Origin of the sequence: Xylella taiwanensis (assembly GCF_013177435.1) — a bacterium.
GTDB lineage: Bacteria > Pseudomonadota > Gammaproteobacteria > Xanthomonadales > Xanthomonadaceae > Xylella > Xylella taiwanensis.
The window spans coordinates 1809412-1867082 of the sequence record NZ_CP053627.1 but is presented as its reverse complement, the minus strand read 5'-3'; the positions used below and the strand labels follow the sequence as shown (position 1 = coordinate 1867082).

Below are 57671 nucleotides of genomic sequence, written 5' to 3'. Positions count from 1 at the left end.
TAAAGAAATAGCTGTAGAAGAAAAACAGTGTCAGCATTTCAAGTTTTAGTAGGCATGACAGTTTGTTGTAGAACGACCAGGTTATGAATAGGCTCAGCGAGGCTCATATCTCGCTGGAAAACTATGTGCTTGAGGCTAGAATGCACCACAGTAATGTCACCACTGATCACACAGGATTGCTGGTATTGCGATTATTTGGATGTACTGGTTGAACGGATGGTGGTAGTTTTCAGAATAGTGCGTCAAATAATCATCGATCGTGTGGATGGTCGAGATTCGGCTGTTTATGTTGTATTCTTTTTGAGAGGTGCAAAGCATAATGCTTGATGAACAACAGAGGATCAGGGTGATGTGTGTTGCTGTATTGCAAAATGATGATGATCGCCAAGATTTGTCGTAAGGATTCAACGAACCGATGTTCTTTTAGAAACTAATTTTAGGCGATAGTAAAGGTGCGGTTGGTTCCCAATACGTCTCTTGAAAGGTGACGTATGCTACTCATCGGCAAGCTGAGAGTTCTACATGGTGACTGTATGCTGGTTCTATCAAATAACTGGACAGAGGAAACGCAGTACTAATGTATGTAGTGATGAACGCATCAACTCATCTTGGGGTTACGCACTTCTGAGTGCATGTGGGATACCTGGATACTGGGAGTATTATTAATAGTGAGTAGCGCTTCGCTGTAGACTTGCTACTCTGTTATTGTCTATTTTGTAACCATTTCGTGATTCCAAGCTTTAATTTTTGAACTGAGTAAAAGATTAAAAGGAGATGAATTAAACTTCTGAATGGATGAGCTTTGATGCGTTTGATGTTCGACAAGTACATCTGTTTGTGGTTGCTAATCTGAGAAAGCATTGCTGGTCATTAAAATGTGATTGGATTGTAGTTTGCTGTTGATAGTGCAGGGCTAGTGACCCTTGGAAAAGAGGGGGATTATTCAGTTTCTCGGGTATCTTCACAGTTTGAGGTGCTGTGATTGGAAGTTAAACCCTCTAGTTTTTTGCATTAGTGGGTATCGTATCGATTGAACCTCAATTTTTTGAGATTTTTTCAGTTTCAATTAACGTTGACTAATAAAAACATGATGTTTGTCAAGATCAAAGGCAGTTTGATGTTATTACTTTCTCTAGTATCGAGAAGAAAATATTGAAAGAACTGTTTTTCCTGAGGTGTGTCATCAAATAGATGGAAAATTGATTTATGTCACTCTTTTCAGAATTGATAAGTTGTTTATAAAGAGTTGTAATATTTTTTTGAGATAATATATCTGAGGGTCATTCTTGATTGTGTCGTGAGAGGTCATATCTGAGCGATCATAGGGGATAATTTCTAATTCATTGAAAAGGTTATAGAGTGCTATTTTGCTGGCATTCGTTGGTACGATTCGCTGACTAGAATGCTTCGTTTAGTTAGTTTTCGGATTCTTCATATGCGACTTCCTGTAACTGTTTAGGTATATCGACATCTGTTTCATTGTGCGTTGCAACAGGAAGAACAATGTTGGAGCGATGATCAGATTTAACTATTGTTTGGGTGTGCAAGGATAATACTGGAGTGAAGAGCAGAAACGCATCTGTGGCAGTGTGACCGCCAAGATTCATGTTGCGACTGGTGTCTTGACCTAATCTGGAGGATTTTACTTTAGGTTGGGCGACATTCACGACTTGGATAGGATGAAGGTGTTGCTCTTGGGGCTGACCGTCTAAGGTTGTTTATGATGCGGGCAAGCGGGTGATTCCCAAGGGTTATCATAAGAGGAACTATTTTCTGCTAGTCCAGTGCAAGGTAGTTAACGTTGTTTGGTTGAATTGATGACTCTTACTAAAACGAGGAGATTGATGGGACGTATCGTATAGTGAAACGAAATTATCGTTGTAGTAATCTTTAGCTGAAGGTGGAATCTCTCGCTTAAAGCAATATGGCTCCAGGAAATCTGGATCCATTAGTTTTGTATCTATGGGGACGGTTAAAGATTGGGATGCTTTATCAACAAATAGAGTATTGCTTGATATCCACGAACAGTTAACAATGTATCCTTAGCAGTATCCGTTATACATCCTCCATATGAAGATAGAATTTCATGATTGACAACAACGTTTTGAATCTGGATGCCATTGCTAAAGCCAAGGTGAAATTGACCGAAGAATTGCGCAGGCTTGAAGAACAGGAAGTTCAGTTACTACAGCAGCAAGCAGCTGAAATGTTTACCCGGGTGATCGCTCTATTGAATGATTTTGGTAAGCACTTCAGTGCCAAGCAAAAAACTGAGATTGCGGCTTTGATAATGGTAAACGATGAAAAGCCTAAGGTTAGGAAGGCCTCGTCTGCTGACGCGCGTCGTGTAGTTGTGCCGAAATACTGCTTGCCCCACAGTGGCGAGACTTGGACTGGTCGTGGGCGTCTCCCGAGTTCATTTGCTGCATGGGAAGGTACTGCTGCTTACAAGGAATGGAAGTCTAATCATCCTAATGAGAGGTTTCCGGCATTTCCGGGCTGAAGCAGGCTTCATATAAGCTTTTGTGGGGAAGTTGCTTAGGTACTGACGGAACCCTTATATCCAATGTATAACCCTCGGATAGCTTTTCGCATATCTTTTGATTGCCGTCGTTTGTATGGTTTGGGTTGCTGCCCTTAGGGTTTCTAAATAAATTTTAAAGAATCACTTTTCTAGGAGGTGTCATCAATCCAGCCAGGCGACGGTAACCACTTGGTAAATGACCCTGTTAGAGTTACGGGTCTTCTTAGCTTCGCCTGTGGCAATCTCGTCCTATAGGCACGATTGGTGATCACCTTTGGGTTATCATATCTATTCGTTATTTATCAGTTAGGTTGTAGGCATTTGCTTAAGGTTGAGATGAGTTTCGATCAGGTTACTCAGTTCATCAATTATGTTGTGAAGTTTGCTGATCAGCCTGTCATTGATGTGTTTGACAGCTTCGCATTAGTTCGTCTTGATTTTTGTGTTGATGCATCTGCACCATGGTTGGATCGATCATTGAGCCAGTGTTGTCTGCTTTTTGTGATAGAGCTTCTTTGCTGGTATACAGTCTAGCGGTCTAGAGCATTCGTTTTCTCAAGTGCGAAAGAGGTGTATGGTTGTCCTTTGCATCGGTGATGCATTTATGAAAACTCCTACAGGATGATATCGGAGATATAGTGACACTGCACTTTTTCGACAAAAGGTACTCATTGTCTATGGTTGCCTTGATATAGTGCTTGGAGTTTGACAACAACGGTTCGATGAATATTTATTGTTGATTTTGGAAGGCTGTTGCAGCTATTTATAAACTTAAATTTAGATCAAAGATAAATATGGCCTATTTCTTTAATTGATGATCTGCTATAGGGTCAAGTTAATGAAGGTCTGAGTGTATGCACCATGGTTTTATACTCTTTTTTACATTGAGCATTTTGCGTTTCATTACCATGACTTGAAAAATTAACTAATAGTGAATTGATTGGATCTGGTTACAACAAAGACAGTACAGTACTTGGGGACGGGTTATTTTTGCCCGTTGTTAAGGTAATAGGGATGTAGTCCATTGGCTTAGCTTCCCTTTGGATCAACATAAATTACGATATCCGTTTCATTGCCATGCCTTTACATAGCCTAGAATCATTGCCATTGTTTCAGATCGCGTTACCCCAACGTGGGCTACTTGCATTCCACTGATCTCTTGGATAGTCGCTAAGGCCTACGGATCATTATCTGGGGTATTACCTGTTAAGGCAGAGGATGAGGTGGGGTAATTTCGTGTTCTCACAACCAGATCCCCGGCTATGAAGTTGGCATGCTTTGCCATCGCCGATGCACTCCATGTCCAGCGTGTGTAGGTGAGAAACTCAGTTTGGTTATTCAGTTGTTGTATAACTGATCGAGTCCTTAGCGTTGGAAGCCAGGATCACTCACCTCAACAATACGTGTGGTCATTATCATGTATCGATTTCAATGCGTTTGTATACGTTCATTGCTCAGCTCTACTAGATGGCTACGAACCATGTCAACGTTGTGCGTGGATGGATACAGTTGCATGTAGCGCATCAAGTCTTGTCGCGCACCGCTGCGATGTCCAAGTTGCAGGTATGCTAAGCCGCGGTCGCGTAGTGCTTCAGGTTGGTTCGGCACTAGCTTGAGGATGCGATCGGCGCAGCGCGCAGCGCGATCCCATCGATCAGTGTTAGCGTAAACGCCGTGCAGGTTGCGTAAGATACGAATGAGGATTGTACGGTGTGGTGCGGGATTGAGGATTTGAGCTAACGCGTGATCATCCGGCGCCTCACCACCCAGATGTGGGCGTGCGCGCTCCCGCAACTCTTCTACGTCCAATGGTCGGCCACCGTTGAATGGATCCATAACCAGTATACCGTCGTCGACAGGTAACCGTACTAAGAAGTGTCCAGGGAACGATACACCGTCTAGCGGAATACCCAGGCGTCGTGCAACCTCTATTTGCACCACTGCCAGGGAGATTGGGTTACCAAGACGGCGTTCGAATACCTGATTGAGATAACTGTTGCGTGGATCGTAATACTCATCGTGATTTCCTGAATATCCTAATTCTTGGAACAGGTACCGATTGACTGCAGCCATCTTTAGCGGCCACAGAGAAATTGCTTCGACTTCTGAGCGCAGGTACTCGACGTAGCTCTGCACCAGCGTGTCGTAGAGCTCAGCGCTCAGGTCTGGATATTCGTCACTGGCGATCAGTAACGCTGTGGACATCAACGGCAGCGTTTGATCGTCGACGGTGGCGAGGCTGTTCCAGCCGGGCAGTAGCAATTGTTCGGCCATGGAACACAGGGTGGAGCCAAGTCCCTCTTTATTCAAGCCCAGTATTTTCTGAAAGTGATATACACCTATCTATGGTAAACCTGATTGATCAGGGCTTGGGAATGTCTGGTCCGAATACCAGTTCGGTACCGTCTTTCAGATCAAGGCGTGCTGCCTGACCAGCATTGAGTTCCAGTACGTAGCGCGCCGGTACACGGCTTGGGTAGGGTGGGCAAGCATCACCTGCTGAGCACGGCGGCACGTTGCGTTGCTGGCTCACCAACTTGCCTTGCTCATCGAAATACAAGATGTCTAGTGGGATCTTGGTATTCTTCATCCAATATGCTTGCGGCTCCTGACGGTCGTGGATGAACAACATACCGTGATCTGCTGCCATTTTTGTTCGAAACATCAGCCCGTGGGCGCGGCTTTCCTCAGTCTGTGCTAGTTCGACTTGGTAGCGCTGACCGCCGAGATTGACCCAACGTCCATCCGCTCTGGCGTAGCTGCTGGCTAGGAACAGGGAGAGAGCGGTCAGAGTACGGAATAGCAACATGACAAAGCTGTAGATTAAGGTTGAACTAAGGAGGGTAGCGTACTTTTTATCAAGCTGAATGAATATGGCGGTCAGCCACAGCATCGGTGGTGACACGGATAATCGTATCCTGCTTCCAGCTTGAATGGGAAAACCGAGTTTCTAGCATAATTGCTAGGTTAAATCTGCAAAAAATGTTTTGTGTAGATTAATTAGATATATCGGAGTGTGATTGTTTAGTGGTTTCCAAGATTGCATGAGACACGTTGATGGTGTACTTCCAGGCGTTTCTCCGGATGCTTTGGTCGGTTCAAGATGCATTTCATGCCCTGTCTCCTGGCAGTGTGCCTTTAATGTGCCTTTAACTAGTAGTCACTTGATTGATAGACACGAGTAGCGCATGCGCCTTCATGTGCTTTTCTTAAAAAACGCTCCCATCTGTTAGCAAGCATGTTCTGTTCTGCAACGTCTTCTGACCTAATTTTGTTATCTATGAGCTTGCTATGCATTGGGATTCTTGGTTTGCCGGTGCACTAAATCTACAAGATGTTCAAGTGATATTAACGGTTGCCGGCATCTGTATGTCAGGATAGGTGCACGGTTTTGGAGGTGCTGTGGTCGTTGGCAGTAGCCCTGCTCGTGCGTGATCCCTTGCCATGTGGGTGCTCCCCCACACAATGGCTAGTTTTGAAAAGTGAGCCTTGTGCGGTGGGTGGTGGTGACAGCGCGTTAGTTTCACTGGGAACAGTGAGGCATTGGCTAGAGTTAACGGGTTGGCCGTTGGTGTAGTTTCAGCATTGGTTTCCCCCCGTTGTTTAACGCCGTGTCCTGTGCAGCGACGACCACTTGGCTCAGGCTGGAAGAGTAAATTTTGTCGATCTGGCCGATTTGATACACCACCATGAACCTGAACTTTTCGGATGTGGTTGGAGCATATCTTTCATGTTGTCATTCCCATGTTTTCCGGCCGTGTCGCTGTTTGGCCTTGTTTTGTATAGCGTTGTATCCGGCGTTCATGCCGCTGCTGTTACCAGCATAGATGATGCCTTGCCGACACTGACTCTTGGCAAGGTTCAGGTTTACGGTACCAATGACAGTACGCTGCCGATCGGCAGCGTACTGTCTTCGGTCGATATCCTTGGTCAGGACTTGCTGCAAGACCAGCACGTCGACTACACCTGGGAATTGTTCATGCGTGCGCCGGGTGTGCAGGTCACTCAGTTCAAAATGGGTACCGATGCTGGCCGTGTCTCGTTCAGGGGATTCAATGGCGAAGGCCGTGTTAACGCGATCAAATTGCTAATCGATGGTATCCCCAGCAACGATAATGCAGGTGGGATGCCGTACCTTGATGCGTTATCCCCTTTGGGTATTACCGCGATCCAGATTGCGCGCGGTACTAATGATCCACGCTATGGACTCAACGCGATCGCAGGCCATGTCGACGTGATGACCCGCAGTGGTGGTAACGATGGTTTGCTCAGTGTGACTACAGGTAGCTTTGGTACTCGCGAGGTGCAGCTGACCAAGGGCATCGAGCGCGGCGTGTGGAGCCAGAACTATGTTGCCAGCTGGCGTGATTCGGATGGATACCGGGATCATGCGCGCGCAATCAAACGTTCTTTCTCAGGTAAATGGGGCTATGCTGATCCCAGCGATATATGGCGTGCTGGTTTGAGTATGCGTTACTTTCATAACGATGCTCAGGAATCCGGTTACCTGACTTATAGCGATGCGGTTGCCTATCCGCGAAGTTCACCAGCGTATTCTGGACAGGACTACAGCCAGCGCCAAACCATACAGACTGCTTTGCATTTGGACCGGAGTGTGAGTGAAACATGGCATTGGAGTGCCAAGGCTTATGTCAACCGCTATACCAATGACCGTGTGGTGAAGTTCACCGCTGCCAGTGTACGTCAGGAGCGCTACACCGACGAAACCCACCGCGGCATGCTGGCTAATGCGATCTGGCAACCTCGAGTGGACTGGACGCAGGAATTTTCCCTCGAAGGTGGTCTTGAGGCGCAATGGCAAAGCAATGTGTCACGTCGCTATCGTATTTTCGATGGCCAGCGCAGCACGGTGTTGCGTGACTGGGACTTCAATCTGGACACGTACGGTGCCTACTTACAAGCGGTCATCCGTGTTAATGAGCTCCTGAAGTTGGTGCCAGCCTACCGTATCGATCATGTTTTTGGTTGGTTCAGGGACATCGCTGCTAGTGTGCGCTACCCGGTTTACGGCTACGGCACGATCCAACAGCCCAAGTTCAGCGTGTCCTATGATGTGAGCCATGACGTGACTGCCTATGCCAACTGGGGGCGTACTTTCCAGATCGGTAGCGGTAATGGAGCCTATCGCATTCAGGCTGACAATCTGGCACCGTCGATCAACGATGGCTGGGAAACTGGATTTACTTTTAAGCCGTGGTCTTGGGCCAATGCACGCCTGGCGTACTGGCAGCAACGCGCCTCCGGTGAGGTTGCCAGCATCTTGGGTGTGAATGGCACTGTTGCCACTAACGAGGTTGGTAATGTTGGCAAGACGCTACGCAAGGGGTGGGATGCACAGCTTAACTTGCAGCCGGGCGAACAGTGGCGTGTATGGCTGGCATATTCCCGCCAGAAAGCCGAGATTGTTACTCCAGATCCGAGTGCGCCTGCCACACGTGGCAAAGAGATCGAGAACGTGCCGCGTTGGCTCGCCAATGTTGGAGTGGAGTGGCACGTGTTACCCAAGCTCAAGCTTAGTGCTTGGGGGAATGGCCAGGGAGACTATTATGTCGAGCGCAGTAACACGCTTGGGCGTTACGGCGGTTATTTGCTTGGCAACCTCAGTGCGACTTACGAGCTTCCGAACAGGAGTGAATTGGCATTGCAACTGAAGAACATCGCCAATCGCTTCTACGTCTACGCATGGTATGACAGCGGTTTTTCCGGCTATTCACCTGGCGACGGTCGTGCACTTTACCTAAGCTGGACCGTGAGCTTTTGATAGCCATGAGCTTTGGTTTGGGTGGCAAAGATCAATCAGTAGGTGAACGGCGATGTTTACGGGCATTCGGGTGGTGTGCGGATGCAGGTGCCAATATCAGTGCATCGGTTGGTGGGTGTGATGGCATCGCCTTGGTCGCTATAGGTAAGGTGTAGTTGCCGTACTTCGATCAAAGTGCCAGGCTTATTCAGAACAGAGATGATGGTGCAGTTCAGCACACACATCAGTCGGTGAATCATCCCGGTCCGAGACATCGCATTTGGACTTTGAACTGTGTCAGTCATGGGGCATCCGTGGTGTTGGTGAAGATGGATCAGATGCCGTTTGCCTGGGTATTGTCTCGCTGTGTCTGAGTGCGGTAGTGATGTGGTGCAAGCGGCGTCCGCAGAGTGATCTGGGTGTGTCCGCCCCTGCCAAACGACCTTCGCACGCTGCAGGTGGTGACTGCATTGCTGATGTTCGGTGCTTTGCTGTTTCCCTCATCAATGCTACTGGTATAGGTTATTGGGCCGGTCCTCGAAACGGGACTCCCTTTCTAATCAATCTTCAAAGATACGGATTAAGGCTTGTTAACATTCATGCATGGCGCTGAGGCGATATCCCCGCGGAGATCGCAACAGGCTCATTTGTGCAGCTCGAATACTGTTTACCGCGTCACTGGACAGCACTTAGTGTGAAGGTGGATCTGGACGGCACTGACGCATCCTCAAAATATGCTCCGCCGGCTATCGGGAAACCCATAACGGGTGGAATACCAAGCATCCCCTTCTTGCGGCAGACGCGCGCCCCATCACCTTACTTTCTATCGCCTGGACAAGTACACGATGTGCCGGAAGGTGGCGAGTGGCTGTCTCGGCTTGCCGAATTGCCCGTTGTACGTGCTCATGGAGCGTGTCATCAGACCCACCCACTGACGCTTGATTCGGTCTTCATCCACGTCGCACTGCCGCTGCGTACGCGCATTGAGCCTTAAGAATGCGACCGCAACATATGCAAACGCTGCAATGAGGTTGAACGCCTATTTCGCAGACTTAAGAGCTATCTACGCGTTTTCTCCAGATACGAGAAGTTTGATGTCCTGTTCATTGTCTTTATCTGCTTGCTTCCGAGTGCGTATGGCTTGCGATCATCATGTTGGCAGGCCCTCATTTGGATGGAGTACCTAAAGCAGGGTGCTACACATCAGCACTGTAGTGGTACGTGTGCCAGCCTTAGATGTTCTCGTGAATCCCGCACTCACGCTTGAGTCCGAAGAAGCGCGTGTCTTCCTCCCGCATACCTGGTTCCCAGTGGCGTGTAGTGTGAATATCGCCGATTGAAACGTAGCCCTGTTCCCATAGCGGGTGGTAGGGCAGTTCATAGCGTGTCATGTACTGCCAAATGTCACGGTCGGTCCAGTCGGCGATCGGGCTGATTTTGTAGCGCTCGTCACGCCGTTGCACGATGGAGGTCTGGACACGGGTACTGGATTGTCCGCGACGTAGGCCGGTGAACCAGGTGCCGACTTGCAATTCCTCTAATGCGCGGCGCATCGGCTCGACCTTGTGCAGGTTGTTGTATTGATTGATTCCGGCGATACCCTGTTCCCATAGTTGGCCATGACGAGCTTCTCTCCAGGCGCCGCTGAGCAGCGGCTGGTATACCTTCAGGTTGAGCTTGAGTCGCTCGGTGAGCCTGTCGGCGAAACGGTAGGTTTCTGGGAACAGATAGCCGGTGTCGACCAAAATCACCGGGATATCCGGTGCAAACCGGGTCAGCAGATGCAGCATGACTGCCGATTGTGCACCGAAGCTGGAAGAGAGGGCTGGACGGTCCGGACCGTGCTCCAGCGCCCAGCGCACACGATCTTCAGCACCAAGCGTTTCCAGGTGGAGATTGAGCCTTTCCAGATCATCCAGTGCTGATAAGGCGGTGGTAGGAGAGAAGACGGGGAGTGCGGTCATGCTTGCAGATCTGAGGAAATAACGTGTCGGTGGGTGGGATAGGAGGGAAGTGCGACGATGCCGGTGCGATGTAGGAAATCGCCAAAGCCTTCGCTCGGGAGGCGTTCCTGTTGATAGCGGCCCAGCAGCGGTTCCAGCGCAGCAAGAATCTCGGTTTCGGTGATGTTTTCGCGATAGAGGGTGTTGAGGCGTTGGCCGCGTTGGTCGCCCCCGAGCATGAGGTTGTAGCGGCCATAGGCCTTACCGACCAGCGCAATTTCGGCCAGATAGGGGCGCGAGCAGCCGTTGGGGCAGCCGGAAATGCGCAGCAGGATCGGTGTCTCAGCGAGCCCATATTTCTCCAGCATGGGTTGTAGTTTCGCGTTAAAGTCCGGCAGATAGCGTTCGGCCTCGGCCATCGCCAGGCCGCAGGTTGGGAATGCGACACAAGCCATGGCGGTACGTGCCAGGGCAGTGGGCGCACGGTTACCGATATCCAGACCGTAGTGGGTCACCAGTGCGTCGATTTCGGCGCGGCGTGTGGCGGAGATGCCAGCAATCACGACATTCTGATTAGGTGTCATGCGGAATTCCCCGATGCTGAGTGTGGCGATTGCACGGAAGCCACTGAGCAGGGAGCTTCCTTCAGTATCAGCGATGCGTCCGGCTGGCAGCGATAGGGTCAGATGCCAGTGTCCGTTCTCACCTTCGATCCACCCGTAACGATCGCCGTTATGTTCGAAACTAAACGGCTGCGCTGGTTGCAGTGCAACGCCGGCACGCCGCTGGATCTCGTCGGTTACGAAGTCCAGTCCGCGGTCGTCGATGGTGTATTTGAAGCGGGCGCGCTTGCGTAGTGTGCGGTTGCCCAAGTCGCGTTGCGTGGTCACGACCGCCGTGCCGATTGCGATCAGATCGGCGCGGGCGATGAAGCCGATGATGTTGCCGACACGAGGCCACGTGTCTGGGTCGCCATGGGTCGTTCCCATCCCGCCGCCGATAGCGACGTTGTAGCCAAGCAATCTGCCGTCAACGATCACTGCGATAAAACCCAAGTCGTTGGCGAATACATCCACATCGTTGATCGGCGGTGCGGCGAAACCGATTTTAAACTTACGTGGCAGATACCGTGGGCCGTAGATCGGTTCGTCCTCCTCGCCAGCACCAGCGACCTTTTTCTCATCCAGCCAGATTTCGTAGTAAGCACGGGTGTTAGGTAGCAGATGCTCAGATAGGTACGCTGCGTCGGCGTAAAGGTCTGCATGGGCACGCGAGAGCAGTGGATTGGCAGCAACCTGCACGTTGCGATTGACGTCGCCGCAGGCTGCAAGTGTATCGATCAATGCAGCGTTGATTGCCTGCATTGTCGCCTTCAGTTCACGTTTGATCACCCCGTGGAACTGGAATGCTTGGCGTGTCGTCACACGCAATGAGTGGTTGGCGTAGCGCGTGGCGATCGTATCCAACTGCAGCCACTGCTGCGGCGTGATGACACCACCAGGCGTCCGGGTGCGAATCATGAATTGGTAAGCTGGTTCGAGTTTTTGCCGGCGGCGCTCTTCGCGCAGGTCGCGATCGTCCTGCTGGTAGCTGCCGTGGTACTTGATCAGCGTTTGGTCGCTTTCGCGGAGCGCGCCGGTGGTTGGGTCTGCGAGGCTCTCCAGGAGTGAGCCCCGCAAGCGGCCGCTCTCGCCCTTGATGTCTTCGATGGAGGGAGAGCTCATGTGTGTAGGGTGTATCGGATGGAGGGGGAAGGAACGCGATGCTCTGGTGAAATCGTCGCGATGTGTCGCTGGGATCGCGGCCATGCATGGTTATGATCCGGATAAGACTGCTGTTCCGGTTGTTTAGTAGACATCGCGTGCATAGCGTCTCTCGCGTTGCAGGTCGGTCAGTGTCTCTGTGGCGGCTTCTTCAGTAAGGTTGCCGTGTTTGATGAGAATCTGTAGCAGCGCCGTGTGTACGTCTTTGCTCATGTTGATTGAGCCGCAAACATACAGATGCGCGCCATTTTGAAGCCAGGCATAAACTTCATGGCCCTGTGCTAACAAGCGGTGTTGCACGTACATTTTTTCAGCTTGGTCACGGGAGAATGCGAGATCCAGCGCGTGCAGTTCACCGCGCTGCAACGCTTGTTGCCATTCGGTTTGATACAAGAAGTCACAATTGAAGTGTTGTGCGCCGAAGAACAGCCAGTTGCGTCCGGTTGCGCCGATTTCTGCGCGTTCTTGGACGAAAGCGCGGAATGGCGCTACTCCAGTTCCGGGGCCGATCATGATGATGTCACGCGTCGAATCTGCCGGTAAGCGGAAGCGTTCGTTTGGTTCGACGTAGACAGGTAGCGTGTCTCCTTCAGCCACACCAGCGAGGAAGCCGCTTGCCGCGCCAAGGTGGTCGTGACCGTGGGCTTGATAGTGCAGTTCATCGACAGTGAGGTGGACTTCGTCACCGACGCGCTTACGGCTGGAAGCAATTGAATACAGTCGTGGTGTGAGGGGACGCAACGCTGCGACCAGTGCGGTATGGTCCCAATCCGCCGGCCAGCGTCGCAACAGGTCGATCAGTTGATGATCGTTGAGCAGCGCCGCCAGTCCGGCAGTCTGGGTTGGGGTGAGTAGCGCGCGCAGTTCCTCAGCACCGGATCGCTCGGCATGTGCAGCCAAGAATGGCCGCGACAGCCTGGTCACTTCGCGTCGGGTGGCGAGCCACTCGGACAGCGGCAAGGTTTCCTTATCTTGTGTTACTTGGATGTGAGCTGAAAGTTTAAGTGTTGTAAGTACAGCTTCGACAAGTGTATTGGGATTGCGGTGACGCACGCCGAGTGCGTCGCCTGGTTCGTAGTGTAATCCGCTGCCTTCCAGCGACAGTTCTAGGTGGAGGACCCGTTTAGAAGCCCGGCCATGTGTTCGGAATGCTGGACCTTTAAAGTCGCGTCCGCTGATCAGTTGGTTTTTGAACAGTTCAGCTTGGAAGGTCTCTGTGGGTCCCGTGAGAGGCACACTGCCGCGTAGTGGGGTGACATTGGTCAGTGGGGCGATCACGTTTTTAAGCTGCTCGCCGGCATGGTGCAGCGCTTCTTTGCGCCATGGTGTGGCCACTGTATCGATATCCACGTCGGCCTCGCCTAATGGCTGCAGCCGTTGCGCACCGAGTGCTGCCAGTCGTGCGTCGAGACGGCGGGCGATGCCGCAGAAGTCAGCGTAGCTGGAGTCTCCCAAGCCAAGCACGGCATATTTCAGTTCGGGTAACTTGGGCGCGCGCCGCCCATTCAGGAATTCCACAAGGTCGATTGCGTCGTCTGGTGGGTCGCCTTCTCCTTGAGTACTGATGACGATGTACAGCAGCCGCTCGGCAGCCAGTTCGCGGGTTGCGTAGCTATCGGCCCGGACGAGGCGTACCGCCAGTCCTGCGGCCTCCGCCTCGGTGGCAAGTTGTTCGGCAACACGGCGTGCGTTACCAGTCTGGCTACCGTAGAGCACGGTTAGGCGTTGGCTGGTTTGGGCACCGGAGTCATCCTCTGGTACTGCTGCCAAGGCGGATGTTAGTTGGCTTTGTGCCAGCCCGGCCGCATAGCCGGATAGCCACCACAGCGAGGGCGCATCCAGGCCTTTGACCAGATTCATGAGCAGGGACTTACGGTCCTCTGAAAGGGGGGGTAGGGCAAGCGAGGGGTTCAGGGCGGTCATGCCTGTTATGGAGCCGGAGCAAGCGAATAGATGTTAGGGAGGCGCGAAATCGTGCAGAAAGGAAGGAAGGTTATTCACTTATGCTCCGTGCTTATTTCAGAACATGATGGGTTTCGCGACACACTGCACGTTGCCGGTTGACTGCGCCGGCTGCCGAGGCGGCTTGCTGAGGTGCCCATCTTCCCTATCCTGCATTGTTAATTCCGATGGCTTCACCATCTTTGTCCCATCTTGATCGGCTTGAGGCCGAAAGTATCCATATATTGCGTGAGGTCGTGGCCGAATTTCGTAATCCGGTGCTGCTGTATTCGGTAGGTAAGGATAGTTCAGTACTGTTGCACCTGTTGCTCAAGGCTTTTGCTCCGGCACTGCCGCCGATTCCTCTACTGCATGTCGATACGCGTTGGAAGTTTCGCGAGATGATCGCCTTCCGTGATCGCTGGGTTGCTGAAACAGGGGTGGAGTTGCGTGTGTACATTAATCCTGAGGGAGAGGCTCGGGATATTAGCCCGATCACCCACGGTGCAGCGGTGCATACGGATGTGATGAAAACACAGGGTTTGAGGCAGGCGTTGGAGCAGTGGCAGTTTGACGCGGCGATCGGTGGGGCACGCCGTGACGAAGAAAAGTCGCGTGCCAAGGAGCGCATATTCTCGTTTCGCAACGTGCGTCACCGATGGGATCCAAGAACTCAACGTCCTGAGTTGTGGAATGTGTATAACGCACGCATTCATCCTGGCGAGAGCGTGCGGGTATTTCCGCTGTCCAATTGGACCGAATTAGATGTGTGGTTGTACATCTATCGTGAGCAGATTCCGGTGGTGCCCTTATATTTCGCTGCGCCACGCCCGGTGGTTGAGCGCGATCGCATGTTGATTCTGGTTGACGATGACCGTTTTCCGCTGTGTTCTGGTGAAGTGCCGCAGTTGCGTTGGGTGCGTTTCCGTACGTTGGGCTGCTATCCCTTGACTGGTGCGGTTGAGTCTCGCGCTGCGACGTTGGAAGACATCATTGCTGAGATGTTGGTGACTCCTTTTTCGGAGCGTCAGGGGCGGATGATCGACTATGTGCCTGGTGCGTCGATGGAAAGCAAAAAGGTAGAGGGGTATTTCTGATGATCACTCGGATTGAAAACGCGAAACGCGTGCTTGATTGGTCAGAGGCGGGCACGAGTGGGGATGCGTTGTCGGTTACGGAGATCGTCACCCATACCGATGTACGGATGCAGTCTGTGGCCGCTTACTTGAAGCAGCAGGAGGTAAAGCCGCTACTGCGCTTCATCACGTGTGGCAGCGTCGATGATGGTAAAAGCACCCTGATTGGGCACCTGCTGTATGACAGTAAGCGCTTAGCTGAAGATCAGTTGGCTGAGCTCATGGCGGACAGCCGGCGTTACGGGACCCAGGGTGAGGGTATCGATTACGCATTGCTATTGGATGGTTTGGCAGCAGAACGTGAACAGGGTATTACGATCGATGTGGCCTACCGTTATTTTGATACTGATCAGCGCAAATTCATCGTTGCCGATTGTCCTGGACATGCCCAATACACGCGGAACATGGCCACGGGTGCCTCTACTGCCGATGCGGCGGTGGTACTCGTGGATGTGCGCAAGGGGTTACTTGCTCAAACTCGCAGGCACAGTTACATCGTTGCGTTGTTGGGTATCCGCCATGTAGTGCTGGCGGTGAATAAGATGGATCTAGTTGGCTACGATCAGGGGACGTTTGAAGTGATTGCTGCCGATTACCGGGCGCTGGCTGCCGATCTGGGGATCAAAGATGTGCAGTGCATTCCGTTGTCGGCGTTGGAGGGCGACAATCTCTCCAAACGCTCGGCTCGGATGCCTTGGTACACCGGTCCCAGTTTGCTTGCGTATCTGGAAGCGTTGGAGCCGGCCACTGTCGATCTCGCCAGTGGCATGTGTTTGCCAGTGCAGTGGGTCAATCGTCCGGATTCGCAGTTTCGCGGCTTCACGGGTACTTTGGCCGCCGGTCGCGTGCGACCTGGAGATGCTGTCGTGGTGTTGCCCTCGGGTTGTTGTTCCCGGGTGGTACGCGTCTTTAATGGCGATAGCGACGTGCACGAGGCGGTTGCCGGCCAGGCAGTGACCCTGACCTTGGCTGACGAGCTTGACATCAGTCGTGGTGATGTCATTGCCGCTCTTGATGATCCACCTGAGGTTGCCGATCAATTGGCTGCTTACGTGTTGTGGATGAGCGACACGGCGTTGCTGCCCGGGCGGCGTTATTGGTTAAAGTTAGCGACGTCTCTGGTCGCGGCCAGCGTGAGTGAGATCAAGCACCGGGTTGATGTCAACACACAGGAAAAGCTGGCTGCGCGACGTTTGCGGCTGAATGAGGTGGGATACTGCAATCTGTCGTTGGATGTGCCCGTGGCGTGTGTGCCATATGTGCACAACCGTGTACTTGGCAGTTTTATTCTGATTGATCGTCAGTCCAATGCCACAGTGGGTGCCGGTACTTTGGACTTTGGGTTGTGTCGTACCGGTAATCTGCATTGGCAGCATCTGGACATTGACAATGTCGCGCGTGCCAGGATTAAGGGGCAGACACCTAGGGTGCTGTGGTTTACCGGACTATCCGGGGCTGGTAAGTCGGCAATTGCCAACATTGTTGACAAGCGTTTGCATACGTTGGGTTACCACACGTTTATTTTGGACGGCGATAATATGCGCCACGGTTTGAGCCGTGATTTAGGTTTCACAGTAGAAGATAGGGTTGAGAACATTCGCCGTGTCACCGAAGTGGCCAGGCTGATGGCTGATGCTGGTTTGATTGTCCTGGTTAGTTTCATTTCCCCGTTCCGGGCCGAGCGACAATTAGCCCGCGAGCGCTTCGCCTCCGATGAGTTTGTAGAGGTGTTTGTCGATGTGCCCTTGGCGGTGGCTGAGGCGCGCGATGTGAAGGGCTTGTATGCTAAAGCGCGTGCCGGCTTGATCTCCAATTTTACCGGGATTGATTCCCCTTATGAGCCGCCGGATCATCCGGAGCTGCACCTGCGTGCCGACCAAGGGACTCCAGAGGAACTGGCAGCCCAGGTGTTGTCGTTGCTAGAGATGGATGAGAGTTGATAGGGGTTCGTGTTTATGTGTGACTGTAGTAAAGCTGCTTGGGTATACCGACAGCTCTGGTGCAGGCAACATTCTGTTTAGTTCGGTTTAGCGGTGTGACCTGATGTGGTCGCTACCGAAGAGGGAACGTAGGTTAAGTGGTACCGAGGTCTGACATGTCTTTGATGATCACAGGTAGGTGCTTCTGCGTAACGTAAATTGGTTGAAACAGGTATCAGATGCTTTCATCTGGTGAGTGTGGATCGGGAGTTGATTCCATCCCTTAGAGGGTTGGTACTTGGCTGGACGGGCAAGCGGCGATTTCGTCGGCATGCGATATGAGGAACGAGTGGGCATCGCTTTGTCGTTGATAATGGCCAATTGGTATGTTTTGAATAGGCTCTTTACCAGTACCAGCCATACTTTGATGGTATGTGCTGATCTGTTTGTCCAGATCGCCCTTCAGTTTGATCGGGGCGGTTACACTTGATCGCACAATTCTTCGTTGCTGTCCGTAATTATTAGAGGATGCAGCTTGCGAACAGTGTGGTCCATTCAGCATCGAATGGTACGGGCTTCCATACCTGATTCTTTAATTTAATAATTATGGGTAGTTTGCGTCACAGGCTAAATTTCTCGTCCGAGCCGATGTGCGCGAGCTGTAATACTTCGTAATTGGACATTGAATAGATCAATACGAGTTTTGGCTTGATGTGGCGGTTCCCAGTGATCTTGCTAACGGTTGCTTATCACATGGCCGTTCCGATATATCGTGTCGTTATGCGCTTTATCTGAATGGCTGCTTTTTGTTTAATGGCGTGGCTACACAGTCTGAAAGATGACAGGGCGAATTTGCTACTTAAAACCATCCATCAGATGGGTATGTGTAAAGGGAAAGCCAAATAGGAATTTCTAGAAATGATAGCCAATGCTCTCTTCTACTTCGCTGATGCCAAGCTGGTCCAGCTAGGAAGCGTGGTGTGCGAGGTGATGTTTCTGGCAATTGGTGTATACCCCTTGATGGGGTGGTGTGATGCCATGCGGAATTGGATTGATTTGCTATTGAATATGAAACTGGGGGAGATACTACGCCAGCGGCTGTACTGCAAAAAGTTTTGGGTGGTTTACACGACAACTAAGGGGAGTTTGACGACAATACTCCCCGTAATGCATTACTAGCTGTCTCTATCTGCGAGTGCAGCTTGCTGCCATGCTGGTTTGAATGTTGCTGTGGTATTGGAAGCAATGTTTAAAGATTTCATCGCACATCGCGGTCTACGATGAATAGAGAGCAGCTTTTTGCATAGTGATACATTGCACCACTGCTGTCCAAGGGACGGTCAATCCTCGTTTTTAGACATATCCTCGTCTGCGACAACTTCAGCAGCGGCCCACTCCAGCGCTTCGCGTTCAGCTCGCTCGCGTTCTGCCTTTTCGATCTCTTCGATCAGCTTGCTGTCGATCTTGCGTGCAGCAATTTCACGCAGTGCCAGCACAGTGGGCTTATCCTCTCTATTGGTATTTTCAATGAGCGGTGGCACACCATTAGCGAGCTGACGCGCTCGCTTGGAGGCCATCATCACAAGCTCGAAACGGTTGTTAACAACGTCCAGGCAATCTTCAACGGTGATACGCGCCATGAGGACTCCACTCCAGAGTAACTGCCTTAAACGGTAATTGTAGGCTGCACTCCAAGCAGTGGCAAGATGCGCCTATTTAATGTTTCCGTAAATGATGCACTCGCGGTAGCGGTGAAGAGTCTGTTCTGATTTGCCTTCGAATAATTTTCCTGCTTACTAATCTCAATGAAGCTTTGTTCGTGTGGTGCCTACATGCATGGTAAGAAAAAACGCCAACATGCGTTATTTGGTCAATAGTGTCTTGATCAGATTGGCATGTCGTACTTTTTGCGCTTGCTGACGCAGCCGGCTGGCGGTGAAGATAGCGCTCATTTCTGAGACCGCAGTTCCGAAATGCTCATTGATAATCGTATAGTCGAATTCGTCATAGTGAGCCATTTCCTCGTGAGCGGCAGCTAAGCGCCGGGTGATCACCTCTTCACTGTCCTGGCCACGTTTACGCATGCGTTCTTCTAATGCGGCGCGTGAAGGCGGCAAGATAAATATGCTGACTGCATCAAGTATCTTGCTGCGTACTTGGCGTGCACCCTGCCAGTCGATTTCCAGCAGTACATCGTGACCTGCGGCCAGCTGTGGTTCGACCGATTGGTGTGCAGTGCCTTTCCAATCACCGTGTACCAGCGCGTACTCAAAAAAATCACCTGCCTCGATCATGCGCTGAAATTCATCGGCTGAGACGAAATGGTAGTGCTTTGCATGGCGTTCACCTGGCCTGGGCTGACGTGAGGTGAAGGAGATTGATAGAGTAATTTGCTTATCGCGTTCCAGGGTTGCGTTGACGATAGTGCTTTTACCAGCGCCTGAAGGGGCTGCAACGATGTAGAGGGTGCCGCGCATAGGATAAGGATTGGCAAGTGGAAAATGGAATCAGGTTGGTACTGGCAGTGACCAAGTATGCGGTGGGGGAATGTCACTCCGTTTGAGAAGCTATTTCGGTTATTCGAGGTTCTGCACCTGCTCGCGGATCTGGTCGATTAGTACCTTCAGCTCGATTGTGGCATTGGAGGTACGGCTGTCCACCGATTTTGAACCGAGAGTGTTGGCTTCGCGGTTGAATTCTTGCAATAGAAAATCCAGGCGCCGTCCGACTGGTTCGCGCTGGTGGAGTACGCGGTTTAGTTCGCTGATGTGGCTGTTGAGCCGATCCAGTTCTTCATCGACGTCTAGCTTTTGTAGCCATAGCACTAGCTCTTGCTCGATGCGGCCAGGATCGACGGGATATGGTAAGTTGCTCAGGCGAGTGGTCAGTTTGCTGTGTTGGCCTTCACGTATGCTGGGAATCAGGCTGCGAATCTCGCTGACGATTCTTTCAATTGCAGTGGCACGTTGGGTGATCATTGCTCTCAGCTTGACGCCTTCGCGTTCGCGCGTGGCAATGAAGTTGTCCAGTACTTTATCCAGCAGTGCTAAGGAGTGCGCCTGTAGCGTGGCCGTGTCGATCTGTTCACCTTTCAGGACACCAGGTATCTGTAGCAATTCTGTAAATGTGACGCGTAATGCTGGGAACTGTGCCGACAGGCGCAGTGCCAGGGCACTAAGCTGGGATAACAGTGACTCGTTCACTGCAAGCCCAGTTCCGATCTCCTGCGGTGATAGGCGCAGGGTCAAATCGAGCTTGCCGCGGCTGACCCGTGTGGTAACACGCTCGCGTAGTTGTGGTTCCAGGGTGCGCAGTTCTTCGGGGAGGCGTATGACGATATCCAGGAAGCGGTGGTTGACTGAACGCAGTTCGCAGCCCAGCAGGCCCCATGGTGTCAGGTGCTCGTCTGCGGCGAACGCAGTCATGCTATGGATCATATGGGAATCCATTGCTCTCAAAATACGGATGGTACCCTAGCGCGCCCATGTGGGGCTCTCTCTGCGGCTCAACGCTTCATTCACTCATTACTAATAAGAAAAATCCGATATGAATTTTTCACGTCCCAGTGGTCGTCAAGCCGATGAGTTGCGACCGGTACGTATCGAGCGTGCCTTCACCTGCCATGCTGAGGGTTCTGTGCTGGTAAGTTTTGGCAACACATTGGTCCTGTGCACTGCAAGTGTGGAGGCCAAAGTGCCAGTGTTTCTGCGCAATAAGGGGGAAGGGTGGGTCACTGCCGAGTATGGAATGCTTCCACGTTCCACCCATACTCGTTCCGAGCGGGAGGCTGCCCGCGGCAAACAGGGAGGACGTACGTTGGAGATTCAGCGTCTGATTGGGCGTGCGCTGCGCACTTGTGTGGATCGTACTGCACTCGGCGAGCGCACCATTACCTTAGATTGCGATGTGTTACAGGCGGATGGTGGCACCCGTACTGCGGCGATCACTGGTGCTTATGTCGCGTTGGTCGATGCGGTGCATTGCTTGGAACAGCGTGGTCAATTGAAGAAGTCACCACTGCTTGGTGCCGTGGCTGCGGTCTCAGTTGGCATTTACCGTGGTACGCCAGTCTTGGATCTGGATTATCCTGAGGACAGTGACTGCGATACTGATATGAACGTGGTGATGAACGATGAGGGTGGTTTTATCGAGTTGCAGGGGACCGCTGAGGGGCAAGCGTTCCGCCGCGGTGAACTAGACATGTTGTTGGCGTTGGCTGAGCGCGGCACCGCGATGCTGTTTGCCGCTCAGCGTGAGGCGCTAGCCCGATAGAATTGCAGATCCGCATGTTGGCACCAAACTCATCACCGTGGTGACCGACGACAATGCCATCAACGGGCACTGAATGAAAACTGTTGGAACCGAAGATGATGAAACGACTGGTACTTGCCAGTGGCAACGCTGGCAAGTTGGAGGAATTACGTTCAATGCTGGCCGGAGTATCGTTGCAGATCAAGGCACAGGGTGAGTGTGGCGTCCAGGATGTGCCGGAGACCGGTTTGACCTTCGTCGAGAATGCACTGATCAAGGCGCGTCACGCTTGTGTGATCACTGGTTTCCCAGCATTAGCGGATGATTCGGGGCTGATTGTCGATGCGTTGGGTGGTGCACCCGGGTTGTACAGTGCGCGCTATGCCGGCAGTCCGACGGATGCGGCTGCCAACAATGCCAAGTTGCTAGATAGGCTGCGTGATGTTCCCGCTGGCAGGCGCTGTGCGCGTTTTTATGCGGTGATTGTATTGTTGCGCCATGCTGAGGATCCGCAGCCACTGATTGCTGAGGGCTGTTGGGAGGGAGAGATCGCGTTTGAGCCGCGTGGTAGCGGGGGATTCGGCTATAACCCGGTCTTTTTCGATCCGTTATACGGCGTGACTGCGGCAGAAATGGATGCGGAATTAAAAAACCAGATCAGCCATCGTGCCCGTGCGCTGGAGCAGTTGCGTGAGCGTTTGCATAAAATGATGGCTTGATCAATGCCGTATGCCACAGAGGGGTGACCAGCGGATTGCTTCTCCTTGCACACGGGCTTGGTATGCGTCGTCTCGCTGCCGTTGTGATGGAGTGCAGAAGGACCTGCTTGTCTATATTGTCTTTTCCGGCTGGTCTTTCGTGCTGCCAACTCTCTAAACCCTTGGCCCTGCTTTTGTTGGGCGTTTGCTTCGTTTCCTCATCGCCATCCCATTGTTGCCCATGCTGATCCCGCCGCCACTTTCGCTGTATGTGCACTTGCCTTGGTGCGTGCGTAAGTGTCCTTACTGTGATTTCAACTCTCACCAGGTCAAGGGGGCCTTACCATTCGACGCTTATGTCAATGCATTGATTCGTGACCTGGAGTACGACTTACCTCTGGTTTGGGGGCGTGTTGTGCACAGTGTGTTCTTCGGTGGCGGCACGCCCAGCCTCTTCCCGCCAGATGCGATTGACCGTTTTCTGCAGACGGCCGCGGCGCTGCTTTGTTTTGCTCCGGATGCTGAAATCACTCTGGAAACCAACCCAGGGACTGCCGAATATGGTTGTTTCGATCGCTATCTTGCGGCCGGAGTGAATCGGTTGAGCTTCGGTATCCAGAGCTTTGACGATGCTGCACTGCGGCGATTGGGCCGGATTCATGACAGTGCCCAGGCTGAGCACGTGGTGAAGCTGGCACAGGATGCCGGTTTTACTAACATCAACCTGGATTTGATGTACGCGCTGCCAGAGCAGACCTTGGCTGAGGTCGAGCACGACCTGCAGCGTGCATTCGCCCTGGCTCCTACCCACCTCTCGCATTATCAGCTCACGCTTGAACCCAATACCGCTTTCTACGCTCGCCCGCCGCAGGGCATTCCCGACGAAGATGCGGCGTGGGAGATGCAGGAACATGGCCAGTGTTTGCTTGCTGAAGCGGGTTACCATCATTACGAGATCAGCGCTTACGCACGTGAGGGCTGGCAGTGCAGGCACAATCTGAACTACTGGCGCTTTGGCGACTACCTCGGTATCGGTGCTGGTGCCTATGGCAAGATCAGTTCTGGAGTGGCGCAGCATGTATTGCGACGCTGGAAATGTAAGCATCCGCATACCTATTTGGACAGCGCTGGCACTATCTCTGCGATCGGTGGTGATGAGATTGTTCCCACTGCGCGCCTTCCTTTCGAATATATGCTCAATCTGTTACGCCTGCGCGAAGGGTTTCAAATGCGGGATTTTGCTGTACGCACCGGACTCACGGTTGCAGCAATTAATGCGCCGTTGGTTGAGGCCGCTGCGCGCGGTTGGTTGCGATGTGAGCTTGAACAAGTCATCCCGACCGAGTTGGGATTGCGCTTTGCCAACGATGTCATCAACTTATTCCATTAATGTAATGAGCGGTGCGTGGCCTCTTTGTCGGAAACGTGCTAGAAATGTGCGTTTCATCAACTTAATTGCCTCGGATGTTGGCAGAATCGCTCAGCAAAACTTCCAGCTTACACGCCAATATGGCGTTGTCCCCCCGTGCTCATGTGCTGTTGCAGGGTGTGCTGAATTGCTGCCTGGATGGTTTGGGTTCAGCATTGATGAACACTTTAATCGAGCTAGAGCAGGATTTGTTCCAGCTTGCTGAGCGCGCGCGCAGTACTCAAGAACAGGTTGAGCTGTATGCTGAGATGAAACGCCTGCGTGACCGTAGAGAAAGCTTCGTGCCTTGCTTCTGCGAAGGGTTGGTGCGTGCCTTTGTCGAACTGAAAATGCCACGTGAAGATATGGTAGTACCGCCGCCTATGGCGACTCCTGCGCTGACCCTAGTTGAAAACAGCGACATTGACAGGGATATCTTGCTACATGACATTGCGCGCCGCGAGAGCGTACGCCACGTGGATGCACTCCAGCTGCTTGGCCAGCGTTTGGCGGTATTGGCAGCAATGCCGGCATTCAAGCCCGAGCAGATGCCCTTGGGACCACATGTGCTATGCCGAATCTTGCGCGACTGTGGAGAGACGTTGGGATTGAACCTGAACGCACAATTGACACTGTACCGCGCTTTCGAATGTAAGGGCATGGAAAGCTACGGTCACGTGCTTGAGTGTGCTAACCGTTTGCTTGATCAAGCTGGTATCTTGCCCGGATTGGTTTATCTGCCCTACATGGCGCGTTCACGCCATGTGTCCGGCAATCCTGCCAGCACGGTGACGTTCTCGACTGACTGGCCCACCGCGACGATGACTCCAAGTTGGAGCCAGGTCACCCCGCAGCACGTAAGTTTCGCACCGCTGCCTATATTTGCCGATCAGCAGGTCCCGCTGCCAGCTGGACCCGGGGTTTCCAATATCACGAATGGATCTGGTGTCGATATTGAAGTGGGGACCGATACAGCATTCCCAGTGGGCATTGATCTGAACCAGAGGTCTGATGCGTTACAGGCCCATATGCCGACTTTCGTACCTCTTCCACCAGGGATTCATCTCAACCGGCAGTGTAGTGCGATGTCGAGTGCTTTTCATGGGTACACGAGTAGCCATGTCGTCACGTTTCCGTCTGGCACAGACATGAGATATTCAGGTGCGTCTCAGGCCCGGACACCGCTGCCCTTGTCTGCATCGCATCTGCCAAACACGAACTTGAATCAGTTGCTCAGCGCGTTACAGACTCGTACGTCTGCCACTCCTCCGCGAGGCGCTGCTTGGCGCAGTTTGAGTGAGCTACGTCAGCAAGTGCTGACCAGCCTGCGTGCCCAATATGGGCCGGAGGCTGCGTTGTCGGCACAGGATGAGAATGTTTTCGAACTGATTGACGTGCTGTACAGCGAGATTGAACGCGAGGTACGTGGCAGCAGCCCTGCTGCGGATTTGCTGACCCGGTTGCAGGTGCCCGTAGTGCGTGCGGCATTGCAGGATCCCAGGTTCTTCGTCCGCGATCAGCATCCAGCACGCGAGCTCCTCAATGCTGTTGCCGAATCCGGTGCCACTTGGCTCGGCGAGGAAGAGGTCGATCCGCAATTGCTGCAACGGCTCAAAAGCGCCGTGGACAAGGTGCTGCATGAATATCAGGGCGACGAAGCGGTGTTCGTTCAAGCGTACCAGGACATCCAGGCCGGCTATCGTGCACAGGCGCGTAAGGCAGAGGTCACTGAGCGTCGCTATATCGAGGCCGCACGTGGTAAAGAGCGGTTGGAGCTGGCTAAGCGCCGTGCCACTGAAACCATTGATCGGTTGTGTGCCCTCGCTCCGCCGCCCCGTTTTGTGATGACTCTGTTGCGTCAGGCATGGTTAGACGTATTGACACTGAGCTTGTTGCGCCAAGGAGAGGAGTCGCCGCAATGGCAGGAACGTGAAGCATTGACCGAGCGGATCTGTGCGATCACTCGCACCCCAGCCGGCGGTGCAAGTGATGTGGTGTTGGGCGAGCACATCGAGCACGCGTTGCGCCAAGTCGGTTATCGCAATGAGGAGGCCAGTGCGATCGCACGCCGTTTATCTACACCAGGCGGTGAGGACGAATTGATCTCCCGCACCGAATTGACCGCTCGACTGAAGCGTCACACTAGGCTTGGTGAGCAGGTTGAACCAGCACCCTTGCAGGACACTATGCCGCCCCGCAACACTGTTGAGGAGACGTGTTATGCACAGTTACGCACACTGCCGTTTGGTACCTGGTTTGAATTTGTGATTAACCAGCAAGGCGACGTGCGTCGCCAGCGCTTGTGTTGGTACAGCCCAGTCACAGACCACGCGTTGCTCGTCAACCCGCGTGGGCAAAAGACTAGCGAACATACGCTGGACACGCTAGCACGGCTGTTCGCAAACGGTCAGATACGTATCGTCACTGAAGAGGATGAGCGGCTTATTGACCGTGCGTGGAGTGCAACCCTGCGCACGCTGCGTCAACTAGTTGGTGTGCGAGATACTCTCGAAGAAGTCCCTGCATGATTCATGAATCCCGCCGAACGTTGCGTCGTCAAGTATCCGAGGGCATCAACGTGCTCGATATGGTTGCTGAGCAAATGATCGGCCAGCTCAGCAATATTTCCGAAAATGGCATGCTTCTCTTGTCCCCTGCGTCTTTGGTTGACAATGCGTTGTACCAGTTGCGTTTTCAACTGTCTGACCTGCAAGGGCGGCTGCTACAGATAGACGTTGGCGTGCATCTGCTATGGTCCAGGCCAGCACGCGGGTTTGGGCAGCTATGGGCTGGCTTCCGCTTCCTGACGGTGTCCGATGAACATCGTCAGTACGTACGCCGCTGGGTCAATGCTGGGCATTGACATGGTGTTACCGAGGCTGAGGTTCTGGTGAACAACGTGGAAGAGGGACCATCGTGATTTGCCCTTGTATGCTGTCGATCTCAGACGAAGTAGTCGGTCGCGCATACCAATGCGTCGATATTTTCAGGTTCAAATGCGGAATGACCTGCAGCTGGAGTGATCTTCAAACTGGCTTTCGGCCAAGCTTTGTGCAGGTCCCATGCATTCTGAAGGGGGCAGACGACGTCGTAGCGACCATGCACGATGACACCCGGAATGTTGGCAATGCGGTGTGCATCGCGTAACAATTGGTCTTCGACCTCAAAAAAGCCGCCATTCACAAAATAGTGGTTCTCAATCCTGGCGAATGCCAGTGCAAAGTGCGGATTTTCGTGGCTGGCAATGAAATCGTGGTCCATGTATAAAAAGCTGGTTGCCCCTTCCCAGAGGCTCCATGCCTGAGCTGCAGCCAAGCGCACGGCTTCATCGCTACTGGTCAGACGGCGATGGAAGGCCGAGATCAAGTCGTGGCGTTCCACGGGCGGGATCGCTGCAAGGTAGCGTTCCCAGGCGTCTGGAAACAGACGACTGGCTCCCTCTTGATAGAACCATTCCAGTTCCCAGCGGCGCAGCATGAAGATGCCGCGCAACACCAGTTCTGTCGTTTGCTCAGGATGGGTTTGGGCGTAAGCCAGCGCCAGAGTTGATCCCCAACTGCCTCCGAACACTTGCCAACGCGTAATCCCTAATGCGATGCGTAGTTTCTCGATGTCGGCGACCAGATCCCAGGTGGTGTTGTTGACTAGGTTGGCATGTGGCGTCGAACGTCCGGCACCGCGTTGGTCGAACAGGACGATGCGATATTTGCTTGGATCATGGAAACGCCGCATTTTGGTATTGCAGCCGCTGCCAGGGCCACCATGAAGGATCACCACTGGCTTGCCATGCGGATTGCCGCACTGCTCGTAGTAGAGCATGTGACGGTCGTCGACACACAACATGCCGTGCTCGAAAGGGCTTACCTCAGGGTACAGCGTACGCATAGACGATATCTGGTTAGGAAATTTAGGGGATGCATTACCAATCACTGTTTTCGATCATTGCCTCGGTTTCTGCTTGGTAACCGTAGGCCTTGGCGATGAAAGCGAAGTCAGCGGCGATGCAGTTGCGCGCTACGGTTTCAATCGCACTACCATGTTGTTCGAATACCAGGGTTAGCGCGTTAAATTCTTCGGTGGCTTCGTGAGTGAGCACATACAGCCCGTCCAAGTCTGCTGGACGTTGTGCCTCGATCTGTTCGCACAACCTTATGAGAATTCCGCGTGCGCGGTCAACCAGACCGTTCGGGAAATAAGGGTCCGCGTACATTTCACTGAGGAACGGATAATGGCGGACCTGTTCATCTTGGATTGGCACGGGAGGTTCTCGGGGGGGGGTGGGGGCAGCCGGACTGAGCGTCGGCTTGAAAATGGCGTGCATTGTATCGATTCGAGTGTGCGTGCGTGCTATTGCCGTCTTAGGAATATGGAGAGCGCCCCACGGTGATACGGTCACGTGCCTCCAGATCTTGTAAGGTTGTCACTGTCACTAGTCCCGCTGCACGTAGCAATACTCGCATGGTGGCACCTTGTTCCCATCCGTGCTCTAGCAGTAACCAGCCGCCTGGTCGCAGGTGTGCTGGCGCGCCTGCGGCGAGTGTGCGCAGTGCGTCCAGTCCGTCGGCACCAGAGACCAATGCCGATTGCGGTTCGAAGCGTAGGTCCCCCTGTGTTAAGTGTGGATCAGTGGCGGCGATGTATGGTGGATTGCTGACAATCAGGTCGAAGCGTTCCCCAATGAGCGGCGCATACCAGTCGCCTAGGCGAAAGACCACGTTATTCAGTCCATGTGCGGCGGCATTGGTTGCGGCAACGGTGAGTGCGGCTGCACTGGTATCGCTTGCTAACACATGCGCCTGTGGGCGTTCGGAAGCGATGGCCAGCGCAATTGCACCGCTACCGGTACCCAGGTCTGCCACGCATCGGTTTGGAGCACGGTCGAGCCGCTCCAGTGCCTGTTCGACCAAAGTTTCTGTTTCTGCACGAGGAATCAGAGTTGCCGGCGACACCACTAAATCAAGCGTCCAAAATCCACGCCGGCCAATCAGGTAAGCCACAGGGATGCCGTTAGCACGTTGCTCCACGAGGGCTTGAAATGTTTTAGTGGATGCAGCTCCCAGTGATGCGTGCCCATGCGTGAACAGCCAAGCCCGATTGCAGTCGAGTACGTGCAACAGCAATGCTTCTGCATCGACTCGCTCAATGCGTTCAGTGGCGGCGGCAAGCAGGGCTATCGGTGATTGCATTGACTGGACTCTGGAGCGAGGCGGGCTGCTTATTATCGGTGCTCGTTCCCATAACGGCATCGCTCAAGAAATATAGAAAATGAAGACGGCGACAGCGATAGCCCTGAAATAGCAGTTCCATTTCATGACTTAAAACACACATTTCATACATGCTTAAATCTGCGCACGCTGCTTTTCTGCTGATTGCCACGCCTGGTGCTTTGCGAAAATGTTCGCCGATTGCTAATAGGCGTGGGGATATTCTATTGCAAGTGTCTCTATTGCCTTAAGGAGTCACAGTGATAAAAAACTTTTTTAAACCGATTTTTTGCAATGACTGCTTCATCTCGGTAAGGCTAAATCGCTCCGTGTCTGGTTTCATTTATCTCCATGCGTAAACGGTGCGTTGTTATGTTATGGATGGCATGAATGACTCAAATTGGGATCGACATCGGTGATCAAAATGTGGTGAGTTTGGGCGTGCTTGACTGCTATAAATACGTTGGCACAGCAACTCATACATACTTTGATTTATATAACATTGTGATAGTATTTTCTAAGTTTTTAGGGGATCTATAAAGGAAAGTAAATGGTGGAAATACCTTTTTCTACATTGAAACACTGGATTGAAGACTTGATGGACATTGCAGTTAACGGAGTAATGAATAAAGACAGTATCCAGAGAAGTGCCAACATTGCGAAAAAATACCTTCCAGATATTGATTTTATGAGGAATGAAATAAATTCTGAGAAAGGTTATATCGAAATATCCAATGTGCCAATTGACAGAACAATCCCAGCGCCACCCTCTGATGGTTTCCCCCATCCTGATAAAAGCCATATTTCGGAACTGTGCTTACTTGGAGTCACATACGCGCTCGGTTTGAATCCTTTCTCCTATCAGGAAGAAAAACGTGGGGCCTTGGTGCATGACATTGCCCCGATTTCAGGAAACAAAACAAGCGTTTCTAGCAATGGTGTTATCAGTTTTGACTTTCATACCGATGGCGCATATCTTGAACGCCATATCCGTCCTCATACTTTATCTTTGCTTTGTTTAGTAGATACATCAGAGACGGGCACACGGCTTGCTTCTCTGCAAGAAGCATTGCAATTACTGAGGACAGAAGAGATCGATGCATTAATGTGTGATGATTATTATCACCTCCCTCCAGAAACCTTCCATGTCCAAGTGTCCAAGCGTCGATCATCCGTATTGGATAAAGTGGATGGTATGTATGAAGTCAAAGCGGCATTGCATCATTCCCATGGAATCACTCCGCTCGCATCCAATGCATTGAATTCACTACGTAGTGCGTTGCAGTGTGTTTCGATCGTCAAACGGTGGAAACCTGCAGACATCGTTATCTTCAGTAACCTGCGTTGTATGCATGGGCGTGGAGAAATCAAGGGGGAACGCTGGTTGCAACGATGTTATGGTTCCTATGTTTTTCCGTCTGGGACAGTTTTTCAATTGAATCAGTCATGATGATTTTAGGGTGATCAATGATTGTCGAAGTGTTTATAAGGGTATTTTTCTTAATATTTACCGCTGCACTTGGGTGGGGTGCTGGATATATTCTGAAATTAAGTTCAAGAGATATATCGTCCCTGTTGATCTATGTCATATCGCCATTTGTGATCTTCCTTTCTATATTACAATCTCCTGCGGATTGGACATATTTTAGATATTCATTGGTCGCATTGCTGACAGCATCCACCGCTGCTTTGCTTGCATACTGCCTGGCGCGAATGATATGGAAAGATGGCAGAGTCAATCTTTTTTCATTTGCAGCAGGGACAGGTAATACAGGGTATTTTGCATTGCCTCTTGCTTTTGCACTCTTTAATGAGCGACAAATTGCTATTGCGGTCTTTATCATCATTGGTGTCAATATCTATGAATTTACCGTTGGATATTTCATCACCGCAAAGGGAGCATTCAAAACAACAGAGAGTTTGAAAAGGATGATTCGGCTTCCCATACTTTATGCCATTATCCTTGGAATAATCTTTAAGAAGTTGCAAATTGATGTGGGAGCAACATTGCTATCTGCCATGTCCAACTTTAAAGGAGCTTATAGTGTTTTTGGAATGATGATGATAGGAGTTACGCTGGCGTCTTACCAAAAGATCCGGATTGACTGGGAGTTTTTAATGGCTGCTCTTGCTTGGAAACATGTGATCTATCCTGTTGTTGGAATATTTGTTTTCTACTTTATAACTCCTGTTTCTATCGAAACACTTGCAGTCATTGTCACGATGTTAGCGACACCTATGGCTGCCAATACGGTTGTGATTGCAAACAATCTGAATGTATATCCTGAGAAAGCGGCTTGTTCTGTCATGGTAAGCACGTTTCTGGCTATTGTGACAGTTCCTTTGGCAATCGTGTGGGTGACCAGTCTGTCTGGTTGAGATTTAGGGTCGGTGAGATTGCGCTGAAATTGGCTGTAGTCTGAGTGATCTGTGATTTTTTCTGTAACGGTTACGGGCGAGGTTATCCAGCTTCGCTGGTGTGAGATTGCCATATATCGAACGTTCCGATAAGTGGTCATAAGAACGAGCAGCGTATTCATCCCTGCCCATACGGAAATCGTTCTTAACTCTTAAGTATGAAACAGCAGTGCGATTGAGCGGCTGAATTCAGGTTGGGCTAGTGTAAAGGGGAGCAGTGGTAAGACCTCGGGATAGATCTGGAGACAGCACGCTATTTGTACAGAACTGCGACGATGGTTAGTAATTTTTGCCATGTTGAAGGAATGAGGGGTTAATCCTGAAAGCAAAGCCGCTTCAAAGTGAATCCCCGCAATGGGCTATGTTGGCCGCATTTGCATATCAAATTGATTGGAGAGTGTGATTGCGGATCCTGGGAGCGGGGAGGTTTTGTAATTAATCTTGGTGACATTGATTTTCGGGTTGCTTGTCATGTTGTATTGCGTGAGCATGTCGAAAAAATCACCTTCAGTTGTTCGAATATTGATTGTTATCAATATTAAAGTGATACGAATCTCAATATTAATTCTTTTCGATATTAGGTGATATCAATCTCAATATCTAAAAAAATAATTTAAAGAAATTGTTTTTATTCATTGGTAGGTGTTAGCTAATACGCGAGAAGGTTAGGTATCGTCTATTACAGATGTTGAAGCAAACAGTGTGAGTCGTTTCGTTGTTTTGTTGTGACCGTGAGTTAGGAAGCTTGAGTGATTGCCGTTTTTGTGCATTTCATCATGGTCAATATGTGTTTTTTCCAGGATAAAAAAACATTCCGTGGCTATTTACCAGGAGTAGCAGTCAATGAAAAAGAATCAGATTTACAATAAGTTCTGGAACCCCTTGTTGGGTCCGTGGAGTGTAGACTCGGAGTTGACTAATAGAGGTCGGAGTGATGTTGTTTTATGTCGTTCAGCCAAACAAAGCCGTGGCTTAGTGCTGGCAATTGGTCTTGTGCTCGCAAGCGTCGCACAGGCCAAATCCGTTGAAGGCGTTGCGATGGTCACTGGGGGTAACACCATAGTGGCTAATGTGCAGCAAGGCGTATCACTTGGTGTTAGTAGTAAGGCTGATAACGTTTTTAATGTTGTTGCCAAAGATGTTTTTAGAGGGTCTGCGGACGGTTTCTGGGACTTCTTGACCCGTACTCCGGTAGGTTGGAAAGCCACGGCTTACGGTACTAACAGCGTTGCGGTTGGTTACTCCTCTAAGGCTTTGGCGCTGAACGCTATAGCGCTTGGTTACAACAGTTTTGTTGGGCAGAGTGCACTTAACGGTGTAGCCCTTGGAAGCAACAGCAGCGTATTAGGTGTCAACTCGGTTGCGCTGGGTTCTGGTTCGGTTGCTACCGATCCCGAGGTGGTTTCTGTGGGGAGTGGTGATAGCCCGATTGGTCCGGCGGTGCGGCGCATCGTGAATGTGGGCGATGCTGTTAGCAGTAAGGATGCAGTCAACAAGTCACAGTTGGATAGTGTGGCGTCATCAGTGAATGGTGTGGCGTCAACGGTAAATGACGTCGCGTCATCGGTGAAGAACATCAACCGTTTGAGCCAAATCACTGGAAACGGTGCGGCGAGTGCTGGTACTCAGGACAGTGTTGCGATTGGTTCCGATGCGCAGGCCGTTGATAGCAGTGTTGCAGTGGGAGCCCGTTCCAGGGCTAACGTTGTTGGTACCACTGCGCTGGGTGTGGATAGTCATGCTTTTGGTATGAACAGTACAGCGCTGGGACTGCAAAGCAGTGCTATAAGCGAAAACAGTGCGTCGTTGGGTTACAACAGTTTTGTTGGGCAGAGTGCACTTAACGGTGTAGCCCTTGGAAGCAACAGCAGCGTATTAGGTGTCAATTCGGTTGCGCTGGGTTCTGGTTCGGTTGCTACCGATTCCGAGGTGGTTTCTGTGGGGAGTGGTGGTGAAGGGTCTGGTCCGGTGGTGCGGCGCATCGTGAATGTGGGCGATGCTGTTAGCAGTAAGGATGCAGTCAACAAGTCACAGTTGGATAGTGTGGTGTCATCAGTGAATGGTGTGGCGTCAACGGTAAATGACGTCGCGTCATCGGTGAAGAACATCAACCGTTTGAGCCAAATCACTGGAAACGGTGCGGCGAGTGCTGGTACTCAGGACAGTGTTGCGATTGGTTCCGATGCGCAGGCCGTTGATAGCAGTGTTGCAGTGGGAGCCCGTTCCAGGGCTAACGTTGTTGGTACCACTGCGCTGGGTGTGGATAGTCATGCTTTTGGTATGAACAGTACAGCGCTGGGACTGCAAAGCAGTGCTATAAGCGAAAACAGTGCGTCGTTGGGTTACAACAGTTTTGTTGGGCAGAGTGCACTTAACGGTGTAGCCCTTGGAAGCAACAGCAGCGTATTAGGTGTCAATTCGGTTGCGCTGGGTTCTGGTTCGGTTGCTACCGATTCCGAGGTGGTTTCTGTGGGGAGTGGTGCTGATGGGTCTGGTCCGGTGGTGCGGCGCATCGTGAATGTGGGCGATGCTGTTAGCAGTAAGGATGCAGTCAACAAGTCACAGTTGGATAGTGTGGCGTCATCAGTGAATGGTGTGGCGTCAACGGTAAATGACGTCGCGTCATCGGTGAAGAACATCAACCGTTTGAGCCAAATCACTGGAAACGGTGCGGCGAGTGCTGGTACTCAGGACAGTGTTGCGATTGGTTCCGATGCGCAGGCCGTTGATAGCAGTGTTGCAGTGGGAGCCCGTTCCAGGGCTAACGTTGTTGGTACCACTGCGCTGGGTGTGGATAGTCATGCTTTTGGTATGAACAGTACAGCGCTGGGACTGCAAAGCAGTGCTATAAGCGAAAACAGTGCGTCGTTGGGTTACAACAGTTTTGTTGGGCAGAGTGCACTTAACGGTGTAGCCCTTGGAAGCAACAGCAGCGTATTAGGTGTCAATTCGGTTGCGCTGGGTTCTGGTTCGGTTGCTACCGATTCCGAGGTGGTTTCTGTGGGGAGTGGTGCTGATGGGTCTGGTCCGGTGGTGCGGCGCATCGTGAATGTGGGCGATGCTGTTAGCAGTAAGGATGCAGTCAACAAGTCACAGTTGGATAGTGTGGCGTCATCAGTGAATGGTGTGGCGTCAACGGTAAATGACGTCGCGTCATCGGTGAAGAACATCAACCGTTTGAGCCAAATCACTGGAAACGGTGCGGCGAGTGCTGGTACTCAGGACAGTGTTGCGATTGGTTCCGATGCGCAGGCCGTTGATAGCAGTGTTGCAGTGGGAGCCCGTTCCAGGGCTAACGTTGTTGGTACCACTGCGCTGGGTGTGGATAGTCATGCTTTTGGTATGAACAGTACAGCGCTGGGACTGCAAAGCAGTGCTATAAGCGAAAACAGTGCGTCGTTGGGTTACAACAGTTTTGTTGGGCAGAGTGCACTTAACGGTGTAGCCCTTGGAAGCAACAGCAGCGTATTAGGTGTCAATTCGGTTGCGCTGGGTTCTGGTTCGGTTGCTACCGATTCCGAGGTGGTTTCTGTGGGGAGTGGTGCTGATGGGTCTGGTCCGGTGGTGCGGCGCATCGTGAATGTGGGCGATGCTGTTAGCAGTAAGGATGCAGTCAACAAGTCACAGTTGGATAGTGTGGCGTCATCAGTGAATGGTGTGGCGTCAACGGTAAATGACGTCGCGTCATCGGTGAAGAACATCAACCGTTTGAGCCAAATCACTGGAAACGGTGCGGCGAGTGCTGGTACTCAGGACAGTGTTGCGATTGGTTCCGATGCGCAGGCCGTTGATAGCAGTGTTGCAGTGGGAGCACATTCCAGGGCTAAGGCTGTTGGTTCTACTTCATTAGGTTTTAATAGCGATGCGCTGGGGATCGACAGTATAGCGCTGGGGCTTGGAAGCGGTGTCATAGCCGAACGCGGCGTGTCTGTGGGTTACAACAGTTTTGTTGGGCAGAATGCACTTAACGGTGTAGCTCTAGGGAGCAATAGCCTCGTATTACTAAATGGAGTCAACTCGGTTGCGCTGGGTTCTGGTTCGGTTGCTACCGATCCCGAGGTGGTTTCTGTGGGGAGTGGTGATAGCCCGATTGGTCCGGCGGTGCGGCGCATCGTGAATGTGGGCGATGCTGTTAGCAGTAAGGATGCAGTCAACAAGTCACAGTTGGATAGTGTGGCGTCATCAGTGAATGGTGTGGCGTCAACGGTAAATGACGTCGCGTCATCGGTGAAGAACATCAACCGTTTGAGCCAAATCACTGGAAACGGTGCGGCGAGTGCTGGTACTCAGGACAGTGTTGCGATTGGTTCCGATGCGCAGGCCGTTGATAGCAGTGTTGCAGTGGGAGCCCGTTCCAGGGCTAACGTTGTTGGTACCACTGCGCTGGGTGTGGATAGTCATGCTTTTGGTATGAACAGTACAGCGCTGGGACTGCAAAGCAGTGCTATAAGCGAAAACAGTGCGTCGTTGGGTTACAACAGTTTTGTTGGGCAGAGTGCACTTAACGGTGTAGCCCTTGGAAGCAACAGCAGCGTATTAGGTGTCAATTCGGTTGCGCTGGGTTCTGGTTCGGTTGCTACCGATTCCGAGGTGGTTTCTGTGGGGAGTGGTGGTGAAGGGTCTGGTCCGGTGGTGCGGCGCATCGTGAATGTGGGCGATGCTGTTAGCAGTAAGGATGCAGTCAACAAGTCACAGTTGGATAGTGTGGTGTCATCAGTGAATGGTGTGGCGTCAACGGTAAATGACGTCGCGTCATCGGTGAAGAACATCAACCGTTTGAGCCAAATCACTGGAAACGGTGCGGCGAGTGCTGGTACTCAGGACAGTGTTGCGATTGGTTCCGATGCGCAGGCCGTTGATAGCAGTGTTGCAGTGGGAGCCCGTTCCAGGGCTAACGTTGTTGGTACCACTGCGCTGGGTGTGGATAGTCATGCTTTTGGTATGAACAGTACAGCGCTGGGACTGCAAAGCAGTGCTATAAGCGAAAACAGTGCGTCGTTGGGTTACAACAGTTTTGTTGGGCAGAGTGCACTTAACGGTGTAGCCCTTGGAAGCAACAGCAGCGTATTAGGTGTCAATTCGGTTGCGCTGGGTTCTGGTTCGGTTGCTACCGATTCCGAGGTGGTTTCTGTGGGGAGTGGTGGTGAAGGGTCTGGTCCGGCGGTGCGGCGCATCGTGAATGTGGGCGATGCTGTTAGCAGTAAGGATGCAGTCAACAAGTCACAGTTGGATAGTGTGGTGTCATCAGTGAATGGTGTGGCGTCAACGGTAAATGACGTCGCGTCATCGGTGAAGAACATCAACCGTTTGAGCCAAATCACTGGAAACGGTGCGGCGAGTGCTGGTACTCAGGACAGTGTTGCGATTGGTTCCGATGCGCAGGCCGTTGATAGCAGTGTTGCAGTGGGAGCCCGTTCCAGGGCTAACGTTGTTGGTACCACTGCGCTGGGTGTGGATAGTCATGCTTTTGGTATGAACAGTACAGCGCTGGGACTGCAAAGCAGTGCTATAAGCGAAAACAGTGCGTCGTTGGGTTACAACAGTTTTGTTGGGCAGAGTGCACTTAACGGTGTAGCCCTTGGAAGCAACAGCAGCGTATTAGGTGTCAATTCGGTTGCGCTGGGTTCTGGTTCGGTTGCTACCGATTCCGAGGTGGTTTCTGTGGGGAGTGGTGGTGAAGGGTCTGGTCCGGTGGTGCGGCGCATCGTGAATGTGGGCGATGCTGTTAGCAGTAAGGATGCAGTCAACAAGTCACAGTTGGATAGTGTGGCGTCAACGGTAAATGACGTCGTGTCATCGGTGAAGAACATCAACCGTTTGAGCCAAATCACTGGAAACGGTGCGGCGAGTGCGGTTGGTGAGGACAGTGCTGCGATTGGTTCCGATGCGCAGGCCATTGGTAGCAGAAGTGTTGCAGTGGGAGCCCGTTCCAGGGCTAACGCTTTTGGTACCACTGCGTTGGGTGTGGATAGTCGTGCCACAGGGATCAGCAGTACGGCAGTTGGGCGCCAGACCAATACTCTCGGTGATCGCAGCGTGGCAGTGGGTTTCAACAGTTTCGTTCGTCAGAGTGGTGAGTACGGTGTTGCCCTGGGTACCGATGCCGGTGTGTCGGGAAAAGATTCCATCTCGTTGGGTCACGGTTCGCGTACTTATGAAGCCGAGGTGCTCTCGCTTGGTAGCGGTAACGGCCTCGGTGGTCCGGCGACACGCCGTATTGTTAATCTCAGTCCCGGCAATGTATCGTTGGGGAGCACTGAGGCGGTGAATGGCGGGCAGTTCTTCCAAGCCATAAGTAGCGTGGCAAGTATTTTGGGTGGTGGTGCGGCGGTGGGGGCGCAAGGGATGTTGATTGCGCCGGCCTATCAAATACAGGGGAGTAGTTACAGTACTGTGGGTGCGGCGTTAAAGGCGCTGGATGGTAAGGTCACCGATCTGGATAATCGTGTTGCTGGGCGTGGTGATGTTAATCACAGTGTTGCGGGGAGTGCTTCTGCGGGCACGGCCAGTGTTTCCACAGCGGCATTAACTTCTAGTGCGGTGGTTGCTAGAAATAATAAAGTTGCTTCTGGTGCTACAGTGTCTGATTCGAGTGCTGGTACCAATGCACTGACGTTGTCGAAAGGAAATGGTGTAACCCCCGCGGCTTCGGAGAATAACACCCAGAGTAGTGATGAGGTGCAGCTGAGTTCGATGGGCAGCGTGGGCAATGCGCGGCAGATCGTCACGATGGCCGCAGCGACGTTGCCAACCGACGGAGTGAATAAAGCGCAATTGGATAGTGGTATCTCGGCGGCCAATAGCTACACAGACGCGCGTATCTCGGCGTTGAACGATAGTTTCCAGAGCTTGCGTGGTGATTTGAATTGGCAGATGCGCCGGCAGGATCGTCGGATCAATCGGCAGGGAGCGATGAGTGCAGCGATGTTGAACATGGCGACCAGTGCCGCTGGAATCCGTACCCCAAATAGGCTTGGTGCTGGTGTTGGTTTCCAGAATGGTCAGTCAGCACTGTCGATTGGTTACCAGCATGCGTTCAGTGACAATAGTAATTTCACTATTGGTGGCGCGTTCAGTAGCAGTGATACCTCGGTGGGTGTTGGCGCGGGTTTTGGCTGGTGATGTGTATGCGCGGGCAGCGACTGTGCTGCCCGCGTTTTTTCTGTATTGTTGGTTCACTTTCCGAGTCCAATTGTCTTATTGGGTTTGTAATGTCATTGGCGCAAGGGCCGTTTTTTGCGGTAATCACTGGGGCCTGAATTTTCCGCTCTCGGGATGGAGTCGGTTGGTACCGCAAGAGCATGGCGATGCCAGGGACGATATGATTCTGTATGAGTAATACTCATCATTTATTGGTGTTTATTATTCTTAAAGATATGAATAAGCCGTTTTTTTTATGATGTCGTGATGCGTCGAGATAACGACGACACATTTTTAGAGTTGCGTGAATACATTGATGCAGGTTGCTGTCGAAAATGTGAGTGTGGAGGCATCCATCATTGATGCGTTGTTGCAGCGTCGCTGCTTGAAAGACAGCGATCTGTACCGCGCACGTCAATTGCAGGCTGAATCTGGTGTTGGATTGTTGCCTTTACTTGGTCGTCTTGGCTTGGTTTCTGAACGCGATCACGCTGAAGTGTGTGCCGCGGTGATGGGCTTGTTGTTGATTGAGGTACGACAATTGCCCGATACGCCACCGGATCTCTCGACGGAAGTACAGGCACTGTCCATTCGCTTTCTCAAACAGTTCCATCTATGCCCACTTGCTGAGCATGGTGGCGTGCTGGAACTGTGCGTCGCCGATCCATTTAATACGTACGCGATCGAGGCGCTGCGCCTTGCCACGGGGGCATCATTGCAACTGTGCATCGGTCTACGTTCCGAAATTGACGACTTGGTCGAGCGCTGGTATGGCCAGGGCCGTAGCGTCATGGGAATGATTGTGGAGGCTACTGATGGCGATGCTGCGCCCGCAGATGATATCGAGACTTTGCGCGATCTTGCCTCTGAAGCACCGGTGATTCGGCTGGTGAACTTGGTGATCCAGCGCGCGGTCGAACTGCGTGCTTCCGATATCCACATCGAACCATTCGAGAATCGGCTGAAGGTGCGCTATCGCGTCGATGGCGTGTTGATTGATGCGGAGAGTCCGCCATCCAAGCTGGCTGCTGCGGTGATTTCGCGTGTGAAGATCATGGCTAAACTTAACATTGCCGAACGCCGCTTACCCCAGGATGGGCGAATCATGTTGCGTGTTCAGGGCAAAGAGCTGGATCTCCGAGTGAGTGTCGTCCCGACTGCACATGGTGAGAGCGTGGTCATGCGCCTGCTCGACCGTGAGACGGTGGTATTCGATTTTCAGAAGCTTGGTTTTGCCGACGAGTTATTCACCAAATTTCGTCGTGTGCTAGAGATGCCTCATGGCATCTTGTTGGTCACTGGTCCGACTGGATCTGGCAAGACCACCACACTGTATACCGTGTTAAATCGCCTCAATACCACGGGCGTCAAGATTATTACGGTTGAGGACCCGGTTGAATACCAGATCGAAGGCATCAATCAGATCCAGGCCAAACCGCAGATCGGCCTGGACTTTGCTGGCGCATTACGCAGCATTGTGCGCCAGGACCCAGACATCATCATGATTGGTGAAATGCGAGATCTGGAAACTGCGCGCATTGCGATCCAGTCTGCGTTGACTGGTCACTTGGTCCTGTCTACCTTGCACACTAATAATGCTGCCGGCGGTCTTACCCGATTGCTTGACATGGGTGTGGAGGATTACTTGTTGACTTCCACCATCAATGGTGTTTTGGCCCAGCGTCTGGTGCGTCGCTTGGAGCCTACGCATGCTGAGCGTTACCTTGCCTCGCCAGAACAGATCGCGCGTTTCGATTTGCGCCGTCTACAGCCAGAGGGCGATATTTATCTGTACCGGCCGCGCACCTCAACACTGGCGCCAACAGGGTATCTGGGTCGCACGGCGATTGTCGAATTTCTGATCATGGATGACACGCTGCGCCGCGCGGTGATACGCCGCGCTGGTATAGGCGAGTTAGAGGAGATCGCGCGTCAGGCAGGCATGCGTACCATGTACGAGGACGGTCTGATCAAAGCCCTGTGTGGTGAGACCACGATTGAGGAAGTGTTACGCGTGACGGAGGAAGGTTGAAGGTGTGGTTGCCAGTGGACGTTGAGGTATAACGCATGCCGTTGTATCGCTATAAGGCGCTGGACGTGCGTGGTGATGTCTTGGAAGGCCAGATGGAAGCAGTCAGCGAAGCCGAGGTGGCTGCGTGGCTGCAGGAACAGGGACATTTGCCTGTTGAGACGCGTTTGTCTACCGGGGAGGTGGGAAGACCGTTATTGCGTAATCTGCTGAGTGAGAAGCCGTTCTCTGGTCTCGGCCTGATCCACTTTACTCAACAGTTGGCGACGTTGCTTGGCGCTGGTCAGCCCCTGGATCGTGCGCTCTCGATCTTGACCGATCTTCCGGATAATGAGAAAAGCCGCCGTATTATTGGCGACATTTACGACATCGTGCGTGGCGGTACTCCGTTGTCCATTGCACTGGAACGCCAGCATGGTGTGTTTTCGAGATTGTATGTGACGATGGCACGCGCTGGTGAGAGTGGCGGCAATATGCACGAGACCCTGCAGCGGCTGGCTGACTATCTGGAGCGCAATCAGGTGGTGCGTGCCAAAGTGATCAATGCGTTGATTTACCCAGTGATCCTGATTTTTGTGGTTGGCGGCGCGCTTGCCTTTCTACTTGGCTATGTTGTCCCGCAATTTGGTGCGATGTATGAGAGTTTAGATGTGGTGCTACCGTGGTTTACACGGGGGGTCTTGGGATTGGGCCACTTCATTGGTGCTTGGTGGTTCTTACTGTTAGTGGCGATTTGCACAGGGGTGATTCTTGTTGAGCGTAAGCGACGGGATGTTGCATTCCGTGCGAGGTTCGATACGTGGTTACTGCGTCAACGTCTATTGGGTACGCTCATTGCCAAGTTGGAGACTGCTCGGTTGGCACGTACATTGGGCACGTTGCTGCGTAACGGTGTGCCTTTGCTAAGTGCGTTGGGGATTTCCCGCAACGTGTTGTCTAATGCGGCGTTGGTTGATGATCTCGGTATCGTTGCTGAAGATGTGAAAAACGGGCTGGGATTGGCAGGAGCGTTGGCGCGTGGTAAGCGTTTCCCACGCTTGGCGGTGCAGATGATCCAGGTTGGTGAGGAGTCCGGTACACTGGATACGATGCTGCTCAAGGCGGCAAGCGCCTTTGAGCAGGAGACCACGGTGATGATTGATCGCTTGCTCGCCGCGCTGGTGCCAGCCATTACGCTGGTGATGGCGATGATCATCGCTGTGGTGATTCTGTCGGTCCTGGTGCCGTTGTACGACCTGACCAATTCAATTGGCTGATATGACGCTGAGTGTGTGCTTCACGTGCGTTGCGTTGTTTCGTACCTTGGATGTTCTGTCATTGTTTGTTGGCGAGTACCTTGACTGCCAATCAGCTCCGTTTCTTAACATGATACGGGTGCGTTCTGCATCTATTTCTTATTATCTTTCTTGAGGTTGCAGCGATGGTAAACCGACGCTCTATCACGTGTAGTCCAGCGCAGATGCGCCAAGCTGGTATGAGTCTGCTGGAGATCATCATCGTCATTGTATTGATCGGTGGGGTGATCGCATTTGTTGGCAGTCGTGTGCTTGGTGGTGCTGATCGTGGCAAGGCCAATCTGGTCAAGTCGCAGATTCAAACCTTGGCGGGAAAAATTGAGAACTATCAGCTCGACACGGGTAAGTTGCCAGGCGGGTTGAACGATTTAGTGATTCCCCCTGGTGGTGTGAGCAATTGGCTCGGTCCCTATGCTAAACCTGCTGAATTGAACGATCCCTGGGGGCATGCGATTCAGTACCATGTGCCTGGTGAGGGTCGGCCATTTGATCTAATCAGCCTGGGCAAGGATGGTAAACCTGGAGGATCTAGCTACGATGCCGACATCAAGTACGAATAAGCGGCATGTTGTCTCGCTCTGTTCCATTGCGTTGTCAGCAGTCTCGATGTGCGGCGATGTATGCACATGGTGTTTCATTGTTGGAAATGCTACTGGTGATTGGTTTGATCGCGCTGATCAGTGTGCTTGCTGTTGCGGTGTTGGCGGGTGGCATGGACGGTGTTCAGCTGCGCAGCAGTGGCAAGCAACTCGCTGCGCAGCTGCGTTATACACGTACCCTGGCGTTGGCTACGGGGACCGCGCAGCGCTTTACGATCGATCCACAGCGACGGCGATGGCAGGCACCGAATGGCCATCGCGGCGAACTGCCTGGTGAATTGCAGATTCGTTTCATTGGTGCGCACCAGTTGCAAACGCCATCGGGCGAGGGCGTGATTCAGTTCTTCGACGATGGTGCTTCCAGCGGTGGACGTATCGATCTGGAGATCAAGGGGGCGTATTGGCGTATTGATGTGGGCTGGATCACAGGCGAGGTGCGTTCCGGTCCGCTGCGAACGTCTGCAGCATTATGAAGTGTCAGCGTGGTTACAGTTTGCTGGAAGTGATCCTGGCGTTTGCGATTCTCGCGTTGGCGCTGAGCTTCCTGCTCGGCACACTGACAAGTGCAACCCGCCAGGTGCATCGTGCTGATTTGGCCTCGCATGCGACGTTGTACGCGCAGTCGTTGCTCGCCCAACAAGGGATCGCTGTGCCGCTGCGTTTACAACACCAGGAGGGCGAGTTTGAAAACGGCCGTTTTCGTTGGATGTTAGAGACTCGACCCTATGACAATTCACCACCTTCATCTGATGGTGCCCGATTGCTGGAATTGATCCTTTCAGTGCGCTGGGGCGATGGTCCTGATCAATCTTTGCAGTGGCGGACATTGCGTTTTGTGCGTCTGCAATCCCGTGGGGACGAACCATGAGGCGGATGCGTGGTTTCAGCCTGATTGAAGTGCTTTTGGCGACAGTACTACTGGCGAGCGGTCTTACGTTGGCTTTTGTTACGTTGCACTCGGTCAGCATAGTGAGCCGACGCAATGAGGCGCTCGCTTCCCGCAACGAGCGTATGCGGGCAGTGGAGTTGTTTTTGCGGCGGCGTTTGATGAGCGCATTACCGTTGGCGATGGCGGAAGATAAGGAGCGGCAGGTGCCGTTGTTGTTCATGGGGGAGGCGCAGCGGATGCGTTTTGTCGCTGATGTACCGGATTATCTCGGCCGTGGTGGTCCTTACTTACACGATATTAATGTGGCCGAGAGTGGGGCGCAGCGCCAACTGCGTATCGCACTGACCATGTTGCAACCCGCTAAGACTGTTCAGGATGATGTGTCCTTGCCGCCGGAACTGCTTGTTGATGGCCTGCACGAAGTGCATTTCCGCTATCGCGGTTGGGATCAGGAGCGTCATCAACTTGGCCCTTGGCTGTCTACTTGGCCATCTCCGGATCAATTGCCAGTTTTAGTTGCTGTGCAGATCAAAGATGATATTGCGTTGTGGCCAACACTGGTTGTGGCGCTGATGCAGTCTGGAGCCGAGGGAGTGAACTAGTGATGCGCGCTCGCGGCGCTGCATTGATCGTGGTGTTATGGCTGGTAGCGCTGTTGACGGCCATGATTGGTGTGTTCGCACTCTCAGCCCGGATCGAACACCTGCAGGGTTCGGTTCTGGTGAGTGGTGCGCAGGCCCAGGAAGTCGCACGCGCCGGGCTGGAATACGCGGTGTCTCGGCTGCAGGGCAGCAATCCGACCCAGGTGCCTTGGATCCTTGATGGACGCTCCTACGATTGGCGTTACGCCGATGCCACGCTGCAGATGCGGATGAGTGATGAGAGCGGTAAGGTCGATTTGAACGTTGCTGATCTGCAACTGTTAACCGCTTTGATTCGTGCATTGGGTGTTGACGTTGAGCGTGCTGCGCGGCTGGCTGGAGCAATCATTGATTGGCGCGATACCGATCACTTGGTGTCGCCTGGTGGTGCTGAAGATCCAGATTATGCTGCGGCTGGTCTGCCCTATGGAGCGAAGGACAGTCCTTTCGAGAGCATCGGTGAATTGCGTTTGGTATTAGGTATGGATACGGATCTGTATCGGCGGATGTTGCCTAACGTCACCATCTACAGTGGGAACTTGAAGCCAGATGTACGTTGTGCGCCTGCCCCGGTGCTGACCGCATTGGGGCAGGACGTTGGGGCGGTGCTGGCCCAGCGTCAGCAGTTTTTTGCGTCAGATGCGAGCAAACAGAAGGGCAGTGGCACCTACAGTATTGAGAGCAAGGTACGATTGGCTCAGGGACGCGGAGCCATGTTACGCGCAGTCGTCCGCATGGGCAGTGCTCGCATACCGGGAATGACCTACACCATTTTGCGTTGGGAAGAGGGAGTGGCATTGCAATGAGCACATGGTGGGGCAGTCTGAGGTGGTTCGGTGTGAATATTACCCCCCGGCGTTGCTGGATTCTGGCAATGGTGGCGGCAGTCGTTGGTGGCTTGGTTATTAGTGCGCTGTGGTGTGCAGATGGGGCTGGTGTCAGAGCGTCTACTGCTTTCTTTTATGACGCACGCCGTCATTGACCAGTGTGCTGCAGAGTAATGTGGGAAGCAGTGTGAACCGTTTCGTCATCACCGCAGAATTAGATTGGGGTGAGTCCGATAAAAGGGGTTGCTGTTTCAGGTGCTGCGTGACCGTGAATTGATAGTGCGTTCGCAGCTGCAACAGGGCCTGAAGGTGGCCGAGCAATTGTGCCGTATTCAGATTTTGTTGCGATGGAGCGAAGGACAATCCTTTCGTAGAGTATCAATTGCGTTTGGTGTGAGAGATGGATACGGATCTGTATCGGCGGATGCTGCCTAACGTCACCATCTACAGTGGGAACTTGAAGCCAGATGTACGTTGTGCGCCAGCACCGGTGCTGGCCCAGCGTCAGCAGTTTTTTGCATCAGATGCGAGCAAACAGACGGGCAGTGGCACCTATAGTATTGAGAGCAAGGTACGCTTGGTTCAGGGACGCGAAGCCATGTTAAGCGCGGTCTTCCGTATGGGTAGTGTTCGCATACCGGTAATGACCTACACCATTTTGCGTTGGAAAGAGAGAGTGGTATGGCAATGAGCACATGGTGGGGGAGTCTGAGGTGGTTCGGGGTAAATATTGCCCCCGGCGTTGATGGATTCTGGCAATGGTGGCGGCAGTCGCTGTTGGCTTGGTTGCCAGTGCGCTGCCGTGTGCAGATGGGGCTGGTGCCAGAGCGTCTCCTGCTTTCTCTACAGGCAGATGGCTTGCACTTGGTACGTCAGTCTGGCGATGTACTTGAACCGCTGGTACAGGTGCCGTGGCCGATCACCCCTCAGGAACTGACCGGGGTGTTATTACCGAAGTTGAAGATACTACCGCGGCACTGGTTGCTGCCTGCGGCCAGTGCGCTGCGTCGATCGTTGCGTTTACCTGTCGCGGCGGCGCAGCGTCTGCATGACGTGGTGCGCTTCGAGATCGATCGTCAAACGCCTTTCCACGCCGAGCAGGTCTATTACGATGTGCGTCTATTGCAAAAGCATGACGATGCTCAATTGGAAACGGAGTTGGTTGTGGTGCCACGGCGTTTGGTTGACGGTCCTGACGGTGTGCCTACGGAATGGGGCGTCACTCTGGCGGGTATCGATGTGGCTGATGTCCAGGGCCAACCGTTGGATGTGAATTTGTTGCCGCCCGTGCAGCGGCGGCGGTTCCTTGACCCGATGCGACGTTGGAATCTGGTTTTGGTCGCAGTTGCGCTGTTGTGGACTGCTACTGCCGGGGCACTGTTGTTGAATAATCGCATTCGTGTGGCTGAGGAGCTGCACATGCATGTGCAGACTCATACCGCCAGTGCACGGCGCGTTGCGGCTGAACGTCAGCAGTTGATCGCGCTGGTTGACGGTATGCGCTTCCTTGATGAACGCCGCGCTGCGCGCCCGAGAGCAATCGAAATCTGGGACGAATTGAGCCGACGCCTGCCGAACGGCACCTATTTGGAAAAATTTGCGATTGAGGACGGACAATTGCATCTGATGGGCATGAGTAATGAGGCATCCTCGTTGGTGCGTCGCCTGGAAGGTTGCAGATTATGGCGCACGCCCTCATTGACCAGTGTGCTGCAGAGTAATGTGGGAAGCAGTGTAGACCGTTTCGTCATCACCGCAGAATTGACTGGCGTGGTTCCGATGAAGGAGGCTGCTGATGGCCATGCACAACGTTAATCCCGATCGTTGGTGGGCGCTTGGTCTGCTGTTTCTAATGTTGTCTGTGCTCTACATGTTGCTGGTCCATCCTTGGTTTACTCGACCGATGTTGATCATACAGCAACAGATCCAGGCGCTGCGTGACCGCGAATTGAAGGTGCGTTCGCAGCTGCAACAGGGCCCGAAGGTGGACGAGCAATTGCGTCGTATTCAGATGGTATTGCAGTCGCGTCCGGGTTTCCTGCCCGAGCCATCGGCTGAGCTTGCTTCGGCTGGTTTGGTGCAGCGACTGGAGGGGGTCGTGAACGATGCCAGCCCGGGTAACCGCAGCTGTGTCATTATCAACCGCTCGCCAATGCAGCCGGATACGCACGACCGTTTTGTGCGCGTGGCGGTGCAGGTACGTCTGCGCTGCGGCACACCGGAGCTGGCGTTAGTGTTGTATAGCTTGGAAAGTGGCAGCCCACGTTTGTTCGTGAACAATCTTAATGTCATGGCGCAGCGTTATCCGCTCTCACCTAATGAGAGTGGTCATGGACTGGATGTAGCTTTCGAATTGGCTGGTTTTCTACGTCCCGGCAGTGAGCAGAAGCCCGCTTCGTTGCCGCAAGGGAGCAGTAATGCGGATTGATGCCTTTTCAATATGGACTTGGTTGTTTGCCACGGTTGCGGGCTGGGCTGCCTTAATCTGTATGCTGGCGCTGGTAGGCATGGGAAGGCGCGTACAACTACTGCGGGACGATCCGCAATTAATCCGGCAGCGTTTGCCACTATTGCCTGCTTTAGTAGCCGAGCACTTTGGTCCATTCGCCCGCTATGGGGAGATTACTGCACGTTCAGTGTTTGCCGAGGACCGCCAACCACATCCGTTCCTGTTGGTGGCAGCTGAAAACACCAGTGTTGACAGCGACGTGCATTTGACGGGTGTACTGATCACTCCTCACTTTGAAATGGCAACGTTGACCACTGAGCAAAACCAGTCAGTACGGATACGTTTGGGTGGAGATGCAGTCAATGGGTGGCGTCTGGTTGGTTTGCAGCCACGTAGTGCTACGATTGAAGGCCCTAGCGGTACCCGCGTGTTGAAGTTAAAACTGTTCAACGGCCAGAGTGGGCAACCGCCGATGTCCAGTAGAAATGCGAATAACGTGACGCCTACATCCAATCTTCCTGGGAATAACGTGACGACGACTGGTGAGAATCATGTTGCGTCCGCCCCATCTGAGGCCTCCTCTGCAGCTTCAGTACAGCCTAGTGTGTCTGCTTCACAAAGTGGCAGGGTTCCGGGAGGGCAGCAACCGGCTGCAGTGACAGTGCCGCAAGCTAATACGATGCACATGTCACAGCCCATTGAGGCACAGATACGTGCCATCCGTGAGCGTATTGAGGCGCGCCGAGGTCAACTCCAGCAACAACAAGAGCAACACAAGCAATAGGATGGCGGTTCTTTCTGACCAGCACCCATAAGAGTGAATGCATGATTTCGCGCCTGTTAACTGTTTCGATAGTGACTGCCCTGTTGGGTGCTTGTGTTCCCCACCCATCACCGCTTCTTAGGCGCAATGCTGTTCTGGATCAACATCCCGGAGGCAAAGAGGTGCCGGCTAAGCAACCCCCTGACGATAATGGTCCGGGCCCAGTGATTCGTCGTGGTAATGGGAGAGTCATTAACAAAACTGTCGCTGCAACTCCACTACCCTCAATGGGTATGGCTGGCAATGGTAGCGCCACTTTTAACTTCGAGGGAGAGTCGTTGCACGCTGTGGTCAAAGCCATTCTTGGTGACATGCTTGGGCAAAACTATTTTATTGCATCGGGCGTGCAGGGGACCGTGACTCTGGCCACACCTAAGCCTGTCTCGCCGGCGCAGGCGCTGAGTCTCTTGGAAATGGTATTGGGTTGGAACAACGCACGGATGGTTTATAACAACGGTCGTTACAGCATTGTCCAGGCCGACCAAGCGCTGGCTGGTGCGGTTGCGCCGAGCACTGCACCGCCGGCGGCTACGCGTGGCTTTGGAGTCCGGGTGGTACCACTGAAGTACATTTCGGCAAGCGAGATGAAAAAAGTGCTTGATCCATATGCACGTCCTAACGCGATTGTCAGCATTGATACAACGCGCAACCTGATTACCCTTGCAGGTACCCGTGTTGAGCTGGAGAACTATCTGCGCACTGTTGAAATTTTCGATGTTGATTGGTTGTCTGGTATGTCGGTGGGCGTGTTTCCAATTCAATCAGGTAAGGCAGAGAAGGTCGCTGCTGATTTGGAAAAAGTGTTTGGCGATAACGGTAAAACGCCTAGCGCCGGTATGTTCCGTTTTATGCCGCTGGAGAATGCTAACGCTGTTCTGGTGATCACCCCGCAGGCTAGCTATCTAGATCAGATTCAGAAATGGTTGGATCGCATCGACAGCGCCGGAGGCGCTGTGAGCTTGTTTTCTTACGAGTTGAAGTACATCAAAGCCAATGATTTGGCTAATCGCCTGGCGGAAGTGTTTGGGGCTGGTAGCGGGCGTGGAGAGAGTAATGTGTCGCTGGCTCCAGGTGCGCAGCTTGGCATCCTGGGAAGTGGAGGCAATCGCGATGTCAACCTTGGCAGTAGTGTACCAAGCGCTGCAAGTGCTGGTGGTAGCGGCAGCCTTTCTGCTTCCGCGAATGTTCCCGGCAACGCAGGGGGGAATGACGTTGCCGGTGCTAACGGCGGTTCGGGCGGCAGCGTGCTGCAGTTGTCGCCACGTACCCAAGGCAATGGCAATGTGACCCTGCAGGTGCAGGGGGATACTGTCGGTGTGTCGGCGGTGGAGGAGATTAATGCGTTGCTGGTCCGTGCCACGCCGCAAGCTTGGAAATCGATACGCGACGTGATCGAGAAGCTCGACGTGATGCCGATGCAGGTGCATATCGAAGCTCAGGTGGCTGAGGTCAACCTTACTAACGAGCTCAGCTATGGCGTGAACTGGTTTTTCGAGAATTCTGTAAACGCTGCAAGTGGGGCGGCGGATAATGGGGCTGCTAACGGTACTGGTATTGGCGTAGGTGCGGGCCTACCTAGTGCTGCTGGGCGCCGGATTTGGGGGGATATCGCCGGTAAAATGACCAGTAATGGGTTGGCATGGACGTTTCTGGGAAAAAACGCCGCGGCGATCATCAATGCATTGGACCAGGTCACCAAGGTACGTCTGCTACAGACACCTTCGGTATTCGTGCGTAACAATGCTGAGGCCACGCTCAACGTGGGCGCGCGTATTCCAATCAACTCCACCTCGATCAACACGGGCCTTGGTAATAACAGCACCTATTCGTCAGTGCAGTACATCGATACCGGCGTGATTCTGAAGGTGCGTCCGCGCGTCACCAAAGACGGGATGGTGTTTTTAGACATCGTGCAGGAGGTCAGCACCCCTGGTTCACTGCCGGCGGCGTGCAGTTCGGCCAGCTCGACGCTGATCAACAGTGCCGCGTGCAACGTCCAGATCAACACACGCAGGGTTAAGACCGAGGCGGCGGTGCAGAGCGGCGATACGATCATGCTCGCTGGCCTGATCGACAATAGTATTAGCGATGGTAGCAACGGTGTCCCATTCTTGAGTAAGTTGCCGGTAGTGGGTGGCTTGTTTGGTGCTAAGGCGCAGAATAATAACCGGCGAGAAATCATTGTTTTGCTGACTCCCGAAATCGTGCGTAATCCTAAGGAAGCGCGCAATCTCACTGATGAATACAGTCAGAAATTCGAGGCAATGGAGCCATTGCAGGGATTGCACACCAAATGAGCTTGATGTTCGGGTGTGGTGCTGGTGCTCTATGTTTCCCAACAAGTTTGGATGCTAATAAATCCGGCTATTTCCTTATTGGGCAGGTTGGTATAGCTTGATCACAATATAATGTTATGGAATTGTTTTTTCATGATTGATTTGTGTTTGAGAGCGTTATATTGCAGATATTCAAATAATCAATCGCATTTTTGTGATCAATATATCAAATAATGTTGATTCGTATCAGCAGCATCACGGTCATGATGTTATTAATGAATTGCAATCATTGATCTATTCGATATTGACCATGTTTAATTCTAGACGTTGTTTTAAAAGTTAAAGAGAGTTCTTATACAAGTTATTATTGCGTTGTCTGTTGCATCAGTGGGTCAGCACAAGTGCATTGGCTCATTATGTTACTGAGGTAATTCAATGGCATGAAATTGAGCATTTACCGATGACTCTATAGGCGTCGGCTTGCGCTGATCAGTAATATTCTCAGATGCAATCTTAAATTGTAGTTTCGCCACGAATATTTTATTCGTGGCGGTAGTGTAGCAAGGTTATCGACGAACCAGAATCTTCAAGGCATTCAATGGGTAATGCCTGATATTAGTTACTGCCACTGCCAATTTTCTTCTTTAATATTATTAAGGAGAGTCGCTATGCGAGTCACCATTCCGCTGTCCGCTCATGTCCCTCTTGATAAAACTAAGAGTGTTGTTCCATTAGGATCAAAATACACAGCCAGCCAACTATTGCCTTATTTAGGAAATCCAGGTCAAGCAGCCGATGATCGAGGATGGAGGATGGCGGTGATAGCTCGGTATAGTGCTAAAGAACATGTGAAGGGACCACTGCGGAGCATTTTATTTACAGCGCTTACGCTGGCAATTCCATATGCCGAAAAAGCCACCGCACAAGTTTATATCAATGATGGCCTTGATGGGGCATGCCAGAGGATCGTTGATACCGGAGGCTCAAGTATTGAGGCGAAAGTTTCTAGCCAGTGTAATGAAGACCCGTGGAACGTGACGCTTTACACTCGTTTCTTCGGTTCTTCGACAGCTGCTGGCGACCAGGGAGGAGCATCGAGAAGTCTTGTGCTTGGTGGGGTTTTATATGTAAATGGAGGTCAGGTCGGCATCAATGATGTTTTAAATAAAACGTATTCCCTCCGTATGGGCAGTGTGGCAACAATGAATGCTGCGGTGGGAGCAAACGCAATTGCCATTGGCTCGTCGCAGAGCAGTGCGGCTGACGCAACAAAAGCGAGCTTGGCAACCCAGGCCAGTGGTGCACGTGCGATCGCGATTGGTGCGAAGACGACGGCGAGTGCCGTGGACGCCGTTGCCGTAGGTTCTGGGGCAACGGCGAATACGGGTTCTTTTTCGGTTGCCATCGGCGCTAACACATCGGCGGTAAATGGTGGCGTTGCGGTAGGTGGAGGTAGTCTTGTTACTGTGACAGATGGAGCGGTGGCATTGGGGCTGAACTCGGTTGCTTCTACTGGCAAGGGTCTTGCAGGGTACGACCCAGGAACAAAAACGACCTCAACGGATGTTTCCGCCACGTGGAAAAGCACACTGTCAGCAGTCAGCATCGGTGATGTGTCTGGTACCACTATTAAGACACGTCAGCTTTCAGGTCTGGCAGCAGGCACATCAATGACCGATGCAGTGAATGTCGCCCAGCTTAAAGTCGTTGACGAGATTGCCAGTAAAGGCTGGAACCTCACGGCTTCTGGTGTCAATAGTGGCAAAGTGGCTCCAGGAAGTTCGGTGGACCTGAAGAACACCGATAAGAACCTGACGATTACCAAAGCGATCGGAAGTAATGATGTGGCGTTCAATTTGGCCAAAGATGTCAAGATTGGAACCCTGACCGTTGGTAATACTTTGCTTAACACGGATGGGATGGCGTTCGGCAGCAATGTGACGCTAGATGAGATAGGGCTAGCGATTGCCAATGGCCCTTCAGTGACGGGCAGCGGGATTGATGCTGGCGGCAAGGTGATTAGCCATGTGGCCGCGGGCGAGGTATCTGCGACCTCGACGGAGGCGGTCAACGGATCGCAGCTGAGTGCTGTTCAAGCGCAAGCCAATCAGCCGATGACGTTCACTGGGAACGAAGGTTCGGTGGCGCGGACCCTGGGTCAGACTTTGGTGATCAGTGGGGAGAGCAGTACCGCTGGGAGCTATTCGGGGGCGAACCTGAAGAGCGTGGTGGATGCGGCGACAGGGACGTTACACCTTCAGCTGGCGGAGTCCCCGCAATTTGGCAAGGTGCAGATCAACGATGGCGGCAAGATCAGTGGTGTGGCGCCCGGTACGGCAGAGACGGATGTGCCGAATATGGGTCAGTTGAAGTCGATCAGCGAGACTGTTGACAAAGGTTGGAACCTGACGGCGTCTGGTGCTAACACCAGCAAGGTGGCGGCGGGCGCGACGGTGGACCTGAAGAACACCGATGGGAACCTGACGATCAGCAAAACCAGTGACAGCAATGATGTGGTGTTCAACCTGTCCAAAGACTTCAAAGTGGATGGAGTGACGGCGGGGACCACGGTAGTGAACAACGATGGAGTGCAGGTAGGCAGCGATGTGGCGCTAGGTAAGACGGGGCTGACGATTGCCAATGGCCCCTCGGTGACGGGCAGCGGGATTGATGCTGGCAGTCAAAAGATCACCCATGTTGCGGCAGGTACAGAAGAGACGGATGCGGTCAATTTTAGTCAGCTGAAGTCGATCAGCGAGACTGTTGACAAAGGTTGGAACCTGGCGGCGTCTGGTGCTAACACCAGCAAGGTGGCGGCGGGGGCGACGGTGGACCTGAAGAACACCGATGGGAACCTGACGATCAGCAAAACCAGTGACAGCAATGATGTGGTGTTCAACCTGTCCAAAGACTTCAAAGTGGATGGAGTGACGGCGGGGACCACGGTAGTGAACAACGATGGAGTGCAGGTAGGCAGCGATGTGGCGCTAGGTAAGACGGGGCTGACGATTGCCAATGGTCCTTCAGTGACGGGCAGCGGGATTGATGCTGGCGGCAAGGTGATTAGCCATGTGGCCGCGGGCGAGGTATCTGCGACCTCGACGGAGGCGGTCAACGGATCGCAGTTGAGTGCTGTTCAAGCGCAAGCCAATCAGCCGATGACGTTCACCGGGAACGAAGGTTCGGTGGCGCGGACCCTGGGTCAGACTTTGGCGATCAGTGGGGAGAGCAGTACCGCTGGGAGCTATTCGGGGGCGAACCTGAAGAGCGTGGTGGATGCGGCGACAGGGACGTTACACCTTCAGCTGGCGGAGTCCCCGCAATTTGGCAAGGTGCAGATCAACGATGGCGGCAAGATCAGTGGTGTGGCGCCCGGTACGGCAGAGACGGATGTGCCGAATATGGGTCAGTTGAAGTCGATCAGTGAGAGTGTCGACAAAGGTTGGAATCTGACGGCTGCCGGTGCTAATACGAGCAAGGTGGTGTCTGGTGCGACGGTGGACCTGAAGAACACCGATGGGAACCTGACGATCAGCAAAACCAGTGACAGCAATGATGTGGTGTTCAACCTGTCCAAAGACTTCAAAGTGGATGGAGTGACGGCGGGGACCACGGTAGTGAACAACGATGGAGTGCAGGTAGGCAGCGATGTGGCGCTAGGTAAGACGGGGCTGACGATTGCCAATGGTCCTTCAGTGACGGGCAGCGGGATTGATGCTGGCGGCAAGGTGATTAGCCATGTGGCCGCGGGCGAGGTATCTGCGACCTCGACGGAGGCGGTCAACGGATCGCAGTTGAGTGCTGTTCAAGCGCAAGCCAATCAGCCGATGACGTTCACCGGGAACGAAGGTTCGGTGGCGCGGACCCTGGGTCAGACTTTGGCGATCAGTGGGGAGAGCAGTACCGCTGGGAGCTATTCGGGGGCGAACCTGAAGAGCGTGGTGGATGCGGCGACAGGGACGTTACACCTTCAGCTGGCGGAGTCCCCGCAATTTGGCAAGGTGCAGATCAACGATGGCGGCAAGATCAGTGGTGTGGCGCCCGGTACGGCAGAGACGGATGTGCCGAATATGGGTCAGTTGAAGTCGATCAGTGAGAGTGTCGACAAAGGTTGGAATCTGACGGCTGCCGGTGCTAATACGAGCAAGGTGGTGTCTGGTGCGACGGTGGACCTGAAGAACACCGATGGGAACCTGACGATCAGCAAAACCAGTGACAGCAATGATGTGGTGTTCAACCTGTCCAAAGACTTCAAAGTGGATGGAGTGACGGCGGGGACCACGGTAGTGAACAACGATGGAGTGCAGGTAGGCAGCGATGTGGCGCTAGGTAAGACGGGGCTGACGATTGCCAATGGTCCTTCAGTGACGGGCAGCGGGATTGATGCTGGCGGCAAGGTGATTAGCCATGTGGCCGCGGGCGAGGTATCTGCGACCTCGACGGAGGCGGTCAACGGATCGCAGCTGAGTGCTGTTCAAGCGCAAGCCAATCAGCCGATGACGTTCGCCGGGAACGAAGGTTCGGTGGCGCGGACCCTGGGTCAGACTTTGGCGATCAGTGGGGAGAGCAGTACCGCTGGGAGCTATTCGGGGGCGAACCTGAAGAGCGTGGTGGATGCGGCGACAGGGACGTTACACCTTCAGCTGGCGGAGTCCCCGCAATTTGGCAAGGTGCAGATCAACGATGGTGGCAAGATCAGTGGTGTGGCGCCCGGTACGGCAGAGACGGATGTGCCGAATATGGGTCAGTTGAAGTCGATCAGTGAGAGTGTCGACAAAGGTTGGAATCTGACGGCTGCCGGTGCTAATACGAGCAAGGTGGTGTCTGGTGCGACGGTGGACCTGAAGAACACCGATGGGAACCTGACGATCAGCAAAACCAGTGACAGCAATGATGTGGTGTTCAACCTGTCCAAAGACTTCAAAGTGGATGGAGTGACGGCGGGGACCACGGTAGTGAACAACGATGGAGTGCAGGTAGGCAGCGATGTGGCGCTAGGTAAGACGGGGCTGACGATTGCCAATGGTCCTTCAGTGACGGGCAGCGGGATTGATGCTGGCGGCAAGGTGATTAGCCATGTGGCCGCGGGCGAGGTATCTGCGACCTCGACGGAGGCGGTCAACGGATCGCAGCTGAGTGCTGTTCAAGCGCAAGCCAATCAGCCGATGACGTTCACTGGGAACGAAGGTTCGGTGGCGCGGACCCTGGGTCAGACTTTGGCGATCAGTGGGGAGAGCAGTACCGCTGGGAGCTATTCGGGGGCGAACCTGAAGAGCGTGGTGGATGCGGCGACAGGGACGTTACACCTTCAGCTGGCGGAGTCCCCGCAATTTGGCAAGGTGCAGATCAACGATGGTGGCAAGATCAGTGGTGTGGCGCCCGGTACGGCAGAGACGGATGTGCCGAATATGGGTCAGTTGAAGTCGATCAGTGAGAGTGTCGACAAAGGTTGGAATCTGACGGCTGCCGGTGCTAATACGAGCAAGGTGGTGTCTGGTGCGACGGTGGACCTGAAGAACACCGATGGGAACCTGACGATCAGCAAAACCAGTGACAGCAATGATGTGGTGTTCAACCTGTCCAAAGACTTCAAAGTGGATGGAGTGACGGCGGGGACCACGGTAGTGAACAACGATGGAGTGCAGGTAGGCAGCGATGTGGCGCTAGGTAAGACGGGGCTGACGATTGCCAATGGTCCTTCAGTGACGGGCAGCGGGATTGATGCTGGCGGCAAGGTGATTAGCCATGTGGCCGCGGGCGAGGTATCTGCGACCTCGACGGAGGCGGTCAACGGATCGCAGCTGAGTGCTGTTCAAGCGCAAGCCAATCAGCCGATGACGTTCGCCGGGAACGAAGGTTCGGTGGCGCGGACCCTGGGTCAGACTTTGGCGATCAGTGGGGAGAGCAGTACCGCTGGGAGCTATTCGGGGGCGAACCTGAAGAGCGTGGTGGATGCGGCGACAGGGACGTTACACCTTCAGCTGGCGGAGTCCCCGCAATTTGGCAAGGTGCAGATCAACGATGGTGGCAAGATCAGTGGTGTGGCGCCCGGTACGGCAGAGACGGATGTGCCGAATATGGGTCAGTTGAAGTCGATCAGTGAGAGTGTCGACAAAGGTTGGAATCTGACGGCTGCCGGTGCTAATACGAGCAAGGTGGTGTCTGGTGCGACGGTGGACCTGAAGAACACCGATGGGAACCTGACGATCAGCAAAACCAGTGACAGCAATGATGTGGTGTTCAACCTGTCCAAAGACTTCAAAGTGGATGGAGTGACGGCGGGGACCACGGTAGTGAACAACGATGGAGTGCAGGTAGGCAGCGATGTGGCGCTAGGTAAGACGGGGCTGACGATTGCCAATGGTCCTTCAGTGACGGGCAGCGGGATTGATGCTGGCGGCAAGGTGATTAGCCATGTGGCCGCGGGCGAGGTATCTGCGACCTCGACGGAGGCGGTCAACGGATCGCAGCTGAGTGCTGTTCAAGCGCAAGCCAATCAGCCGATGACGTTCACTGGGAACGAAGGTTCGGTGGCGCGGACCCTGGGTCAGACTTTGGCGATCAGTGGGGAGAGCAGTACCGCTGGGAGCTATTCGGGGGCGAACCTGAAGAGCGTGGTGGATGCGGCGACAGGGACGTTACACCTTCAGCTGGCGGAGTCCCCGCAATTTGGCAAGGTGCAGATCAACGATGGCGGCAAGATCAGTGGTGTGGCGCCCGGTACGGCAGAGACGGATGTGCCGAATATGGGTCAGTTGAAGTCGATCAGTGAGAGTGTCGACAAAGGTTGGAATCTGACGGCTGCCGGTGCTAATACGAGCAAGGTGGTGTCTGGTGCGACGGTGGACCTGAAGAACACCGATGGGAACCTGACGATCAGCAAAACCAGTGACAGCAATGATGTGGTGTTCAACCTGTCCAAGGATCTTAAAGAGAACAGTGTGACGGTGGGTAGCACAGTGGTGAACGATGATGGTGTGAAGGTGGGCACTGGTTTGTCGTTGGATTCGACGGGGTTAGTGATTACTGGCCGTTCATCGAGTTCATCGATAAAGACCTTAGCGGATGGTGAGAGTACGGTTACCAGGACTATCGTTAATGGCGATGGTGTGAAGATTGGTGATGCTGTTGTTCTTAATGCCGTTGGGTTAGAGATTGTTGGTGGGCCGTCAATCACACTTACCGGTATCGATGCTGGTAGCCAAAAGATCACCCATGTTGCGGCAGGGACAGAAGAGACGGATGCGGTCAACTTTAGTCAGTTGAAGTCGATCAGCGAGAGCGTCGGCAAAGGTTGGAACCTGACGGTGTCCGGTGCCAACGCAAGCAAGGTGGCGGCGGGCGCGACGGTGGATCTGAAGAACACCGATGGGAACCTGACGATCAGCAAGTCCAGTGACAGCAACGATGTGGTGTTCAACCTGTCTAAGGACTTCAAGGTGGATGGGGTGACGGCGGGTAACACCGTGATGAACAACGATGGCGTGAAGGTCGGGAGTGACGTGGCGCTGGGTTTGACGGGATTAGTGATTATGGGTGGTCCATCGGTTACCAATACGGGCATTAATGCCGGTAATCAAAAGATCATTAATGTTGCAGCGGCTATGGCAGACACGGATGCGGTCAACTTTGCCCAACTGAAGCATGCAGTAGCGAATGTGAGTGTCAAGCCAGCCCACTATTACAGTACGAATGATGGAGGTACTCCGGGAGGCAACTACGATGGCGATGGTGCGA

39 protein-coding genes (1 of these 39 running past the window's edge) are annotated in these 57671 nt (G+C 52.9%); 27 read left to right on the top strand and 12 right to left on the bottom strand.

Features of this window, described 5'->3' with window-relative positions:
- The first annotated feature begins 2086 nt into the window (after positions 1-2086).
- The gene (locus tag PLS229_RS08015) at positions 2087-2503 is read left to right on the top strand and encodes an H-NS histone family protein (RefSeq protein ID WP_038271936.1); all 417 of its coding nucleotides are present in this window, start codon (positions 2087-2089) and stop codon (positions 2501-2503) included.
- A gap of 1449 nt (positions 2504-3952) precedes the next feature.
- On the opposite strand, the gene PLS229_RS08010 is transcribed toward PLS229_RS08015, so the two are convergent.
- The 3 genes from PLS229_RS08010 to PLS229_RS08000 all read right to left on the bottom strand — a co-directional run bounded on the left by PLS229_RS08010 (position 3953) and on the right by PLS229_RS08000 (position 6215).
- On the bottom strand, positions 3953-4798 hold the full coding sequence (locus PLS229_RS08010; RefSeq protein WP_051482355.1) for a SirB1 family protein: 846 nt from the start codon (positions 4796-4798) through the stop codon (positions 3953-3955).
- An 88-nt stretch (positions 4799-4886) separates the two neighbouring features.
- Positions 4887-5333: a DUF192 domain-containing protein gene (locus tag PLS229_RS08005; RefSeq protein ID WP_038271986.1), complete on the bottom strand. Its 447-nt coding sequence runs from the start codon at positions 5331-5333 to the stop codon at positions 4887-4889.
- A 744-nt stretch (positions 5334-6077) separates the two neighbouring features.
- Positions 6078-6215, bottom strand: a complete 138-nt coding sequence (locus PLS229_RS08000; protein WP_160165203.1) for a hypothetical protein — start codon at positions 6213-6215, stop codon at positions 6078-6080.
- A gap of 39 nt (positions 6216-6254) precedes the next feature.
- Here PLS229_RS08000 and PLS229_RS07995 point away from each other — a divergent pair, with 39 nt between their 5' ends.
- Both PLS229_RS07995 and PLS229_RS07990 read left to right on the top strand, forming a co-directional pair.
- Positions 6255-8306, top strand: a complete 2052-nt coding sequence (locus PLS229_RS07995) for a TonB-dependent receptor (protein ID WP_038271941.1) — start codon at positions 6255-6257, stop codon at positions 8304-8306.
- Between the two features lie 769 nt (positions 8307-9075).
- Positions 9076-9279 (top strand): hypothetical protein, encoded by a 204-nt coding sequence (locus PLS229_RS07990; RefSeq protein ID WP_162814103.1) that lies wholly within the window; start codon positions 9076-9078, stop codon positions 9277-9279.
- A gap of 238 nt (positions 9280-9517) precedes the next feature.
- On the opposite strand, the gene PLS229_RS07985 is transcribed toward PLS229_RS07990, so the two are convergent.
- The 3 genes from PLS229_RS07985 to PLS229_RS07975 all read right to left on the bottom strand — a co-directional run bounded on the left by PLS229_RS07985 (position 9518) and on the right by PLS229_RS07975 (position 13914).
- Positions 9518-10249, bottom strand: coding sequence for a phosphoadenylyl-sulfate reductase (locus PLS229_RS07985; protein ID WP_038271943.1), 732 nt, complete (start codon positions 10247-10249; stop codon positions 9518-9520).
- Positions 10246-11952 carry an assimilatory sulfite reductase (NADPH) hemoprotein subunit gene (gene cysI, locus PLS229_RS07980; protein WP_038271945.1) on the bottom strand — a complete coding sequence of 569 codons (1707 nt, stop codon included), beginning with the start codon at positions 11950-11952 and terminating at the stop codon, positions 10246-10248. The genes PLS229_RS07985 and cysI overlap by 4 nt, the downstream gene beginning before the upstream one ends.
- Positions 11953-12075: 123 nt before the next feature.
- Entirely contained in the window at positions 12076-13914 is a 1839-nt protein-coding gene (locus PLS229_RS07975) for an assimilatory sulfite reductase (NADPH) flavoprotein subunit (RefSeq protein ID WP_038271947.1), read from the bottom strand.
- A 206-nt stretch (positions 13915-14120) separates the two neighbouring features.
- Between PLS229_RS07975 and cysD the strand changes: the two genes are divergently transcribed.
- A complete protein-coding gene (cysD, locus tag PLS229_RS07970) occupies positions 14121-15029 on the top strand; it encodes a sulfate adenylyltransferase subunit CysD (RefSeq protein ID WP_038271949.1) in 909 nt (302 codons plus the stop codon).
- Positions 15030-15136: 107 nt separating this feature from the next.
- On the top strand, positions 15137-17008 hold the full coding sequence (cysN, locus tag PLS229_RS07965; RefSeq protein ID WP_230428289.1) for a sulfate adenylyltransferase subunit CysN: 1872 nt from the start codon (positions 15137-15139) through the stop codon (positions 17006-17008).
- Between the two features lie 1319 nt (positions 17009-18327).
- Here cysN and rpoZ read toward each other — a convergent pair.
- The 3 genes from rpoZ to PLS229_RS07950 form a co-directional block, all read right to left on the bottom strand.
- Entirely contained in the window at positions 18328-18627 is a 300-nt protein-coding gene (gene rpoZ / locus PLS229_RS07960; RefSeq protein ID WP_038271953.1) for a DNA-directed RNA polymerase subunit omega, read from the bottom strand.
- Between the two features lie 222 nt (positions 18628-18849).
- Positions 18850-19464, bottom strand: a complete 615-nt coding sequence (gene gmk / locus PLS229_RS07955; RefSeq protein ID WP_038271956.1) for a guanylate kinase — start codon at positions 19462-19464, stop codon at positions 18850-18852.
- Positions 19465-19563: 99 nt separating this feature from the next.
- The gene (locus PLS229_RS07950) at positions 19564-20424 is read right to left on the bottom strand and encodes a YicC/YloC family endoribonuclease (protein ID WP_038271959.1); all 861 of its coding nucleotides are present in this window, start codon (positions 20422-20424) and stop codon (positions 19564-19566) included.
- A gap of 109 nt (positions 20425-20533) precedes the next feature.
- On the opposite strand from PLS229_RS07950, the gene rph reads away from it, so the two are divergent.
- The 5 genes from rph (at position 20534) to PLS229_RS07925 (ending at position 26207) form a co-directional block, all read left to right on the top strand.
- Positions 20534-21259, top strand: a complete 726-nt coding sequence (gene rph / locus PLS229_RS07945; protein WP_038271963.1) for a ribonuclease PH — start codon at positions 20534-20536, stop codon at positions 21257-21259.
- A gap of 98 nt (positions 21260-21357) precedes the next feature.
- On the top strand, positions 21358-21957 hold the full coding sequence (rdgB, locus tag PLS229_RS07940) for an RdgB/HAM1 family non-canonical purine NTP pyrophosphatase (protein WP_038271988.1): 600 nt from the start codon (positions 21358-21360) through the stop codon (positions 21955-21957).
- A gap of 214 nt (positions 21958-22171) precedes the next feature.
- Positions 22172-23326 carry a radical SAM family heme chaperone HemW gene (hemW, locus tag PLS229_RS07935; RefSeq protein WP_038271990.1) on the top strand — a complete coding sequence of 385 codons (1155 nt, stop codon included), beginning with the start codon at positions 22172-22174 and terminating at the stop codon, positions 23324-23326.
- A 74-nt stretch (positions 23327-23400) separates the two neighbouring features.
- Positions 23401-25872 (top strand): DUF1631 domain-containing protein, encoded by a 2472-nt coding sequence (locus PLS229_RS07930; protein ID WP_038271966.1) that lies wholly within the window; start codon positions 23401-23403, stop codon positions 25870-25872.
- Complete coding sequence (locus PLS229_RS07925) at positions 25869-26207, top strand: PilZ domain-containing protein (protein ID WP_038271968.1); 339 nt, start codon at positions 25869-25871, stop codon at positions 26205-26207. The genes PLS229_RS07930 and PLS229_RS07925 overlap by 4 nt, the downstream gene beginning before the upstream one ends.
- A gap of 80 nt (positions 26208-26287) precedes the next feature.
- Here PLS229_RS07925 and pip read toward each other — a convergent pair whose 3' ends face one another.
- From pip to prmC, 3 genes are all read right to left on the bottom strand, one after another.
- On the bottom strand, positions 26288-27229 hold the full coding sequence (pip, locus tag PLS229_RS07920; RefSeq protein ID WP_038271970.1) for a prolyl aminopeptidase: 942 nt from the start codon (positions 27227-27229) through the stop codon (positions 26288-26290).
- 34 nt (positions 27230-27263) lie between these two features.
- On the bottom strand, positions 27264-27602 hold the full coding sequence (locus PLS229_RS07915) for a DUF5713 family protein (protein ID WP_038271972.1): 339 nt from the start codon (positions 27600-27602) through the stop codon (positions 27264-27266).
- A gap of 100 nt (positions 27603-27702) precedes the next feature.
- Positions 27703-28530, bottom strand: a complete 828-nt coding sequence (gene prmC, locus PLS229_RS07910) for a peptide chain release factor N(5)-glutamine methyltransferase (RefSeq protein ID WP_038273117.1) — start codon at positions 28528-28530, stop codon at positions 27703-27705.
- A 568-nt stretch (positions 28531-29098) separates the two neighbouring features.
- On the opposite strand from prmC, the gene PLS229_RS07905 reads away from it, so the two are divergent.
- From PLS229_RS07905 to PLS229_RS07825, 17 genes are all read left to right on the top strand, one after another.
- Positions 29099-29998, top strand: coding sequence for a TauD/TfdA family dioxygenase (locus tag PLS229_RS07905; protein WP_230428227.1), 900 nt, complete (start codon positions 29099-29101; stop codon positions 29996-29998).
- Between the two features lie 17 nt (positions 29999-30015).
- Complete coding sequence (locus PLS229_RS07900) at positions 30016-30927, top strand: AEC family transporter (RefSeq protein ID WP_038273112.1); 912 nt, start codon at positions 30016-30018, stop codon at positions 30925-30927.
- Between the two features lie 882 nt (positions 30928-31809).
- The gene (locus tag PLS229_RS07895; RefSeq protein ID WP_114867165.1) at positions 31810-38088 is read left to right on the top strand and encodes a YadA-like family protein; all 6279 of its coding nucleotides are present in this window, start codon (positions 31810-31812) and stop codon (positions 38086-38088) included.
- Positions 38089-38422: 334 nt separating this feature from the next.
- Positions 38423-40138, top strand: a complete 1716-nt coding sequence (gene gspE, locus PLS229_RS07890) for a type II secretion system ATPase GspE (protein ID WP_038272901.1) — start codon at positions 38423-38425, stop codon at positions 40136-40138.
- A 35-nt stretch (positions 40139-40173) separates the two neighbouring features.
- Entirely contained in the window at positions 40174-41391 is a 1218-nt protein-coding gene (gene xpsF / locus PLS229_RS07885) for a type II secretion system protein XpsF (RefSeq protein WP_038272902.1), read from the top strand.
- Positions 41392-41555: 164 nt separating this feature from the next.
- On the top strand, positions 41556-41990 hold the full coding sequence (gspG, locus tag PLS229_RS07880) for a type II secretion system major pseudopilin GspG (RefSeq protein WP_038272904.1): 435 nt from the start codon (positions 41556-41558) through the stop codon (positions 41988-41990).
- A 5-nt stretch (positions 41991-41995) separates the two neighbouring features.
- A complete protein-coding gene (gene xpsH, locus PLS229_RS07875) occupies positions 41996-42502 on the top strand; it encodes a type II secretion system protein XpsH (RefSeq protein ID WP_038272907.1) in 507 nt (168 codons plus the stop codon).
- A complete protein-coding gene (gene xpsI / locus PLS229_RS07870) occupies positions 42499-42897 on the top strand; it encodes a type II secretion system protein XpsI (protein WP_038272909.1) in 399 nt (132 codons plus the stop codon). The genes xpsH and xpsI overlap by 4 nt, the downstream gene beginning before the upstream one ends.
- Positions 42894-43520 carry a type II secretion system protein J gene (locus tag PLS229_RS07865; protein ID WP_038272911.1) on the top strand — a complete coding sequence of 209 codons (627 nt, stop codon included), beginning with the start codon at positions 42894-42896 and terminating at the stop codon, positions 43518-43520. The genes xpsI and PLS229_RS07865 overlap by 4 nt, the downstream gene beginning before the upstream one ends.
- Positions 43520-44365 (top strand): type II secretion system minor pseudopilin, encoded by an 846-nt coding sequence (locus PLS229_RS07860; protein ID WP_038272913.1) that lies wholly within the window; start codon positions 43520-43522, stop codon positions 44363-44365. The genes PLS229_RS07865 and PLS229_RS07860 overlap by 1 nt, the downstream gene beginning before the upstream one ends.
- A 32-nt stretch (positions 44366-44397) precedes the next feature.
- On the top strand, positions 44398-44541 hold the full coding sequence (locus PLS229_RS07855) for a hypothetical protein (RefSeq protein WP_230428226.1): 144 nt from the start codon (positions 44398-44400) through the stop codon (positions 44539-44541).
- A gap of 245 nt (positions 44542-44786) precedes the next feature.
- Positions 44787-45077 (top strand): general secretion pathway protein GspK, encoded by a 291-nt coding sequence (locus PLS229_RS07850; RefSeq protein ID WP_114867163.1) that lies wholly within the window; start codon positions 44787-44789, stop codon positions 45075-45077.
- Positions 45074-46201, top strand: a complete 1128-nt coding sequence (locus tag PLS229_RS07845) for a PilN domain-containing protein (RefSeq protein WP_038272917.1) — start codon at positions 45074-45076, stop codon at positions 46199-46201. The genes PLS229_RS07850 and PLS229_RS07845 overlap by 4 nt, the downstream gene beginning before the upstream one ends.
- Complete coding sequence (gene gspM, locus PLS229_RS07840) at positions 46182-46814, top strand: type II secretion system protein GspM (RefSeq protein WP_038272918.1); 633 nt, start codon at positions 46182-46184, stop codon at positions 46812-46814. Before PLS229_RS07845 ends, gspM begins: the two co-directional genes overlap by 20 nt.
- The gene (locus PLS229_RS07835; RefSeq protein WP_038272921.1) at positions 46804-47619 is read left to right on the top strand and encodes a hypothetical protein; all 816 of its coding nucleotides are present in this window, start codon (positions 46804-46806) and stop codon (positions 47617-47619) included. The genes gspM and PLS229_RS07835 overlap by 11 nt, the downstream gene beginning before the upstream one ends.
- A 41-nt stretch (positions 47620-47660) precedes the next feature.
- Positions 47661-49955, top strand: a complete 2295-nt coding sequence (gspD, locus tag PLS229_RS07830; RefSeq protein WP_038272922.1) for a type II secretion system secretin GspD — start codon at positions 47661-47663, stop codon at positions 49953-49955.
- Between the two features lie 791 nt (positions 49956-50746).
- A protein-coding gene (locus tag PLS229_RS07825; protein ID WP_171898087.1) for a YadA-like family protein crosses the window boundary here: on the top strand, positions 50747-57671 show its 5' portion. It continues 962 nt past the right edge of the window; 6925 of the gene's 7887 nt are visible here — the first part of the coding sequence; its start codon is at positions 50747-50749; the stop codon falls past the right edge of the window.

Bases quoted from the DNA above. Each gene is read 5' to 3' on its own strand.
- PLS229_RS08015 (WP_038271936.1), top strand. From the start codon at position 2,087: ATGATTGACAACAACGTTTTGAATCTGGATGCCATTGCTAAAGCCAAG.
- PLS229_RS08010 (WP_051482355.1), bottom strand. From the start codon at position 4,798: ATGGCCGAACAATTGCTACTGCCCGGCTGGAACAGCCTCGCCACCGTC.
- PLS229_RS08005 (WP_038271986.1), bottom strand. From the start codon at position 5,333: ATGTTGCTATTCCGTACTCTGACCGCTCTCTCCCTGTTCCTAGCCAGC.
- PLS229_RS08000 (WP_160165203.1), bottom strand. From the start codon at position 6,215: ATGGTGGTGTATCAAATCGGCCAGATCGACAAAATTTACTCTTCCAGC.
- PLS229_RS07995 (WP_038271941.1), top strand. From the start codon at position 6,255: ATGTTGTCATTCCCATGTTTTCCGGCCGTGTCGCTGTTTGGCCTTGTT.
- PLS229_RS07985 (WP_038271943.1), bottom strand. From the start codon at position 10,249: ATGACCGCACTCCCCGTCTTCTCTCCTACCACCGCCTTATCAGCACTG.
- cysI (WP_038271945.1), bottom strand. From the start codon at position 11,952: ATGAGCTCTCCCTCCATCGAAGACATCAAGGGCGAGAGCGGCCGCTTG.
- PLS229_RS07975 (WP_038271947.1), bottom strand. From the start codon at position 13,914: ATGACCGCCCTGAACCCCTCGCTTGCCCTACCCCCCCTTTCAGAGGAC.
- cysD (WP_038271949.1), top strand. From the start codon at position 14,121: ATGGCTTCACCATCTTTGTCCCATCTTGATCGGCTTGAGGCCGAAAGT.
- cysN (WP_230428289.1), top strand. From the start codon at position 15,137: ATGCAGTCTGTGGCCGCTTACTTGAAGCAGCAGGAGGTAAAGCCGCTA.
- rpoZ (WP_038271953.1), bottom strand. From the start codon at position 18,627: ATGGCGCGTATCACCGTTGAAGATTGCCTGGACGTTGTTAACAACCGT.
- gmk (WP_038271956.1), bottom strand. From the start codon at position 19,464: ATGCGCGGCACCCTCTACATCGTTGCAGCCCCTTCAGGCGCTGGTAAA.
- PLS229_RS07950 (WP_038271959.1), bottom strand. From the start codon at position 20,424: ATGATCCATAGCATGACTGCGTTCGCCGCAGACGAGCACCTGACACCA.
- rph (WP_038271963.1), top strand. From the start codon at position 20,534: ATGAATTTTTCACGTCCCAGTGGTCGTCAAGCCGATGAGTTGCGACCG.
- rdgB (WP_038271988.1), top strand. From the start codon at position 21,358: ATGAAACGACTGGTACTTGCCAGTGGCAACGCTGGCAAGTTGGAGGAA.
- PLS229_RS07930 (WP_038271966.1), top strand. From the start codon at position 23,401: ATGTTGGCAGAATCGCTCAGCAAAACTTCCAGCTTACACGCCAATATG.
- PLS229_RS07925 (WP_038271968.1), top strand. From the start codon at position 25,869: ATGATTCATGAATCCCGCCGAACGTTGCGTCGTCAAGTATCCGAGGGC.
- pip (WP_038271970.1), bottom strand. From the start codon at position 27,229: ATGCGTACGCTGTACCCTGAGGTAAGCCCTTTCGAGCACGGCATGTTG.
- prmC (WP_038273117.1), bottom strand. From the start codon at position 28,530: ATGCAATCACCGATAGCCCTGCTTGCCGCCGCCACTGAACGCATTGAG.
- PLS229_RS07905 (WP_230428227.1), top strand. From the start codon at position 29,099: ATGGTGGAAATACCTTTTTCTACATTGAAACACTGGATTGAAGACTTG.
- PLS229_RS07900 (WP_038273112.1), top strand. From the start codon at position 30,016: ATGATTGTCGAAGTGTTTATAAGGGTATTTTTCTTAATATTTACCGCT.
- PLS229_RS07895 (WP_114867165.1), top strand. From the start codon at position 31,810: ATGAAAAAGAATCAGATTTACAATAAGTTCTGGAACCCCTTGTTGGGT.
- gspE (WP_038272901.1), top strand. From the start codon at position 38,423: ATGCAGGTTGCTGTCGAAAATGTGAGTGTGGAGGCATCCATCATTGAT.
- xpsF (WP_038272902.1), top strand. From the start codon at position 40,174: ATGCCGTTGTATCGCTATAAGGCGCTGGACGTGCGTGGTGATGTCTTG.
- gspG (WP_038272904.1), top strand. From the start codon at position 41,556: ATGGTAAACCGACGCTCTATCACGTGTAGTCCAGCGCAGATGCGCCAA.
- xpsH (WP_038272907.1), top strand. From the start codon at position 41,996: ATGTTGTCTCGCTCTGTTCCATTGCGTTGTCAGCAGTCTCGATGTGCG.
- xpsI (WP_038272909.1), top strand. From the start codon at position 42,499: ATGAAGTGTCAGCGTGGTTACAGTTTGCTGGAAGTGATCCTGGCGTTT.
- PLS229_RS07865 (WP_038272911.1), top strand. From the start codon at position 42,894: ATGAGGCGGATGCGTGGTTTCAGCCTGATTGAAGTGCTTTTGGCGACA.
- PLS229_RS07850 (WP_114867163.1), top strand. From the start codon at position 44,787: ATGGATACGGATCTGTATCGGCGGATGCTGCCTAACGTCACCATCTAC.
- PLS229_RS07845 (WP_038272917.1), top strand. From the start codon at position 45,074: ATGAGCACATGGTGGGGGAGTCTGAGGTGGTTCGGGGTAAATATTGCC.
- gspM (WP_038272918.1), top strand. From the start codon at position 46,182: ATGGCCATGCACAACGTTAATCCCGATCGTTGGTGGGCGCTTGGTCTG.
- PLS229_RS07835 (WP_038272921.1), top strand. From the start codon at position 46,804: ATGCGGATTGATGCCTTTTCAATATGGACTTGGTTGTTTGCCACGGTT.
- gspD (WP_038272922.1), top strand. From the start codon at position 47,661: ATGATTTCGCGCCTGTTAACTGTTTCGATAGTGACTGCCCTGTTGGGT.